At 69.7% G+C, this 55,663-nt stretch carries 49 protein-coding genes and 2 pseudogenes (1 of these 51 cut by a window edge); 31 read left to right on the top strand and 20 right to left on the bottom strand.

Features of this window, described 5'->3' with window-relative positions; translation table 11 throughout:
- From ACX12L_RS12990 to ACX12L_RS12975, 4 genes are all read right to left on the bottom strand, one after another.
- A protein-coding gene (locus tag ACX12L_RS12990) for a c-type cytochrome (protein WP_459262973.1) crosses the window boundary here: on the bottom strand, positions 1-275 show its start. It extends 793 nt beyond the left edge of the window; only the first 275 of its 1,068 coding nucleotides appear in the window; its start codon is at positions 273-275; the stop codon falls past the left edge of the window.
- Positions 259-1,608 carry a sulfite dehydrogenase gene (gene soxC, locus ACX12L_RS12985; RefSeq protein WP_459263031.1) on the bottom strand — a complete coding sequence of 450 codons (1,350 nt, stop codon included), beginning with the start codon at positions 1,606-1,608 and terminating at the stop codon, positions 259-261. Before soxC ends, ACX12L_RS12990 begins: the two co-directional genes overlap by 17 nt.
- A gap of 132 nt (positions 1,609-1,740) precedes the next feature.
- Positions 1,741-2,211 (bottom strand): thioredoxin domain-containing protein, encoded by a 471-nt coding sequence (locus ACX12L_RS12980; RefSeq protein ID WP_459262972.1) that lies wholly within the window; start codon positions 2,209-2,211, stop codon positions 1,741-1,743.
- Positions 2,208-3,200, bottom strand: a complete 993-nt coding sequence (locus ACX12L_RS12975) for an MBL fold metallo-hydrolase (RefSeq protein ID WP_459262971.1) — start codon at positions 3,198-3,200, stop codon at positions 2,208-2,210. Before ACX12L_RS12975 ends, ACX12L_RS12980 begins: the two co-directional genes overlap by 4 nt.
- 47 nt (positions 3,201-3,247) lie before the next feature.
- On the opposite strand from ACX12L_RS12975, the gene ACX12L_RS12970 reads away from it, so the two are divergent.
- Complete coding sequence (locus tag ACX12L_RS12970) at positions 3,248-4,357, top strand: YeeE/YedE family protein (RefSeq protein WP_459262970.1); 1,110 nt, start codon at positions 3,248-3,250, stop codon at positions 4,355-4,357.
- A 68-nt stretch (positions 4,358-4,425) separates the two neighbouring features.
- Here ACX12L_RS12970 and ACX12L_RS12965 read toward each other — a convergent pair whose 3' ends face one another.
- Genes ACX12L_RS12965 through ACX12L_RS12955 form a run of 3 tightly spaced genes read right to left on the bottom strand, consistent with a single transcriptional unit; the run spans position 4,426 to position 6,619 of the window.
- Positions 4,426-5,022, bottom strand: a complete 597-nt coding sequence (locus ACX12L_RS12965) for a c-type cytochrome (RefSeq protein WP_459262969.1) — start codon at positions 5,020-5,022, stop codon at positions 4,426-4,428.
- Positions 5,019-6,293, bottom strand: coding sequence for an FCSD flavin-binding domain-containing protein (locus ACX12L_RS12960; protein WP_459262968.1), 1,275 nt, complete (start codon positions 6,291-6,293; stop codon positions 5,019-5,021). The genes ACX12L_RS12965 and ACX12L_RS12960 overlap by 4 nt, the downstream gene beginning before the upstream one ends.
- 11 nt (positions 6,294-6,304) lie before the next feature.
- Positions 6,305-6,619 (bottom strand): c-type cytochrome, encoded by a 315-nt coding sequence (locus tag ACX12L_RS12955; RefSeq protein WP_459262967.1) that lies wholly within the window; start codon positions 6,617-6,619, stop codon positions 6,305-6,307.
- Between the two features lie 177 nt (positions 6,620-6,796).
- Between ACX12L_RS12955 and ACX12L_RS12950 the strand changes: the two genes are divergently transcribed.
- The gene (locus ACX12L_RS12950) at positions 6,797-7,210 is read left to right on the top strand and encodes a DsrE family protein (RefSeq protein ID WP_459262966.1); all 414 of its coding nucleotides are present in this window, start codon (positions 6,797-6,799) and stop codon (positions 7,208-7,210) included.
- 1 nt (position 7,211) lies between these two features.
- Here the strand turns inward: ACX12L_RS12950 and ACX12L_RS12945 are convergent, their stop codons facing one another.
- From ACX12L_RS12945 to ACX12L_RS12935, 3 genes are all read right to left on the bottom strand, one after another.
- Positions 7,212-7,535 (bottom strand): ArsR/SmtB family transcription factor, encoded by a 324-nt coding sequence (locus ACX12L_RS12945; RefSeq protein WP_459262965.1) that lies wholly within the window; start codon positions 7,533-7,535, stop codon positions 7,212-7,214.
- A gap of 145 nt (positions 7,536-7,680) precedes the next feature.
- Positions 7,681-8,547 carry a universal stress protein gene (locus ACX12L_RS12940; RefSeq protein WP_459262964.1) on the bottom strand — a complete coding sequence of 289 codons (867 nt, stop codon included), beginning with the start codon at positions 8,545-8,547 and terminating at the stop codon, positions 7,681-7,683.
- A 137-nt stretch (positions 8,548-8,684) separates the two neighbouring features.
- Positions 8,685-9,590, bottom strand: a complete 906-nt coding sequence (locus ACX12L_RS12935; protein ID WP_459262963.1) for a LysR family transcriptional regulator — start codon at positions 9,588-9,590, stop codon at positions 8,685-8,687.
- A gap of 93 nt (positions 9,591-9,683) precedes the next feature.
- Here ACX12L_RS12935 and ACX12L_RS12930 point away from each other — a divergent pair, with 93 nt between their 5' ends.
- Genes ACX12L_RS12930 through ACX12L_RS12920 form a run of 3 tightly spaced genes read left to right on the top strand, consistent with a single transcriptional unit; the run spans position 9,684 to position 12,447 of the window.
- Positions 9,684-11,036, top strand: coding sequence for an acyclic terpene utilization AtuA family protein (locus ACX12L_RS12930; RefSeq protein WP_459262962.1), 1,353 nt, complete (start codon positions 9,684-9,686; stop codon positions 11,034-11,036).
- 14 nt (positions 11,037-11,050) lie between these two features.
- Positions 11,051-11,413 (top strand): AtuA-related protein, encoded by a 363-nt coding sequence (locus tag ACX12L_RS12925; RefSeq protein ID WP_094438663.1) that lies wholly within the window; start codon positions 11,051-11,053, stop codon positions 11,411-11,413.
- Positions 11,414-11,463: 50 nt separating this feature from the next.
- The gene (locus tag ACX12L_RS12920; protein WP_459262961.1) at positions 11,464-12,447 is read left to right on the top strand and encodes a Bug family tripartite tricarboxylate transporter substrate binding protein; all 984 of its coding nucleotides are present in this window, start codon (positions 11,464-11,466) and stop codon (positions 12,445-12,447) included.
- Between the two features lie 68 nt (positions 12,448-12,515).
- Here ACX12L_RS12920 and ACX12L_RS12915 read toward each other — a convergent pair whose 3' ends face one another.
- Positions 12,516-13,574: an AI-2E family transporter gene (locus ACX12L_RS12915; RefSeq protein WP_459262960.1), complete on the bottom strand. Its 1,059-nt coding sequence runs from the start codon at positions 13,572-13,574 to the stop codon at positions 12,516-12,518.
- A gap of 205 nt (positions 13,575-13,779) precedes the next feature.
- On the opposite strand from ACX12L_RS12915, the gene ACX12L_RS12910 reads away from it, so the two are divergent.
- The 5 genes from ACX12L_RS12910 to ACX12L_RS12890 all read left to right on the top strand — a co-directional run bounded on the left by ACX12L_RS12910 (position 13,780) and on the right by ACX12L_RS12890 (position 21,360).
- A complete protein-coding gene (locus ACX12L_RS12910) occupies positions 13,780-16,656 on the top strand; it encodes a 2-oxoglutarate dehydrogenase E1 component (protein ID WP_459262959.1) in 2,877 nt (958 codons plus the stop codon).
- A 52-nt stretch (positions 16,657-16,708) separates the two neighbouring features.
- A complete protein-coding gene (gene odhB / locus ACX12L_RS12905; protein ID WP_459262958.1) occupies positions 16,709-17,974 on the top strand; it encodes a 2-oxoglutarate dehydrogenase complex dihydrolipoyllysine-residue succinyltransferase in 1,266 nt (421 codons plus the stop codon).
- Positions 17,975-18,059: 85 nt separating this feature from the next.
- A complete protein-coding gene (gene lpdA, locus ACX12L_RS12900) occupies positions 18,060-19,487 on the top strand; it encodes a dihydrolipoyl dehydrogenase (protein ID WP_459262957.1) in 1,428 nt (475 codons plus the stop codon).
- 77 nt (positions 19,488-19,564) lie between these two features.
- The gene (gene zapE, locus ACX12L_RS12895) at positions 19,565-20,662 is read left to right on the top strand and encodes a cell division protein ZapE (protein ID WP_459262956.1); all 1,098 of its coding nucleotides are present in this window, start codon (positions 19,565-19,567) and stop codon (positions 20,660-20,662) included.
- Complete coding sequence (locus tag ACX12L_RS12890) at positions 20,659-21,360, top strand: hypothetical protein (RefSeq protein ID WP_459262955.1); 702 nt, start codon at positions 20,659-20,661, stop codon at positions 21,358-21,360. The genes zapE and ACX12L_RS12890 overlap by 4 nt, the downstream gene beginning before the upstream one ends.
- Before the next feature lie 12 nt (positions 21,361-21,372).
- Here the strand turns inward: ACX12L_RS12890 and ACX12L_RS12885 are convergent, their stop codons facing one another.
- Positions 21,373-22,179, bottom strand: coding sequence for a PP2C family protein-serine/threonine phosphatase (locus ACX12L_RS12885; protein WP_459262954.1), 807 nt, complete (start codon positions 22,177-22,179; stop codon positions 21,373-21,375).
- A 128-nt stretch (positions 22,180-22,307) separates the two neighbouring features.
- Between ACX12L_RS12885 and ACX12L_RS12880 the strand changes: the two genes are divergently transcribed.
- Positions 22,308-24,374 carry an ATP-dependent DNA helicase gene (locus ACX12L_RS12880; protein ID WP_459262953.1) on the top strand — a complete coding sequence of 689 codons (2,067 nt, stop codon included), beginning with the start codon at positions 22,308-22,310 and terminating at the stop codon, positions 24,372-24,374.
- Here ACX12L_RS12880 and ACX12L_RS12875 read toward each other — a convergent pair.
- A complete protein-coding gene (locus ACX12L_RS12875) occupies positions 24,337-25,134 on the bottom strand; it encodes an outer membrane protein assembly factor BamD (RefSeq protein ID WP_459262952.1) in 798 nt (265 codons plus the stop codon). The two genes, ACX12L_RS12880 and ACX12L_RS12875, sit on opposite strands and share 38 nt — an antisense overlap.
- Positions 25,135-25,281: 147 nt before the next feature.
- Here ACX12L_RS12875 and dnaE point away from each other — a divergent pair, with 147 nt between their 5' ends.
- The 4 genes and pseudogenes from dnaE to ACX12L_RS12855 all read left to right on the top strand — a co-directional run bounded on the left by dnaE (position 25,282) and on the right by ACX12L_RS12855 (position 32,153).
- Positions 25,282-28,830, top strand: coding sequence for a DNA polymerase III subunit alpha (dnaE, locus tag ACX12L_RS12870; RefSeq protein WP_459262951.1), 3,549 nt, complete (start codon positions 25,282-25,284; stop codon positions 28,828-28,830).
- A 68-nt stretch (positions 28,831-28,898) separates the two neighbouring features.
- Positions 28,899-29,252 (top strand): ATP-dependent Clp protease adapter ClpS, encoded by a 354-nt coding sequence (clpS, locus tag ACX12L_RS12865; protein WP_459262950.1) that lies wholly within the window; start codon positions 28,899-28,901, stop codon positions 29,250-29,252.
- Between the two features lie 59 nt (positions 29,253-29,311).
- Entirely contained in the window at positions 29,312-31,660 is a 2,349-nt protein-coding gene (gene clpA / locus ACX12L_RS12860; RefSeq protein ID WP_459262949.1) for an ATP-dependent Clp protease ATP-binding subunit ClpA, read from the top strand.
- A 133-nt stretch (positions 31,661-31,793) separates the two neighbouring features.
- Positions 31,794-32,153, top strand: a pseudogene (locus ACX12L_RS12855) (beta/alpha barrel domain-containing protein).
- A 73-nt stretch (positions 32,154-32,226) separates the two neighbouring features.
- Here the strand turns inward: ACX12L_RS12855 and ACX12L_RS12850 are convergent.
- A complete protein-coding gene (locus ACX12L_RS12850; protein ID WP_459262948.1) occupies positions 32,227-33,147 on the bottom strand; it encodes a LysR family transcriptional regulator in 921 nt (306 codons plus the stop codon).
- Between the two features lie 144 nt (positions 33,148-33,291).
- Here ACX12L_RS12850 and ACX12L_RS12845 point away from each other — a divergent pair, with 144 nt between their 5' ends.
- Genes ACX12L_RS12845 through ACX12L_RS12805 form a run of 9 tightly spaced genes read left to right on the top strand, consistent with a single transcriptional unit; the run spans position 33,292 to position 42,554 of the window.
- Entirely contained in the window at positions 33,292-34,467 is a 1,176-nt protein-coding gene (locus ACX12L_RS12845; RefSeq protein ID WP_459262947.1) for a muconate/chloromuconate family cycloisomerase, read from the top strand.
- A 49-nt stretch (positions 34,468-34,516) separates the two neighbouring features.
- Positions 34,517-35,452, top strand: coding sequence for a catechol 1,2-dioxygenase (catA, locus tag ACX12L_RS12840; RefSeq protein WP_459262946.1), 936 nt, complete (start codon positions 34,517-34,519; stop codon positions 35,450-35,452).
- A 25-nt stretch (positions 35,453-35,477) separates the two neighbouring features.
- A complete protein-coding gene (benD, locus tag ACX12L_RS12835) occupies positions 35,478-36,251 on the top strand; it encodes a benzoate diol dehydrogenase BenD (protein ID WP_094438647.1) in 774 nt (257 codons plus the stop codon).
- An 11-nt stretch (positions 36,252-36,262) separates the two neighbouring features.
- Positions 36,263-37,066, top strand: a complete 804-nt coding sequence (gene pcaD, locus ACX12L_RS12830) for a 3-oxoadipate enol-lactonase (protein ID WP_459262945.1) — start codon at positions 36,263-36,265, stop codon at positions 37,064-37,066.
- 18 nt (positions 37,067-37,084) lie between these two features.
- Positions 37,085-37,363, top strand: coding sequence for a muconolactone Delta-isomerase (gene catC, locus ACX12L_RS12825; RefSeq protein WP_094438645.1), 279 nt, complete (start codon positions 37,085-37,087; stop codon positions 37,361-37,363).
- A gap of 47 nt (positions 37,364-37,410) precedes the next feature.
- Positions 37,411-38,391 (top strand): Bug family tripartite tricarboxylate transporter substrate binding protein, encoded by a 981-nt coding sequence (locus ACX12L_RS12820; protein ID WP_459262944.1) that lies wholly within the window; start codon positions 37,411-37,413, stop codon positions 38,389-38,391.
- 31 nt (positions 38,392-38,422) lie between these two features.
- On the top strand, positions 38,423-39,769 hold the full coding sequence (locus ACX12L_RS12815; RefSeq protein WP_459262943.1) for an MFS transporter: 1,347 nt from the start codon (positions 38,423-38,425) through the stop codon (positions 39,767-39,769).
- Positions 39,770-39,771: 2 nt separating this feature from the next.
- Positions 39,772-41,034, top strand: coding sequence for a GTPase (locus ACX12L_RS12810; RefSeq protein WP_459262942.1), 1,263 nt, complete (start codon positions 39,772-39,774; stop codon positions 41,032-41,034).
- A complete protein-coding gene (locus ACX12L_RS12805; protein WP_459262941.1) occupies positions 41,031-42,554 on the top strand; it encodes a dynamin family protein in 1,524 nt (507 codons plus the stop codon). Before ACX12L_RS12810 ends, ACX12L_RS12805 begins: the two co-directional genes overlap by 4 nt.
- A gap of 63 nt (positions 42,555-42,617) precedes the next feature.
- Here ACX12L_RS12805 and gloA read toward each other — a convergent pair whose 3' ends face one another.
- Genes gloA through ACX12L_RS12790 form a run of 3 tightly spaced genes read right to left on the bottom strand, consistent with a single transcriptional unit; the run spans position 42,618 to position 44,139 of the window.
- Complete coding sequence (gene gloA, locus ACX12L_RS12800; protein ID WP_459262940.1) at positions 42,618-43,034, bottom strand: lactoylglutathione lyase; 417 nt, start codon at positions 43,032-43,034, stop codon at positions 42,618-42,620.
- A 54-nt stretch (positions 43,035-43,088) separates the two neighbouring features.
- Positions 43,089-43,523, bottom strand: coding sequence for a YMGG-like glycine zipper-containing protein (locus tag ACX12L_RS12795; protein WP_459262939.1), 435 nt, complete (start codon positions 43,521-43,523; stop codon positions 43,089-43,091).
- 46 nt (positions 43,524-43,569) lie between these two features.
- Positions 43,570-44,139: a hypothetical protein gene (locus ACX12L_RS12790; protein WP_459262938.1), complete on the bottom strand. Its 570-nt coding sequence runs from the start codon at positions 44,137-44,139 to the stop codon at positions 43,570-43,572.
- A 428-nt stretch (positions 44,140-44,567) separates the two neighbouring features.
- Here ACX12L_RS12790 and ACX12L_RS12785 point away from each other — a divergent pair, with 428 nt between their 5' ends.
- From ACX12L_RS12785 to hrpA, 6 genes are read left to right on the top strand one after another with little or no spacing between them, the layout of a single operon-like run.
- A complete protein-coding gene (locus tag ACX12L_RS12785; protein WP_459262937.1) occupies positions 44,568-45,341 on the top strand; it encodes an energy-coupling factor ABC transporter ATP-binding protein in 774 nt (257 codons plus the stop codon).
- A gap of 18 nt (positions 45,342-45,359) precedes the next feature.
- Entirely contained in the window at positions 45,360-45,953 is a 594-nt protein-coding gene (locus ACX12L_RS12780; protein ID WP_459262936.1) for a CbiQ family ECF transporter T component, read from the top strand.
- A gap of 35 nt (positions 45,954-45,988) precedes the next feature.
- Complete coding sequence (locus tag ACX12L_RS12775; protein ID WP_459262935.1) at positions 45,989-46,573, top strand: biotin transporter BioY; 585 nt, start codon at positions 45,989-45,991, stop codon at positions 46,571-46,573.
- 32 nt (positions 46,574-46,605) lie between these two features.
- A complete protein-coding gene (locus ACX12L_RS12770) occupies positions 46,606-48,051 on the top strand; it encodes an AMP-binding protein (protein ID WP_459263030.1) in 1,446 nt (481 codons plus the stop codon).
- Positions 48,048-49,217, top strand: coding sequence for a thiolase family protein (locus ACX12L_RS12765; RefSeq protein ID WP_459262934.1), 1,170 nt, complete (start codon positions 48,048-48,050; stop codon positions 49,215-49,217). The genes ACX12L_RS12770 and ACX12L_RS12765 overlap by 4 nt, the downstream gene beginning before the upstream one ends.
- Positions 49,218-49,260: 43 nt before the next feature.
- On the top strand, positions 49,261-53,295 hold the full coding sequence (gene hrpA, locus ACX12L_RS12760) for an ATP-dependent RNA helicase HrpA (RefSeq protein ID WP_459262933.1): 4,035 nt from the start codon (positions 49,261-49,263) through the stop codon (positions 53,293-53,295).
- 7 nt (positions 53,296-53,302) lie between these two features.
- On the opposite strand, the gene ACX12L_RS12755 is transcribed toward hrpA, so the two are convergent.
- Positions 53,303-53,647, bottom strand: coding sequence for a hypothetical protein (locus tag ACX12L_RS12755; protein ID WP_459262932.1), 345 nt, complete (start codon positions 53,645-53,647; stop codon positions 53,303-53,305).
- 154 nt (positions 53,648-53,801) lie between these two features.
- Positions 53,802-54,476, bottom strand: coding sequence for a transcriptional repressor LexA (lexA, locus tag ACX12L_RS12750; RefSeq protein ID WP_094438619.1), 675 nt, complete (start codon positions 54,474-54,476; stop codon positions 53,802-53,804).
- Positions 54,477-54,556: 80 nt separating this feature from the next.
- Here lexA and ACX12L_RS12745 point away from each other — a divergent pair, with 80 nt between their 5' ends.
- Entirely contained in the window at positions 54,557-55,519 is a 963-nt protein-coding gene (locus tag ACX12L_RS12745; RefSeq protein ID WP_459262931.1) for an asparaginase, read from the top strand.
- 29 nt (positions 55,520-55,548) lie between these two features.
- Here ACX12L_RS12745 and ACX12L_RS12740 read toward each other — a convergent pair.
- Positions 55,549-55,663 (bottom strand): annotated as a pseudogene (locus tag ACX12L_RS12740) (IS5/IS1182 family transposase); the annotation flags it as partial.

Below are 55,663 nucleotides of genomic sequence, written 5' to 3'. Positions count from 1 at the left end.
TCGTTCGACTCGCCGAACACACCGTGGCACGAGGCGCACTTGGCCTCCCACACGTCCTGGCCGCGCTGCACGCTGCCGGAGCCGGGGGGCAGGCCCTTGAAGTCGGGGCGCACGTCGATGTCCCAGGCCGCCACCTCCTTGGGCGTGGCGTCGCGGCCAATACCGGGATATGCAGCGGGGTAGCCGCCGGGCTTGCCCTGCGCCTGGGCGCCCAGGCCCGCGCAGAGGGCCGCCGCCAGCACGCAGGCGCGCAGCAGGTCAGGAGAGCTGGACATTGATCACCTCCCCGCTGGCCTGCACCGCCCAGGACTGGATGGCGTTGTTGTGGTAGATCGAGCGCGTGCCGCGCACGGCGCGCAATTGCTGGTAGCTGGGCTGCACGTAGCCGGTCTCGTCCATGGCGCGGCTCTGGATGATGGCGGGCTGGCCGTCCCACACCCAGTCCAGATGGAAGCGCGTGAGGCACTTGGAGAGCACGGGCGATTCGAGCCGCGCCGTGCGCCAGTTGCGCCCGCCGTCCACGCTCACGTCCACGCGCTGGACCTTGCCGCGCCCGGACCAGGCCAGGCCCGTGATGTTGTAGAAACCCTTGTCCAGCAGCATCTGCCCGCCCGAGGGCGTGGTCACCACGCTCTTGCATTCCTGGATGCTGGTGTACTGGCGGTGCTGGCCGTCGGGCATCAGGTCGATGTAGTGCACGGCCTCGTCCTTGGCGGCCCAGGGCTGGTCGCCCACCTCGATGCGGCGCAGGTACTTCACCCAGCTCACGCCCTGCACGCCGGGCACCACCAGGCGCAGCGGGTAGCCCTGCTCGGGCCGCAGCATCTCGCCGTTCTGGCCGTAGGCCACGAGCACCTCGCCCGACTCGATGAGCTCCATCGGGATGGTGCGCGTCATCGACGAGCCGTCCGCGCCCTCGGCCAGCACGAAGCGGCCCTTCCTGAAGTCGGCGCCGGCCATCTGCAGCAGCGTGATGAGCGGCACGCCCGTGAACTCGCTGCACGAGAGCATGCCGTGCGTGTACTGCACCGTGGGCACGGCCACGTTGCCCCATTCCATGCCCGTGTTGGCGCCGCATTCGATGAAGTGAAAGCGCGACACCGGGGGCAGGCGCATGATCTCGTCCATGGTGAAGACCTTGGCGGCCTTGACCATGCCGTTGACCATGAGCCGGTGTTTGGACGGATCGATGTCCCACCAGCCCTGGTGGTGCCGCTCGAAGTGCAGGCCGCTGGGCGTGACGATGCCGAACAGCGACTGCAGCGGCGCGAACGACACCGAGGCCTGCCGCGTCTGCGTCAGGCCGGGGCTGGTGCGGCGCTGCACGTTGGTCTCGTACTTCGAGGGCTTGCCGTAGCCTTCGGCGGCCACGGGCTGCCCCAGGCCCGTGCTGTGCGCGGGCAGCTGCAGGATGGCCGGGTCGCCATCGCCCGTCGCGCCCTGGGCCACGGCCGCGCCGGCGGCCATGCCCGACGCCGCGGCGGCGAATGCATTGCGTATGAAATCGCGCCGGCCGGCGCGCCCTTCGGCGAAGACGGTGCGCACACCATCGCCTTGGATGAAGTTTTCGGGCGCCTTGCGCACCCGGCCCGATGCCCAGCTTGGCAGGTTCACGGCGGGGGACTCCTTGGATCCGCTCTGCGGCGATTCTTTAAATAAGTATATGTTTATGTAATGATTCTAGAGGCGAAGGAGCCGTGTGGCATGCCTGATCGCCTCGGTGAAAACCCTTGACCTCGGTCAGGCACGCACCGCCGCCCGGGCCTGCTCCATGCGCTGGTCGAGGTAGGCGCCGTAGAAGTCCGGGATGTAGCTGCCGCTCAGCCGCTGGGCCACCTCGCGGCCGCCGCGCCCGAAGAACATCACCGTGGGCGCCATGCTCACGCCCAAGGCCTTGAGCAGCGCGCCCTGCGTGGTGGCGCGGCCCTCCCAGTCGCGCACGGGTCGCGGGTCGCGCAAGTCGATCTGCACCACGGCCATGCCCCCGCGCCAGGCCGGCAGCAGGTAGTGCTCGCGCACGACGCGGCAGAACGGGCAGCCCGCGAGGCTGGCCATCACCACCAGCGGCTCGCGCTGCGCGAGCGCTCCCGCCAGTTCATCGGCCAGAGAGGAAGGCGCGGGCAAGTCCCTGTCCGCGGCGAAGGCGCCGGGCAGCGCGCAGGCCAGCCCCGCGCCCAGCATCCATTCGCGGCGCCGCCAGGCCGGACTCATGGCGCCTCCCGTTCCATCAGCAGGTAGGTGTTGTAGGCGTTCATGCGGTTGGCGGGACCGAACAGCGGCAGGCGCTCGAAGGCCGACCAGTCCGTGGCCTTGTAGGCCTCTTCGAACGGCGTCATGTCGCGCGCGGCCTGGCCCATGGATGCGCGCAGGTAGGTCAGGTAGTCGCGCGTGAGCTTCATGTCCTGGACGGCCTCGGTCGATGCCGGCCCGTGGCCGGGCACGATCACCGTGGCGCCGAAGGCCAGCAGCTTGTCGAGCGAGGCGATCCAGTTGCGGCTGTCGGCCTGGCCCACGAAGGGAATGCGCTTGCGGAATACCAGGTCGCCCGCGTACAGCACCTTGGCGCCGGGCACGAACACCGCCAGGTCCTCGGGCGTGTGCGCGGGCCCCACGGGCTGCACCACGAAGCGCGTGCCGCCGACCTCGAATTCGCGCCGCCCGTCGATCCACTCCGTGGCGGCCACCAGCCGCGTCTGCGCGTCGATCCAGGGCGCCAGTTGCTCGCGCGAGGCCTGCAGGCGCAGTTGCGCGGTGTCGGAAACCAGGTACTCGCGCCCCGCCTGGTGCGCAATGATCTTCGCGCCCGCATCGGCAAACGCCTGCAGGCCGTACACGTGGTCGGCGTGGTAGTGCGTCAGCACCACGTGCGTGACCTTCTGCGGGGTGATGCGGGCGATCTCGGCCAGCAGGCTCCGCGCCAGCGCGGGCGAGCCCAGCGCGTCGATCACCACCACGCCCGCGGGCGTGACCACGAAGCCCGCGTTGGAGATGAAGTTCTGGTTGGCCGGCGAACCCAGGGCCGACAGCCCCTCCACATACCAGCAGTGGGGCGCCACCTCGCGCGGCACCATGGGCGGCGGTGCGGCGGGTGCGCCGTCGGCGGCCTGCGCATAGCGTGCCCAGGCAGCGCCCATGCCTGCCGCCAGCACCGAGCAGCCGCAGCGCCGAAGAAGTTGACGCCGATCAATCCTGGATTCCATGATGTTCCCTTACCATTCATCAGTAATTGCTTATTTGATTATTTGATATGGCGATCGAACTGGCAAGCATGGTGGAGCGCCACGGCACGGGTACCGTGCTGGCCGCGGGCGGCGCGGTGGTCGGGGTGCTGTTCGGCTTTTTCGCGCAGCGCTCGCGCTTTTGCCTGCGCGCGGCGGTGGTCGAGTTCTGGCACGGCACGTTCGGCGAAAAGCTGTCGGTCTGGCTGCTGGCCTTTTCCACGGCGCTGGTCGCGGCGCAGGGGTTGATCCTGGCCGGTGGCCTGGACGTGGGCGGCGCGCGCCAGCTCGCCAACCGCGGCAGCCTGTCGGGCGCGCTGGCCGGCGGCCTGCTGTTCGGCGCCGGCATGATCATGACGCGCGGCTGCGCCAGCCGCCTGCTGGTGCTGTCGGCCAACGGCAACCTGCGCGCGCTGCTGTCGGGGCTGGTGTTCGCGGTCACGGCGCAGGCGGCGCTCTCGGGCAGCCTGGCGCCCCTGCGGGGCGCGATCTCCGGCTGGTGGACGGTGGAGGGCGGTGCCTCGCGCGATCTGCTGGCCCTGCTGCACGTGGGCCATGGCGGGGGCCTGGCCTTCGGCCTGGCGTGGATGGCGGTGGCGGTGTTCTTCTCGCTGCGCAGCGGCAACCGGCCGTGGATGTGGGTGGGCGGCGTCGGCACTGGGCTGGCGGTGGCGCTGGCGTGGTGGTTCACCTACGCGGTGTCGCAGGCCAGCTTCGACGTGGTGCAGGTCCAGGGCCTGACGTTCAGCGGCCCCTCGGCCGAGTGGCTGATGCGCGTGCTGGCCAGCCCGGCGCCCGCCTTCGGCTTCGACGCGGGCATGCTGCCCGGCGTGTTCGCGGGCTCGTTCATCGGCGCGCTGGTGGGGCGCGAGTTCAAGGTCGAAGGCTTCAAGGACGGCTACGGCATGGCGCGCTACATCGCCGGCGCCATGGCGATGGGCTTCGGCTCCATGCTGGCCGGGGGCTGCGCCGTGGGCGCGGGCATGACGGGCGGCGCCATCTTCGCGCTCACCGCGTGGCTCACGCTGCTGGGCATGTGGGCCGGCGCCGGCCTGATGGAGCGCTGGCTGGCCGAGCCGGTGCACACCGCGCGGCCCATCACGCAGCAGGCGCCGGTGGTGACGCCGGTGGCGCCTTGAGCGAGTTTCAAGGCGAAATCGGCCTCCAGCGCTTTTTCAGCAAGCGTTGATAGCTATTGAATCAATAGCTACCGGCCGCTGAGGTACTCGGCCACGGCCGCCATCTCCAGCGCCGTCATCTTCTCCGCCACCGTGTGCATCACGGCATTGTCGTTGTTGCGTTCGCGCTTGCTGAACTGCTGGAGCTGGTTCTCGGTGTAGGCCGCGTGCTGGCCTGCGAGCCGCGGCAAGGCGGCGCTGCCCGCGGCGTCGGGGCCATGGCAACTGGCGCAGGCAGGCACGCCGCTCCACCGGTTGCCCGTGTGGTAGATGTACTGGCCGACGGCGGCGAGCTGTGCGTTCCTGGACGGCTCCCTGTGCGGCTGGCGGCTGGCGAAGAACTGGCCCAGCGCGGCCATGTCCTCGGGCGAGAGGCCGGTGACCATGCTGGCCATGGCCGTGCTCCTGCGCTTGCCGGATTTGAAGTTCTCCAACTGCTTGGCGATGTACTCGGCGTTCTGGCCCGCCAGGCGCGGGAACACCTCGCTGGCCGATTCGCCCTCGGCGCCATGGCACAGGAAGCACGAGCCGCCGACGATCTTGCGGGCGCGGGCCTCATCGGCCTGCGCACAGGCCATGCCCACGGCCAGGGCCGTGAGCGCGGCCCACTGCCATCGGCCCCTCATGCCAGCGTGTCCGCCCAGATGTTGCGCGCCCAGGCCATGGCATGGCGGCCTTCCAGCTCGCTGGCCGCCACCGACACGCCGCCGGCGCCGGGCACCGGCAGCATGGTCTTCTGCGCCGCGTCGTAGCGGTGCACGCTGGCCACGTGCACCACGTCGGTGTCGCTGACGAAGCTGTAGCAGGTGTTGTTGTAGACCGGCAGCGGGTTGGGCTCGCGCCCGGCCAGCAGCGCCACGATGGCGGCCGCCGCCACCTTGCCGTGCTGGTTGGCCATGTGGCCGGACTTGGGCATGGCGGGGGCGATTTGCAGCGCGTCGCCCAGGATGTGGATGTTCCGGGCCGCCTTGGATTCCATGGTGAGCCAGTCCACCTCGCACCAGCGCTTGTTGGCGGTGGTGAGGCCGGCGTTGTGGGCGATGTCGCCCGCGCGCTGGGGCGGCACCACGTTGAGCACCTGGGCCCTGATGTCGTCGTTGAACTCGAACTTGAGCGTGCCGGTGGCGGCATCCACGTCGGCCAGCGCGTGCTTGGGCCGGTATTCGACGATGCCCTTGTAGCGCTCGGCCCAGGCCTTCTTGAACAGCGGGCCCTTGGAGGTCACGTCGTCGTTGGCATCGAGGATCAGCACCTTCGACTTCGGCTTGGCCTGGCTGAAGTAGTGCGCCACCTGGCAGGCGCGCTCGTAGGGGCCGGGCGGGCAGCGGTAGGGCGCCAGCGGGATGGCCAGCGCGTACACGCCGCCGTCGGGCATGGCCTCCAGCTGCCTGCGCAGTGCCACGGTTTGCGGCCCGGCCTTCCAGGCGTGCAGCACCTTGTCCTGCGCGCCGGGGGCCTTCAGGCCGGGAAGCTCGTCCCGCATGAATTCGATGCCGGGCGAGAGCACCAGCCGGTCGTAGGCCAGCGTGGCGCCGCCGGCCAGCCGCACCTGGCGCTTGTCGGGGTCGATGGCCACGGCGCGGTCCCTGGCGATCTTGACGCCGTGGCGCCGGGCCAGGTTGTCGTAGGGCGTGGTGATGTCGGCCATCTGCTTGCTGCCGCCCAGGACCAGGTTGGAGATGGGGCAGGAGACGAAGGCCTCGCTCGGCTCGACCAGCGTGACCTCGACGCGGCCTTCGGACCACATGCGGATGTACTTGGCCGCGGTGGCGCCGCCGTAGCCCCCGCCCACCACGACCACCTTGCCCCCCGCGCCAGCGGCGGTGGATGCGCAGCCCGAGGCCAGGCCCAGCACGGAAGCCGCGGAGGCGGCACCGATGAATTGACGACGATCCATGGCGTGCTCCCTCACTTCTTCTGTGCCGCGAACCAGGCGGCGAGCGCCGCGAGCTGCTCGTCGCTGTAGCCCTTGCTGAGCTGGTGCATGATGGTGGCGGGCTTGGCGCCGCTCTTGAAGTCCATCAGCTTCTTGAGCATGTCGTCCTTGTTGGCGCCCGCCAGCGGTTCGTTGCCCGGCAGGGCCTGGCCGTTGGTGCCGTGGCAGTTGGCGCAGGCGGCGGCCCAACTGCGCACCTGCAGCGGATCGGTCTGCGCATGGGCCGCGCCCGCCGCCACCGCCAGCAAGGCAGCGGCGGCAAGGCCGGAAAACAGGGATGGGTTCATGTCGTGGGGCCTCCGGGAATGCGCTGCGTTGGTCGTGGCAGAATAAAAAATTCGCCACCGCTTATATATGCGCTGGATGATAGGTGGCAGGCCATGGCTGGCACCTGGGAAGAACCCGGATACCGTGCCGGGGCCGTTTTCTGGAAGACTCCTCAGCCTTACAAGGACAACAACACCATGAGACAAACCTTTTGCGCCGTGCTGCTCGCGCTGTGCGCCGCCACGGCCAGCGCGCAGGACGTCAAGGCCGTGTACCACGTGAATACCGGCCTCGACTCGGCGGCCCGCATACTGGGCAACATCACGAACCACGTCAACGCCGACCCGCAGGCCAGGATCGTGGTGGTGACGCATGGCGCCGGGGTCGATTTCCTGCTCTCGGACGCCAAGGACGCCCAGGGGCGCGAGTTCAGCGGGCAGGTGAGCGCGCTGGCCTCGCGCGGCGTGGAGTTCCGCGCCTGCGGCAACACGCTGCAGGCGCGCAAGATCGACGTGGGCCGCCTGCTGATGGAGGCCAAGGTCGTCCCCTCGGGCGTGGCCGAGGTGGCGCGCCTGCAGGGCAGGGAAGGCTACGCCTACCTCAAGCCGTGATTCATTCCTGATCGATGGCGATCTGCACGCAGATGCTGCGGCACATCTGCACGGCCTTGTCGTTCGCGATGAAGTAATAGATGCTCACGCCCTCGCGGCGGCGGCCCAGTATGCCGGCCTGGTACAGCGTGTTGAGGTGCTGGGACATGTTGGGCTGGGTGGTGTCGATCTCGGCGAGCAGCTCGCTCACGTTCTTCTCGCCGTTGCACAGGGCGCTGATGATCTTGAGCCGCATGGGCGCGGCCATGGCGCGGAACAGCTCCGCAGCGGTCTCAAAGACGCTGTCATCCTCGATCGCCGGTGATGTCGTGTTCGTGGTGCCCATGCAAGCCTGCCTCGTGCCCTGCAGGCCGAGCTTGCCTGCGGTGCCAATGGAGCCCCGTAGTCTACGCGGGAATACGCGAGGATCCTATATCGCTATATAAATTCGGATATTGCGCAAATTTTGGCCTTGAGAGCTGGTGGCACGTTCAGCGCAGCACCAGCATGGGCACGCTGCACAGGCGCAGCAGCGCCGTGGTGGTGCTGCCCACGATGAGCTGGCGGATGCGCGAGTGCCCGTAGGCGCCCAGCACGAGCAGTGCGTCGCCGTGTTTTTCCATCAGCGCCGGAATCGCCTCCTCGGGGGGGCCGGCCACGAACTGCGTGCCCACCTCGAAGCCGGCCTGGCCCAGCAGCGCCTGCGCCTCGTCCAGGTGTTTCTGCGCCTGGGGCGTGGCCTCGCCCGCCATGGCCAGCAGGCCCGGCATGCCGCGCAGCAGCGGGCTGCGCGCCACGGCCTGCACTGCGCGGTGGGCGGTGGCGCTGCCGTCGTAGGCCACGACGAAGCTGCCGGGGGGGCTGAAGTCCGGCCGGGTCATGACCAGCACCGGCTGGCGCACCTGGCGCACCACGCTCTCCACCCGGTGGTCCAGCCGCAGCTTGCGCGGGCTGGTGGCCGGGCGGTTGCTGCCAAGCACGAACAGGCGCGCGCCGGGCTCGCATTCCAGCAGCGCGTCGGTCAGGTCGCCCTGGCGCAGCAGCACCTGCAGCGTGCCGGCGACGTCCTCGGGCACGCGCACGCACGCCTGATCCAGCATGCGCCGCGCGGCCTCGCGCGCCAGCCGGGTGCGCTCCTCGTCCAGGGTGTTGAGGCGCTCGAGCAGCAGGTCCTGCGCGCCCATGCCTATCACGCCGCTGTAGTCGCCCACGGGCGGCAGCGGCTCGGGCTGCTGCAGCACGTGCAGCAGCGCCAGGGGCGCGCCCAGCCGCTGCGCGGCCCAGGCAGCGCCATCCACCACGGCATACGTGGTGGCCAGTCCATCGACGCAGGCGTACACGGTGTTCTGGGTGGTCATGCGGTGTCCTCCTTGGGAGGCAGTGTGGCACTGCGGTCGCGCCTGTGCCAGCGGAAAGCCGTACCGTGCAAGCGCATTGTGGTTAATCGGTGCAGAACCTTTGCCTGCAGGGTGTGGGCAGCTATCGTTTTTGATGGTCAATCACTGCGTGGGCGTTCGCGCAGCACATGCGCGTGCAGCGCCTGGGCCGCCGCGGACAGGCCGCGGTCGCGCCGGCGCACCAGGTAGATCTGCCGCGTGAGCCCGGGCAGCGCCAGCGGCCGTGTCGCCAGCTCGGGGTGCTGGAAGTGGAACAGCGTGAAGGTCGGCACCACGCTGATGCCCAGCCCCGCGCGCACCATGCCGGTCACGGTGGCGAGCTGCTCGACCTCCAGCATGGTGCGCATGGCCTGGGGGTGGAAGGCCGCCTCCAGGTACTGGCGCACGCTGCTGTGCCGCGCCAGGTGGATGAAGGGCCATTGGGCCAGCGCGCGCAGCGACGCGGGCGCGCCGCCGGGCAGGGGCCGCGCGGCCAGCGGGTGGTCCGTGCGGCACACCAGGTGGAAGCCGTCGCGGCAGAACGGCTCGGCCTGCAGTTCGGGCGTGTCGGCGCGTATGGCGGCCAGCGCGAAGTCGGCCCGGCCCGTCGCCACGCGCTCGATGCAAGGCTCGGACAGCACGTCGGCAATGTCCAGCTCCACGCCCGGGTGCCGGGCATGAAAGCCCGCCAGCACGCCCGGCAGCCACCCCGCGGCCAGCGACGGCAGCAGCGCGATGGCCACGCGCCCGCGCCGCAGCGTGGCCGCGTCGCGCATGGCGGCCAGCGCCGCATCCACCTCGGCGCGGATGCGCAGCGCGGATGCGTGGAAGTTCTCGCCCTCGGCCGTCAGATCCACGTGGCGCGTGCTGCGGTCGAACAGGCGCAGGCCCAGGCCGTCCTCCAGCGCGCGGATGAGCGCGCTGAACGCCGGCTGCGACAGGTGGCACTGCGCGGCCGCGCGCGTGAAGCTGCGCTGCGCGGCCAGGGCGAGGAAGGCGTCGATCTGGCGCGAGGAGATATTCATTTGTTTTGTCGATGAATTGATTTTGACAATCTATTTCACAGAATAACCCAGCGCGCCTACAGTGCGCCGCAGGAGACAACCCGAGGACACGCGATGGCGAACCCTTCATCCCTGCTCATAGGCTGCGCGGCCGGCTTCTCGGGCGACCGCACCGACGCCGCCGCGCCCGTGGTGCAGGCGCTCGTGGACAGCGGCCGCCCCGCCGTGCTGATCTTCGAGACCCTGGCCGAGCGCACGCTGGCGCTGGCCCAGCTGGCGCGCCGCGCCGACCCCGGGGCGGGCTACGAGCCGCTGCTCGACGAACTGCTGCGCCCCGTGCTCGCGCAGTGCCTGCGCCATGGCGTGCGCATCGTGAGCAACTTCGGCGCGGCCAACCCGCGGGGCGCTGCGCTGCGCATCCGGCAGCTGGCGGCCGAGCTGGGCGCGCGCCGCCCGCGCGTGGCCGTGGTGCACGGCGACGACCTGAGCGGGCCGCAGCACCGCGCCCTGCTGGCCGAGGCACTGGGACAGGACATGCCCGCGCAGCCCATCGTGAGCGCCAATGCCTACATTGGCGCCGGGCCGATCGCCGACGCGCTGCGCGCGGGCGCCGACATCGTCGTCTGCGGCCGCGTGGCCGACCCGTCGCTGGTGCTGGGCCCGGCGCTGGCGCACTACGGCTGGGCCATGGATGACTGGGACCGTCTCGCGCGCGCCACCATGGCCGGCCATCTGCTCGAATGCGGCGCGCAGGTCACGGGCGGCTACTTCGCCGACCCGGGCTACAAGGACGTGCCGGGCATGGCGCGCCTGGGCTATCCCATCGCCGAGATCGACGCCGACGGCCACTGCACCATCACCAAGCCCGGGGGCACGGGCGGGCGCGTGGACGAGCGCACGGTCAAGGAGCAGCTGCTGTACGAACTGCACGACCCCGCCGCCTACCTCACGCCCGACGTGGTGGCCGACATCACGCAGACCCGCGTCGCCTGGGCCGGCGCCGACCGCGTGCGCCTGGAGGGCGTGCGCGGCCATGCGCGGCCGCCCTCGCTCAAGGTGAACGTGTGCTTCGAGTCCGGCTGGTTCGCCGAGGGCGAGATCTCCTACGCCGGCGCGCGTGCCGAGGCGCGCGCGCGCCTGGCCGGCGAGGTGCTGCGCGAGCGCCTGGCGGGCGTGGCGCCGCTGCGCGTGGACCTGATCGGCGTGGCCAGTGTCTTTGCCGACGACGCCGGGCGCTGGCTGCAGGCCCATGTGGGCCAGGACGCGCAGGACGTGCGCCTGCGCGTGGCGCTGCAGCACCAGGACCATGCCGGCGCCCAGCGCCTGGTGCGCGAGGTGACGGCGCTGTACTGCTGCGGCCCGGCCGGCGGCGGCGGCGTGCGCACCGCCATGCGCCCGCGCCTGGGCACGGTGTCGTGCCTGGTGCCGCGCGCTGCGGTGGAAACGGGCTTCACGCTGCTGGACTGAAAGGCGCATCGACCATGACCGATACCGACCTGACCGTTCCCCTGTACCGCCTGGCGCACGGTCGCACGGGCGACAAGGGCAACCGCTCCAACATCAGCGTGATCGCCTGGCATCCCGCGCTCTGGGACCTGCTCGTGGAGCAGGTCACCGAGCAGGCCGTCGCGCGCCAGTTCGCGCTGCGCCGGCCCAGCCGCGTCACGCGCCATCTGCTGCCGCAGCTGCATGCGATGAACTTCGTGCTCGACGGCGTGCTCGACGGCGGCGTGAACGACGCGCTCAACCTCGACAGCCACGGCAAGGCGCTGTCCTTCCTGCTGCTGGACCTGCCCGTGCGGGTGCCGGCGGCGCTGGCGCGGCACCTGGCCGGCCCCCGGTGACGCGGGGCCGGCCCTTTTCCCTTTTTCAACATGGCAACACAGGAGACGACATGAACCCATCCACGCATCGCCGCCGCGCACTGGCCACCGCCGCTGCAGCCCTCGCACTGGCCCTGGCCGGCACGGCCGGCGCGCAGGCCCCGTATCCGGCCAAGGCCATCACCTTCGTCGTGCCGTTCGCGGCGGGCAGCGCCACCGACCAGCTCGCGCGCGCCCTGGGCCAGTCCGTCAGCACCGACACCAGGCAGCCCGTGGTGGTGGACAACAAGGCCGGCGCCAGCGGCATGATCGCCGCGCAGGCCGTGGTCAAGGCCGCGCCCGACGGCTACACCGTGCTCATCACCACCAATACCACGCACGCGGCCAACGAGCACCTGTACAAGAAGCTGCCCTACGACCCGGTGAAGGACTTCGCCCCGGTCACCGGCCTGGGCAAGGGCGGGCAGGTGCTGGTGGTGAACGCCAGCGCGCCCTACAAGAGCGTGGCCGAGCTGCTGGCCGCCGCGAAGAAGAACCCCGGCAAGCTCAGCTTCGGCAGCGGCAGCTCGTCGAGCCGCATGGCCGGCGAGATGCTCAAGCAGCTCGCGGGCGTGGACATCCTGCACGTGCCCTACAAGAGCAACCCGCTGGCCATCACCGACCTGCTGGGCGGGCAGATCGACATGATGATCACCGACACCTCCACCGGCGTGCCGCAGATCAAGGCGGGCAAGCTGCGCGCGCTGGGCTACTCCACGCAAAAGCGCGGCGCGCAGCTGCCCGACGTGCCCACCATCGCCGAGGCGGGCGTGAAGGGCTACGACATGGGCTACTGGTTCGCCGCCTACGTGCCCGCCGGCACGCCCGCGCCCGTGGTGGCGCGCCTCAACGAGCTGCTGGCCCACGCCACCAGGAGCGAGGCCGCCAGGTCGTTCTTCGACACCGCCGGCTCAGAGGCGTGGACCACCACGCCCGAGGAACTCGCCAGGTTCCAGGCGGAGGAAACCCGGAAATGGGGCAAGGTCATCAAGGCCGCAGGCATCGAGCCTGAATGATCGTGAGGGCGGTTTTTGAATGAAATTGGGCTGTGGCGCCCTATGGGTAAGCGCAAGCAGCTATCTTTTCAGGAGTCCTGTGTGTCGCCTGAAGGTGCGAACAGGTCCCAGGTGGCCATGAACAGCGCCGCGATGACGGGGCCGATGACGAAGCCGGTCAGCCCGAACAGCGCCATGCCGCCCAGGGTGGAGATCAGCACCACGTAGTCCGGCATCTTGGTGTCCTTGCCCACCAGCAGCGGGCGCAGCAGGTTGTCCACCAGGCCGATGACGCCGACGCCGTAGGCGGTCAGGATCACGGCCTGGCCGGTGGCTCCCGTGGCCAGGAAGTAAATGGCCACGGGTCCCCAGATCAGGCTGGCGCCCACCGCCGGCAGCAGCGACAGGAAGGCCATGAGCACGCCCCACATCACCGGCCCCTGGATGTCCAGGATCCAGAAGATGAGTCCGCCCAGCGCCCCCTGCGATGCCGCCACCACGATGTTGCCCTTGACGGTGGCGCGGATCACGGTGGTGAACTTGCGGGCCAGCTGGTCCTTGTGCTCCGTGTCCAGCGGAATGGCCTGGCGGATGCGCGCCGCCAGCCGCGGGCCGTCGCGCAGCAGGAAGAACAGCAGGTACAGCATGACGCCGAAGCTCACGATGAACTGCAGCGTGTTCTGCCCCACGTCCAGCGCCTTGGTGGCCAGGAACTGGCTGGCCTGGGCGCCCACGGCCGTCAGGCGCGCCTGCAGCTCGGCCAGGGAGGTGAGGTGGAAGCGGTCCAGCAGCGCCAGGACCCAGGCGGGCAGGGCGGCCAGCACCTGCTGCAGGTAGGCGCCGTAGTTCAGCTGCCCCGAGCGCGCCCGCTCGTAGGCCACGCTGGCCTCCTGCGCGAGGGAGAGGCCGATGAACACCATGGGCAGGATCACGATCACCAGGCAGATGCACAGCGTGATGAACGCGGCCAGGTTGCGCCGGCGCGGCATGCGCCGCAGCAGCCGGCGGTGCAGCGGCGTGAACAGGATGGCCAGCACCACGCCCCAGAAGATGGCGCCATTGAGCGGCCAGAGGATGGCGCCGAAGGCCAGGGTCACGGCGGCGAGCAGCAGCAGCAGGGTGCGGTTCTGGAGCAGGAGCGGGTGCATGGGCAGGCGGGTGTGGAAAACGGCCAACTGTAAGCCAAGCCGCATGGCGTTGCCTGGCGCGCCCGGCCGTGTTCGATGGCACAATAGCGCCCGCAAACGAGGTCCTTCCCCTGCCACAGTCGCATCCGCCAACCGGTTCAGCCGTGACGCGGAAGGTTTGTCAACCAGCTAATGCTTCCTTCAGGGAAGCGGAGGTCAGCGGAATATGAGCGAGCCCACATCCGTCTACCAAGCCTACCAAGGCAACACCTATCTCTTCGGCGGCAACGCCCCCTACGTCGAGGAGATGTACGAGAACTATCTTGCCAACCCCGGCAGCGTGCCGGATTCCTGGCGCGAATACTTTGACGCACTGCAACATGTGCCCGCGGTAGACGGCAGCAATGCCAAGGACGTTCCCCATCTTCCGGTCATCAACGCCTTTGCCGAACGTGCCAAGGCCGGCGGCACCCGGGTGGTCGTCGCCAGCACCGACGCCGAAATGGGCCGCAAGCGCACGGCCGTGCAGCAGCTCATCGCCGCCTACCGCAACGTGGGCGCACGCTGGGCCGACCTCGACCCCCTGAAGCGCGCCGAGCGTCCCGCCATTCCCGAGCTCGAGCCCTCGTTCTACGGCTTTGCCGATGCCGACCAGGAAACGGTGTTCGACACCAGCAACACCTTCTTCGGCAAGGACAACATGCCCCTGCGCGAGCTGCTCAATGCGCTGCGCGAAACGTACTGCGGCACCGTGGGCGCGGAATACATGTACGCCACCGACCAGACGCAAAAGCGCTGGTGGCAGCAGAGGCTCGAGAGCACCCGCAGCAAGCCCGCCTTCGACGCGGCCAAGAAGAAGCGCATCCTCGATCGCCTGACGGCCGCCGAGGGCCTGGAGCGCTACCTGCACACCAAGTACGTGGGCCAGAAGCGCTTCTCGCTCGAAGGCGGTGAGAGCTTCATCGCCGCCATGGACGAGCTGATCCAGTCCGCCGGCGCCAAGGGCGTGCAGGAAGTGGTGATCGGCATGGCCCACCGCGGCCGCCTGAACGTGCTGGTCAACACCCTGGGCAAGATGCCCAAGGACCTGTTCGCCGAGTTCGACCACACCGCGCCCGAAGACCTGCCCGCGGGCGACGTGAAGTACCACCAGGGCTTCTCCTCCGACGTGTCCACCCCCGGCGGCCCGGTGCACCTGAGCCTGGCGTTCAACCCCTCGCACCTGGAGATCGTGAACCCCGTGGTCGAGGGCTCGGTGCGCTCGCGCATGGACCGCCGCGCCGACCCCAAGGGCAAGCAGGTGCTGCCCGTGCTGGTGCACGGCGACGCGGCCTTCGCCGGCCAGGGCGTGAACCAGGAGACGCTGGCGCTGTCCGAGACCCGTGGCTACACCACGGGCGGCACGGTGCACATCATCATCAACAACCAGATCGGCTTCACCACGTCCGATCCGCGCGACCTGCGCTCCACGCTGTACTGCACCGACATCGTGAAGATGATCGAGTCGCCCGTGCTGCACGTGAACGGCGACGACCCCGAGTCCGTGTGCCTGGCCATGCAACTGGCGCTGGAGTACCGCATGGAGTTCTCCAAGGACGTGGTGGTGGACATCATCTGCTACCGCAAGCTGGGCCACAACGAGCAGGACACCCCCATGCTCACCCAGCCGTTGATGTACAAGAAGATCGCCCAGCACCCCGGCACGCGCAAGCTCTACGCCGACAAGCTGGCCGCGCAGGGCCTGGGCGAGACGCTGGGCGACGACATGGCCAAGGCCTACCGCGCCGCCATGGACGAAGGCAAGCACACCATGGACCCGGTGCTGACCAACTTCAAGAGCAAGTACGCCGTGGACTGGAGCCCGTTCCTGGGCAAGGTATGGACGGACGCCGCCGACACCGCCATCCCGCTGACCGAGTGGAAGCGCCTGGCCGAGCGCATCACCACCATCCCCGAGGGCGTCACGCCGCACATGCTGGTGAAGAAGGTCTATGACGACCGCGCCGCCATGGGCCGGGGCGAGCACAACGTGGACTGGGGCATGGGCGAGCACATGGCCTTCGCCTCGCTGGTGGCCAGCGGCTACCCCGTGCGCCTGTCGGGCGAGGACAGCGGCCGCGGCACCTTCACGCACCGCCACGCCGTCATCCACGACCAGAAGCGCGAGAAATGGGACGAGGGCACCTACGTGCCGCTGCAGAACGTGGCCGAGAACCAGGCGCCCTTCGTCGTCATCGACTCCATCCTGTCCGAAGAGGCGGTGCTGGCATTCGAATACGGCTACGCCTCGAACGACCCCAACACTCTGGTGGTCTGGGAAGCGCAGTTCGGCGACTTCGCCAACGGCGCCCAGGTGGTGATCGACCAGTTCATCGCCTCGGGCGAGGTGAAGTGGGGCCGCGTCAACGGCATCACGCTGATGCTGCCGCACGGCTACGAGGGCCAGGGCCCCGAGCACAGCTCGGCGCGCCTGGAGCGCTTCATGCAGATGGCGGCCGAGGCCAACATGCAGATCGTGCAGCCCACCACGGCCAGCCAGATCTTCCACGTGCTGCGTCGCCAGATGGTGCGCAACCTCAGGAAGCCCCTGATCATCATGACGCCGAAGTCGCTGCTGCGTAACAAGGACGCGACCTCGCCGCTGTCCGAGTTCACCAAGGGCGGCTTCCAGACCGTGCTGGGCGAGCAGGACGCTGCCATCGCCAAGAACGCCGCCAAGGTCAAGCGCATCATTGCCTGCTCGGGCAAGGTGTACTACGACCTGATGAAGAAGCGCACCGAGGCCGAACGCAGCGACGTGGCCATCGTCCGCGTCGAGCAGCTCTATCCCTTCCCGCACAAGGCCTTCGCCGCGGAGCTCAAGAAGTACGCGAATGTGACCGACATCGTGTGGTGCCAGGACGAGCCGCAGAACCAGGGTGCCTGGTTCTTCATCCAGCACAACATCCACGAGAACATGCACGAAGGCCAGAAGCTCGGCTACGCCGGCCGCGCCGCCTCGGCATCGCCCGCCGTGGGCTACGCACACCTGCACCAGGACCAGCAGAAGGCCCTGGTCGAGGCCGCCTTCGCCAAGCTCAAGGGTTTTGTCCTGACCAAGTAAGGCCACCAACCCACTCATTCAGAACAGAACACTTTTTGGAAAGAACACCAATATGGCAATCGTAGAAGTCAAGGTTCCCCAGCTGTCCGAGTCCGTGGCCGAGGCCACGCTGCTGCAGTGGAAGAAGAAGGCCGGCGAGGCCGTCGCCCAGGATGAGATCCTGATCGAGATCGAGACCGACAAGGTGGTGCTGGAAGTGCCGGCCCCGTCCGCCGGCGTGCTGGCCGAGCTGCTGGTGGGCGATGGCGGCACGGTCGTGTCCGACCAGCCCATCGCCAGGATCGACACCGAGGGCAAGGCCGGCGCCGCCGCCGCGCCCGCCGCTGCCGCTGCGGCGCCCGCCGCCGCGGCTCCCGTGGCTGCCGCCGCCGCGCCGGCCGCCGCCGGTGGCGGCAAGGGCGACGTGGCCATGCCCGCCGCCGCCAAGATCCTGGCCGAGAACAACCTGTCGGCCGCCCAGGTGGCCGGCAGCGGCAAGGATGGCCGCGTGACCAAGGGCGACGCCCTGGCGGCCGTGGCCGGTGGCGTCAAGTCCACCGCCGCCGTGATTCCCACCGGCGTGCCCACCAAGGCGCTGCCCCAGGTGGCGGCTCCGTCGTCGGCCCAGGACCTGGGCGAGCGCCCCGAGCAGCGCGTGCCCATGAGCCGCCTGCGCGCCCGCGTGGCCGAGCGCCTGCTGCAGTCGCAGTCCACCAACGCCATCCTGACGACCTTCAACGAGGTCAACATGGCCCCGGTGATGGAGATGCGCAAGAAGTTCCAGGACGCCTTCACCAAGGAACACGGCGTGAAGATCGGCTTCATGTCCTTCTTCGTCAAGGCGGCGGTGCATGCGCTCAAGAAGTTCCCGGTGCTCAACGCCTCGGTCGATGGCAACGACATCGTCTACCACGGCTACTTCGACATCGGCATCGCCGTCGGCTCGCCGCGCGGCCTGGTGGTGCCCATCCTGCGCAACGCCGACCAGATGAGCTTCGCCGACATCGAGAAGAAGATCGCCGAGTTCGGCAAGAAGGCGGCCGAGGGCAAGCTGGGCATCGAGGAGATGACCGGCGGCACGTTCTCGATCAGCAACGGCGGCACTTTCGGCTCGATGATGTCCACCCCCATCATCAACCCGCCGCAGTCGGCCATCCTGGGCGTGCACGCCACCAAGGACCGCGCCGTGGTCGAGAACGGCCAGGTCGTGGTGCGCCCGATGAACTACCTGGCCATGTCCTACGACCACCGCATCATCGACGGCCGCGAGGCCGTCCTGGGCCTGGTGGCCATGAAGGACGCCCTGGAAGACCCCTCGCGCCTGCTGTTCGACCTGTGATCCACAGCAGGGTGTAACTCTCGAAACCCACCCTCGGCCTGGCCCGGCGGTGGGTTTTTTCTCTCCCCCCATTCCTGAAGAAACCATGAGCAAACAATTCGACGTCATCGTCATCGGCGCCGGTCCCGGCGGCTACATCGCAGCCATCCGCGCAGCGCAGCTGGGCATGAACGTGGCCTGCATCGACGAGTGGAAGAACGCCGCAGGCGGCGCCGCGCCCGGCGGCACCTGCACCAACGTGGGCTGCATTCCGTCCAAGGCGCTGCTGCAGTCGAGCGAGCACTTCGAGCACGCCACCAAGCACTTCGCCGAGCACGGCATCAGCACCGGCAAGGTGACCATGGACGTGGCCACGATGATCGGCCGCAAGGACACCGTGGTGAAGCAGAACAACGACGGCATCCTGTACCTGTTCAAGAAGAACAAGGTCAGCTTCTTCCACGGCCGCGGCTCGTTCGCCAAGGCCGTCGAGGGCGGCTACGAGGTCAAGGTGGCGGGCAAGGCCGAAGAGACGCTGACGGCCAGGCAGGTCATCCTCGCCACCGGCTCCAACGCGCGTGCGCTGCCGGGCGTGGAGTTCGACGAGGTCAACGTGCTGTCCAACGACGGCGCGCTGGCCATCGGCGCGGTTCCCAAGAAGCTGGGCGTGATCGGCTCGGGCGTGATCGGCCTGGAGATGGGCAGCGTGTGGCGCCGCCTGGGCGCGGACGTGACCATCCTCGAAGGCCTGCCGACCTTCCTGGGCGCCGTGGACGAGCAGGTCGCCAAGGAAGCCAAGAAGGCGTTCGACAAGCAGGGCCTGAAGATCGAGCTGGGAGTGAAGATCGGCGAGATCAAGAACGGCAAGAAGGGCGTCTCGATCGCCTACGCCAACGCCAAGGGCGAAGAGCAGAAGCTGGACGTGGACAAGCTCATCGTCTCCATCGGCCGCGTGCCCAATACCATCGGCCTGAACCCCGAGGCCGTGGGCCTGCAGCTCGACGAGCGCGGCGCCATCGTGGTCGATGCCGACTGCAGGACCAACCTGCCCGGCGTCTGGGCCGTGGGCGACGTGGTGCGCGGCCCCATGCTCGCGCACAAGGCCGAGGAGGAAGGCGTGGCCGTGGCCGAGCGCATCGCCGGCCAGCACGGGCACGTCAACTTCAACACCATCCCCTGGGTCATCTACACCAGCCCCGAGATCGCCTGGGTCGGCCGCACCGAGCAGCAGCTCAAGCAGGACGGCGTGAAGTACAAGGCCGGCAGCTTCCCCTTCCTCGCCAACGGCCGCGCACGCGCGCTGGGCGACACCACGGGCTTCGTCAAGTTCCTGGCCGACGCCGCGACGGACGAGATCCTGGGCGTGCACATCGTCGGCCCGCTGGCCAGCGAGCTGATCGCCGAGGCCGTGGTGGCAATGGAGTTCAAGGCGAGCAGCGAAGACATCGCCCGCATCTGCCACGCGCATCCCTCGCTGTCCGAGGCGACCAAGGAAGCGGCGCTGGCCGTGGACAAGCGCACCCTCAACTTCTAAGGGTTTGAGGTGAAAATGGCTGCTTGCGCTTTCCCGATAAGCGCTGGCAGCTATTGTTTTGAAAGCAAGGAATACCGGTGAACGTCAGGCAGGCCTATGAGGCGGAACTCGCCGCCAAGGGTTTCAAGAGCGACCCCGCGCAGTTGCGCGCCGTGGATGCGCTCGAGCGCTGCGCGCAGGAGTGGAGCCAGTACAAAACCCGCCGCTCCAACGCGCTGAAGAAGCTCATCAACCACCCCGAAATACCCAAGGGCGTCTACATGTACGGCGGGGTGGGGCGCGGCAAGAGCTTTCTCATGGACTGCTTCTTCAACGCCGTGCCCCTGAAGCGCAAGGTGCGCCTGCACTTCCACGAATTCATGCGCGAGGTGCACCGCGAACTGGCCGGCCTGCAGGGCCAGCAGAACCCGCTGGACGCCCTGGGCGCGCGCATCGCCAAGCGCTACAAGCTCATCTGCTTCGATGAGTTCCACGTGGCGGACGTGACCGATGCCATGATCCTGCACCGCCTGCTGGTCGCGCTGTTCGACAACGGCGTGGGCTTCGTCACCACGTCCAACTTCAAGCCCGACGAGCTGTATCCGGACGGGCTGCACCGCGACCGCATCCTGCCCGCGATCGCGCTGCTCAACGAGCGCATGGAAGTGGTCAACGTGGACAACGGCACCGACTACCGCCGCCGCACGCTGGAGAACGCCAGGCTCTACCACTGCCCGCTGGGCCCCGAAGCCGACGCCGCGATGCAGGAGACCTTCGGCCTGCTGGCCGAGGTGCACGACGAAGACCCGGTGCTGCACATCGAGGCGCGCGAGATCCGCGCCCTGCGCCGTGCGGGCGGCGTGGTGTGGTTCGATTTCCGCGAACTGTGCATGGGCCCGCGCTCGCAGAACGACTACCTGGAGATCGCCACCCAGTTCCACACCGTGCTGCTGTCGGGCGTGCCCTATATGCCGGTCAACCTGGCCTCGCCGGCGCGGCGCTTCACCTGGCTCGTGGACGTGCTCTACGACCGGCGCGTCAAGCTCATCGTCTCGGCCGCCGTGCCGCCCGAGGAACTCTATACCGAAGGGCCGCTGGCGCACGAGTTTCCACGCACCGTCTCGCGCCTCAACGAAATGCAGTCCAAGGAATACCTGCAGCTCGAGCGGCGCGTGGTGGACACGGGGCTGACATGAGAACTTCGGATTTTTTGCCTGCCTTCATCCGGGTATTGCTCGTGCTGGGCGCCGCCGTGCTGGCGCCGGCCCAGGCTGCGCAGCCGGCCGCCGCCACCGCGGCGCAGGAGGAGGCCGCGCGCCAGGCACAGCTGCAAAGGCAGGCCCGGCGCGAGCAGATCCAGGCCGAGCGGCAGGCCGTCCAGGCGCAGCTGGGCAAGGACGAGGCCGCGTGCTACCAGGCGTTCGCGGTCAATGACTGCCTGCGCAAGGTGCGCGCCAAGGCGCGCGCGGCCGACAACGCGCTGCGCCAGCAAGAGCTGCAGATCGACGACGAGGAGCGCCGCGAGAAGGCCGATCAGCGCGTGCGCTCCATCGAGGAGCGGCGGCAGGAGCAGCATGAGAAGCTGCAGGCCGGCGAGAAGCCGGCTCCCCTGCGCGCCACCGAGCGCAACAATGCGCAGGCGCGCGAGCAGGAAGCACGCCAACGCGCCGAGCAGCAGCAGCGCCGCGCGGCCGAGCATGCGGCAGACCTGGAGCGGCGCAGGCAGGCCGGGCAGCAGCGCATCCCCGAATCGCGCGCCCGCTACGAGGCCAAGCAGCAACAGGCCCGCGAACGCCGCGAACGGCACGAGCGCGAAAAGGCGCAGGCGGCGGCCTCGGGCCGCAAGCCGCCGGCTCCGCTGCCTCCGCCGCCCGGCGATCAGGCCGCGCCTTGAAGCCCGTGGGTTTCACGCCTGGGGCGTGAGCTGCGCTGCTGGGCGCGGCAGCCGTTTTTCGTCGGCCAGCGCCTCGATCTTCACCACCAGCAGCGACAGGTTGTCGCCGCCCCCGCACGATCGCGTGCGCGCCTTGTCGATCAGGAATTCGCTGGCCTCGCGCGGGGTCAGCGAGTCCAGCACCGACGCCAGCTCGGCCGACGAGAAGTAGTGCCAGACGCCGTCGCTGCAGGCCAGCAGCGCATCGCCGGGCTGCAGCTGGGGGATCAGGTGCGCCGTGATGGGGGGATCGCTTTCCGCGCCCAGGCAGCCGATCAGGACATTGGAGTGGGGGTGGCTGCCGGCCTCGGCCTCGGTGAGTTCGCCGCGGTCCACCAGCGCCTGCACGTAGGAGTGGTCGCTGGTGCGAAAGAGCAGCCGCCCATGCTGGAAGTGGTAGATGCGCGAGTCGCCGGCATGCACCCAGTGGCAATCGCCGCGCGGGTTGATCACGAAGGCGGCGATCGTGCTGTGCGGCTCCTGCTCGGCCGAGATGGCCGTGAGACGGATCACGATATGCGCCTCCTGGACGATATGCTTGAGCAGTGCGGCCGCGTCATCCGTTTCGGGTGAATAGCGCTCGAAGAGCTGGCGAGCCGTGAGCATGACCTGGTCGGAGGCCTTGCGCCCGCCGCTGCGCCCGCCCATGCCATCGGCCACCACGCCGAGCACGCAGCCGTTGAAGCGGGGGTGCGGCAGCAGGGCGACCTGGTCTTGCTGGTAGGTACGGTCACCCTTGTGGATGCCGGTGGAGGCGCTGATGCGGAACGCTTTGGTCATGGGCAGAAGAAGGCGGGCAGACGCCTTGCGGCGTCTGGGCGGCAATGCGGTACCTATTATGATCAAGCAGCGCAGTATGAACCAACGCCCTCAAGACGCCACGCCCGCGCCGCTTCCTGTCTCTTCCCATGCAGCTCGATGACCAGGTGGCCCGGGCCTTCGCGCCGGAAGGCCCGCTGGCGCGCGTGCTGCCCCATTTCCACCCCCGCGCGGGCCAGACGGACATGGCCCTGGCGGTGGCGGACGCCATCGGTGCCTCCGCGCGGCTGGTGGTGGAGGCGGGGACCGGCGTGGGCAAGACCTTCGCGTACCTGGTGCCGGCCCTCTTGAGCGGCCGGCAGGTGCTGGTCTCCACCGCCACCAAGGCGCTGCAGGACCAGCTCTTCGGCCGTGACCTGCCGCTGCTGCAGCGCGCCCTGGCGCTGCCCCTGCGCCCGGCCCTGCTCAAGGGGCGGTCCAGCTATCTGTGCCGCCATCGCCTGGAGCTGGCCCGCCAGGACGAGAGGGTGGGCGATGCCGGTCTGGCGCGGGACCTCGGCCGCATCGAGCGGTGGGCGCAGGACACGCCCACCGGCGACTTGGCGCAGCTGCCGGACCTTGACGAGCGCTCGGCCGCCGTGGCCCTGGTCACCTCCACGCGGGACAATTGCCTGGGCGCGGACTGCCCGCGCTTCCAGCAGTGCCACGTCTACCAGGCGCGCCGCGACGCGCTGGCGGCCGACGTGGTGGTCATCAACCACCATCTTTTCTTTGCCGACCTGGCCGTGCGCGAATCGGGCGTGGCCCGGCTGCTGCCCAGCACAGGCGTGGTGATCTTCGACGAGGCCCACCAGCTGGCCGAGACGGCGGCGCAATTCCTGGGCGCGCAGCTCGGCACCGGCCAGCTGCTGGACCTGGGCCAGGACCTGCGGGCAGCAGGCCTGCGCTGGGCGCGCGGCCTGGCGGACTGGCAGGGCCTGCATGACGGGCTGCGCCAGGCGGTGCGCGCGCTGCGTCTGCTGGCCGCTGGCGGCGACCCGGACGACCATGGGGCCGCCCGCGTGCCCTGGACGGGGCCGGCGCCCGACGGCGTGGACCCCGTGCAATGGGCGGATGCGCTGCATGCCGTGGTGGCCGCGCTGCGCACCGCCCTGGCGGCCCTGGACGGCCTGGCGGGGCTGGCCCCCGACCTGCGGCACCTGCACCAGCGCACCGTTGCGCTCTTGGAGCGCCTGGCGCATTTTTCCGCCGTGGGCGATGGGGGCTGGGTGCGCTGGCTGGAGGTGGCGGGCGCGCCGCGCATGTCGGAGTCGCCGCTGGACGTGGCGCCGGCCCTGCATGCGCTGTGGCACGGCGCGCCCGCGCCGCAGGGCGCCTGGGACGAGGAGGGGGGCGCGGCGCAGGCGGCGGATGCCCGCTCCTGGGTGTTCACCTCCGCCACGCTGGGCGACGATGCCGGCCTGCGCTGGTTCACCGAGTCCTGCGGTCTGCAGGACGCCCGCATCCTGCGCGTCCCCAGCCCGTTCGACTACGCGCGCCAGGCCGCGCTCTACGTGCCGGAGCAATTGCCGCTGCCCACCGATCCCGCCCACAGCGCGCAGCTGGCGCATTGGGTCGGCGATGCCGTGGCGCGCCTGGGCGGGCGCACGCTGGTGCTGACCACCAGCCTGCGGGCGCTGCAGGTGGTGGCCGCCGTGCTGCAGCAGCGTTTCGCACCCGGCGGCGGCATAGAGGTGCTGGTGCAGGGCCAGGCGCCCAAGCGGCAGATCATGGAGCGCTTTCGCATGCAGGCCCATGCAGGCGGCCGTCCCGCAGGCCGGGTGCTGGTGGGCTCGGCCACCTTCTGGGAGGGCTTCGACGTGCCCGGCGATGCGCTGCAGCTGCTGGTGATCGACAAGCTGCCCTTCCCATCGCCGGGCGACCCGCTGGTGCGGGCGCGCAGCGAGCGGCTTGCGCGGGAAGGGCGCAGCGCGTTTCGCGAACTCGCCCTGCCGGCGGCCGCGGTGGCGCTCAAGCAGGGCGCGGGGCGTCTGATACGGCGCGAGAGCGACCGCGGAGTGCTGGTCGTGGCCGACGCGCGCCTCGTGCGCAAGGGCTACGGCAAGCGCCTGATGCGGGCCTTGCCCGCGATGCGCCGCCTTGCGTCGCAGGAGGAGTTCGACGCGGCGCTGGACGCGCTCACCAGAACTTCCACCACGGATTGTCCTTGGCCTTGAAGCCGGTGCTCAGCAGGCTGCTGTTCGGGTAGGAGGCCTGCAGCACGCGCTGCGCGTCGTCGCGCAGCTGCGTCATGCCCAGCGCGTCGTAGGAACGCACCAGGATGTACAGCGCCTCCTCGGTGGCGGGCACGTCCTTGTAGTCGGTGATCGCGCTTTGCGCGCGGCTGATGGCCGCCACGTAGGCGCCGCGCTGGTAGTAGTAGCGGGCCACGTGCACCTCGTACTGCGCCAGCGAGTTGACGATGTAGGTCATGCGCAGGCGCGCGTCGGGCGTGTAGCGCGACTCGGGAAAGCGCGCCACCAGCTCGCGGAAGGACTCGAAGGAGTCCTTGGCGGCCTTCTGGTCGCGCTCGGACAGGTCCTGGCGGGAGACCCAGGAAAACAGGCCCAGGTTCTCGTTGAAGTTCACCAGGCCCTTGAGGTACAGCGCGTAGTCGAGCGCGGGGCTCGCCGGGTGCAGCTTCATGAAGCGGTCCAGCGTGGCGATGGCCTGGGCTTTCTCGCCGCCCTTGTACTGGGCGTAGGCCTTTTCCAGCTGGGCCTGCTGGGCCAGCGGCGTGCCGGCGGCGCGGCCTTCGAGCTTTTCCAGCAGCGGCACGGCCTTGTCGTAGGCGCCGCCGTTGAGCTCGTCGCGCGCCTCGGCATAGATCTTGTCGGTGCTCCAGCCGGCGGTCTTGTCCTCGGAGCTGCTGGCGCAGGCGGCCAGCAGGCCGGCAGCCAGCAATGCGGAGATCAGAGACAGGGAAAAACGCGGCATGGCGAAAGCTCTCGGGCAAGAAGTGAAAGACTGCTGGCGGCCGGCCGGCCTGCGGGGCCGGCCCAAGCCGCGACGCGACATTGTATGTAAGCAGGCGGGCCCACCGACTGCCGGATGGGGCCAAGCCCGCATTCCTACAATGCCGGGATGTTTGTTCACCTGCGCCTGCACACCGAATTTTCCGTCGTGGACGGAACCACCCGCATCGACGAGGCCGTCAAATCCGCCGCCAGGGATGGCCAGCCCGCGCTGGCCATCACCGATCTGAACAACCTCTTCGGGGCGGTCAAGTTCTACAAGGAAGGGCGGGGCAAGGGGGTCAAGCCCATCGTGGGCGCGGAGGTCTGCCTGGAGGGCGACGCGGGCGCGCCGCCCTCGCGCATGCTGCTGCTGGCGCAGAGCCGCCAGGGCTACCTCAACCTGTCCGAATTGCTGACGCGCGCCTGGACGCGCAACGTCGTCAAGAACCTGCCGCTGTGCACCTGGGACTGGCTCGCAGAGCTCAACCAGGGCCTGATCGCGCTGGCAGGCGCGCAGGCGGGGCCGGTGGGGCAGGCCCTCATGAAGGGCGACGACGAAGGCGCCGCGGCCGTGGCCTTGCGGCTCGCGGGCATCTTTCCGCACCGCTTTTACGTCGAGATACAGCGCGCCGGCCGCGCCGACGACGAGGCCCACGTCACCACGGCCGTCCAGCTTGCTGCCCGGCTGCAGCTGCCGGTGGTGGCCACGCATCCCGTGCAGTTCGTCACGGCCGATGGCTACGAGGCGCACGAGGCGCGCGTGTGCATCGCCGAGGGCGAGATCCTGGCCAACCAGCGGCGCGTGCGCCGCTTCACCCGGGAGCAGTATTTCAAGAGCGGCGCCGAGATGCAGGCGCTGTTCGCCGACGTGCCCTCGGCCATCGCCAACACGCTGGAGATCGCCAAGCGCTGCAACCTCACGCTGGTGCTGGGCAAGCCGCAGCTGCCGGACTTTCCCACGCCGGGCGGCATGCCGATCGAGGAATACTTCCGGGTCGCCTCCTACGACGGGCTCAAGGAGCGGCTGCTGCACCTGTTCCCCAATGAGGCCGAGCGCGAAAAACAGCGCCCGCGCTACGAGGAGCGCCTGGAGTTCGAGCTCGGCACCATTCTCAAGATGGGTTTCCCGGGCTACTTCCTCATCGTGGGCGACTTCATCCAGTGGGCCAAGAACAACGGCTGCCCCGTGGGGCCGGGCCGGGGCTCGGGCGCGGGCTCGCTCGTGGCCTACGCGCTCAAGATCACCGACCTGGACCCGCTGCAGTACAACCTGCTGTTCGAGCGCTTCCTGAACCCCGAGCGGGTGTCCATGCCCGACTTCGACATTGACTTCTGCCAGGCCAACCGCGACCGCGTGATCGACTACGTGAAGGAGAAGTACGGCAAGGACGCGGTGAGCCAGATCGCCACCTTCGGCACCATGGCCGCCAAGGCCGCCATCCGCGACGTGGGGCGCGTGATGGACATGAGCTACACCTTCTGCGACGGCATCTCGAAACTGGTGCCCGGCAAGCCCGGCCAGACCTACACCCTGGCCTACCCGCCCGAGCCGAAGAAGGAGGGCGACAAGAACAACTACGCGCTGGAGCTCGAGCCCATGCTCTACGAGCGCGTGCGCAAGGAGGAGGACGTGCGCACCATCATCGAGATGGCGCAGCAGCTCGAGGGCATGACGCGCAACATCGGCATGCACGCGGGCGGCGTGCTGATCGCGCCGGGCAAGCTGACGGACTTCTGCCCGCTGTACCAGCAGCCCGGCAGCGAATCGGCCGTGAGCCAGTACGACAAGGACGACGTGGAGGCCATCGGCCTGGTGAAGTTCGACTTCCTGGGCCTGGCCACGCTCACCATCCTGGAGATCGCGCGCGACTTCATCCGCGCGCGCAACAAGGGCCAGGAGGGCTTCGCGTTCGAGAACGTGCCGCTGGACGACGCCGCCACCTACAGGCTGTTTTCCGACGGCAAGACCGAGGCCGTGTTCCAGTTTGAAAGCCGGGGCATGCAGGGCATGCTCAAGGAAGCCCGCCCCAGCCGCCTGGAGGACCTGATCGCCCTGAACGCGCTGTACCGCCCGGGGCCGATGGACCTGATCCCGAGCTTCGTGAACCGCAAGCACGGCAAGGAGGTGGTGGAGTACCCGCACCCGCTGGTGGAGCCCGTGCTGGCCGAGACCTACGGCATCATGGTCTACCAGGAGCAGGTGATGCAGACCGCGCAGGTGCTGGGCGGCTACAGCCTGGGCGGCGCCGACATGCTGCGCCGCGCCATGGGCAAGAAGAAGGCTGAGGAGATGGCCGAGCACCGCGCCATCTTCCGCAAGGGCGCGGCCGAGAAGGGCATCGGCCAGGACAAGGCCGACGAAGTCTTCGACCTGATGGAGAAGTTCGCGGGCTACGGCTTCAACAAGTCGCACGCCGCCGCCTACTCGCTGCTGGCCTACCACACGGGCTGGCTCAAGGTGCACTACACGGCGGAGTTCTACTGCGCGAACATGACCGTGGAAATGGACGACACCGACAAGCTCAAGGTGCTCTACGAGGATGCGGTCAAGCAGTTCGGCATCACCTTCGAGCCGCCGGACATCAACCGCGGCAACTACCGTTTTGAACCCGTGACCGACAAGGTCATCCGCTACGGCCTGGGCGCCATCAAGGGCACGGGCCAGCAGGCCATCGAGGCCATCATCGCCGCCCGCGAGGGCCGGGGCGAGGGGCCGCGCGGGGGCGATCGCGGTCCCTTCAAGAGCCTGTTCGATTTCTGCGTGCGCGTGGACCGCACGCGCCTCAACAAGCGGACGGTGGAGGCGCTCATCAAGGCAGGCGCCTTCGATGCCCTGCATCTGGACCGTGCGGCGCTCGTGGCATCGATCGACCGGGCGTTCGACTTCGCAAGCGCGCAGCTGGCCAACGTCAACCAGGGCGGGCTGTTCGACATGATGGGCGACGACGCCATAGGCTCCAGCACCCAGGAGCCGGAGCTGGCCGAGGCCACGCCCTGGGGCATCAAGGAGCGCCTGATGCAGGAGAAGACGGCGGTGGGCTTCTACCTGTCGGGCCATTTGTTCGACGAGGTGCAGCAGGAGGTGCGCCGCTTCGTGCGCACGCCCATCGCCGAACTGGCCGACAGCCGCGAGACCCAGGTGCTGGCCGGCATCGTGGGCGACTGCCGCGTGATCAGCGGGCAGCGCGGCAAGCTGGCGCTGTTCAAGCTCGACGACAAGTCGGGCGTGATCGAGGCCTCGGCCGACGAAGGGGTGATCGCCGCCAGCGCCGGTGCGCTCAAGGACGACGAGTTCGTGGTCGTGAGCGGCCGGCTGCAGTTCGACCACTTCAGCGGCGGGCTGCGCGTGAAGGTGCAGCAGGTCTGGGATCTGGCCGGGGCGCGGGCGCGTTTTGGCCGCTACCTGCTGGTCGGCCCCCGGGACGGTGCCAGGCCCGACGTGGTTTCGATCGTGCGGGAATTTCCCCCGCGCCGTGAGGAAACGGAGCATGGCGAGATCCTGGCCCATGGCCTGCGCGTGCGCATGGGCGTGCGCTGCCAGGCCGATGCGGGAGCGGCCGTCGCCGAGCTGCAGCTCGGCGAGGCCAGCCGATTCTTCCCGAGCGATGCCGCCCTGGCCGCCTGGGGCGCGCAGGCGGGCAGCGACAACGTGAGCGTGGTGTACGAAAACGCTTGAAAAAGACGGCTGCGGCACCAGTTACAAGCACCTGCTGCAGCCAGGCCCAGCGGACTAGAATGAAACACATGGCAACCAGACCCCCTACGCCCGCGCCGGCGCCACGCCTTCCCTCCGGGGACGAGGGCGGCTCGGTCGTGCTCGAGCGGCGGACCCAGAAAACCAAGCCGCCCCAGATGTACCAGGTGGTGATGCTCAACGACGACTACACGCCCATGGAGTTCGTGGTCGTCGTGCTGCAGGAGTTCTTCAACAAGGACCGCGAGGCGGCCACGCAGATCATGCTGAAGATCCACCTGGACGGAAAAGGCGTCTGCGGCGTCTACACGCGCGACGTGGCGGCCACCAAGGTCGAGCAGGTCCTCGACGCGGCGCACCAGGCCGGACATCCGCTGCAATGCGTGAGTGAGCCTGTTGAATAAATGGCCTTTGCCCCCGATCTAAAGTCATCTTTCACACGCAAGCACATAGGAGTTCTCACATGATTGCCCAGGAACTGGAAGTCAGCTTGCACATGGCCTTCGTCGAGGCCCGTCAGCAGCGCCACGAGTTCATCACCGTGGAACACCTGCTGCTTGCATTGCTCGATAACCCCAGCGCAGCCGAGGTGCTGCGCGCATGCGCGGCCAACATCGACGACCTGCGCTCTTCGCTGACCAATTTCATCAAGGACAACACGCCCCAGGTGGCGGGCACCGACGAGGTGGATACCCAGCCCACGCTGGGCTTCCAGCGCGTGATCCAGCGCGCCATCATGCACGTGCAGTCCACCGGCAACGGCAAGAAGGAAGTCACGGGCGCCAACGTGCTCGTGGCCATCTTCGGCGAGAAGGACTCGCACGCCGTCTACTACCTGCACCAGCAGGGCGTGACGCGCCTGGACGTGGTGAACTACATCGCCCACGGCATCAAGAAGGGCGAGCCGCCCGAGCCCGCCAAGCCCGAGGGCCAGGCCGAGGCCGAGGACGGCGCCCAGGGCGAGCGCAGCGAGAAGGCCTCGCCGCTGGAGCAGTACACCCTGAACCTCAACCAGGCGGCCAGGGACGGCAAGATCGACCCGCTGATCGGCCGCGACTACGAGGTCGAGCGCACCATCCAGATCCTGTGCCGCCGGCGCAAGAACAACCCGCTGCTCGTGGGCGAGGCCGGCGTGGGCAAGACCGCCATCGCCGAGGGCCTGGCCTGGCGCATCACGCAGAACGACGTGCCCGAGATCCTGGCCGAGGCCACGGTGTACTCGCTCGACATGGGCGCGCTGCTGGCGGGCACCAAGTACCGCGGCGATTTCGAGCAGCGCCTCAAGGGCGTGCTCAAGAGCCTCAAGGACAAGCCCAACGCCATCCTGTTCATCGACGAGATCCACACGCTGATCGGCGCGGGTGCGGCCTCGGGCGGCACGCTGGACGCCTCCAACCTGCTCAAGCCCGCGCTCAGCTCGGGTGCGCTCAAGTGCATCGGCGCGACCACCTTCACCGAATACCGCGGCATCTTCGAGAAGGACGCGGCGCTGTCGCGGCGCTTCCAGAAGGTGGACGTGGTCGAGCCCACGGTGGCCGAGACGGTGGACATCCTCAAGGGCCTCAAGAGCCGCTTCGAGGAGCACCACAGCGTCAAGTACGCCGCCGCAGCCCTGCAGGCCGCGGCCGAGCTGAGCGCCAAGTACATCAACGACCGCCACCTGCCCGACAAGGCCATCGACGTGATCGACGAGGCCGGCGCGGCGCAGCGCATCCTCACGCCGTCCAAGCGCAAGAAGACCATCGGCAAGAGCGAGATCGAGGAGATCGTCGCGAAGATCGCGCGCATTCCTCCCGCCAACGTCAGCAACGACGACCGCGGCAAGCTGCAGACGCTGGAGCGCGACCTCAAGAGCGTGGTGTTCGGCCAGGACAAGGCGCTGGAGGTGCTGGCCTCGGCCGTCAAGATGGCGCGCTCGGGCCTGGGCAAGGGCGACAAGCCGATCGGCTCGTTCCTGTTCAGCGGCCCCACGGGCGTGGGCAAGACCGAGGCGGCCAAGCAGCTCGCCTACATCATGGGCGTGGACCTGATCCGCTTCGACATGTCGGAGTACATGGAGCGCCACGCCGTGAGCCGCCTGATCGGCGCGCCCCCGGGCTACGTGGGCTTCGACCAGGGGGGGCTGCTGACCGAGGCCGTCACCAAGAAACCGCACGCCGTGCTGCTGCTCGACGAGATCGAGAAGGCGCACCCGGACATCTTCAACGTGCTGCTGCAGGTCATGGACCACGGCACGCTGACGGACAACAACGGGCGCAAGGCCGACTTCCGCAACGTCATCATCATCATGACGACGAACGCAGGCGCCGAGACCATGAACAAGGCCACCATCGGCTTCACGACGCAGCGCCAGGCGGGCGACGAGATGGGCGACATCAAGCGCCTGTTCACACCCGAGTTCCGCAACCGCCTGGACGCCATCGTGAGCTTCAAGCCGCTCGACGAGCAGATCATCCTGCGCGTGGTGGACAAGTTCCTGCTGCAGCTGGAGCAGCAGTTGGCCGAGAAGAAGGTGGAGGTCACCTTCACCGACCAGCTGCGCAAGTACCTGGCCAAGAAGGGATTCGATCCGCTCATGGGCGCGCGCCCCATGCAGCGCCTGATCCAGGACACGATCCGCAAGGCGCTGGCCGACGAGCTGCTGTTCGGCCGCCTGACCGAAGGCGGGCGCCTGACCGTGGATATCGAGCACAAGACGGACGAGCAGGGCGTGGAGAGTTCCGAGGTGCTGCTGGACATCCAGCCGCTGCCCAAGAAGGACCGTGGTCCCAGGTCGGAGCCGGCCGAGCCCGAGGAAGCCACGGCGGACTGAACGCCCGGCATTCGTCCCTTCCATGGAAATCCGCAGCCAGGGCTGCGGATTTTTTTAGGTGCTTTCGCGCACGATGAGCTCGTAGGTGCGCAGCAGCAATTCCTCCTCGGAGCTGTCGTAGTGGGTCACGCCGATGATCCCGGTCATCGTGCTGCACGATGTGCGCCACGCCGTGCCGCTGGCGCGCGCTGGTGGCCGGCGGCATACGAATGCTGGAGGTCACGCTGCGTACCCCCGAGGCGCTCGACTGCATGCGCGCCATCGCTGCCGAGGTGCCCGATGCCGAGGCCGCCGCGCGCGGGTGCACGCTTTGCCGTAAGGATGTTCTGCCCCACGGGCGGCGTGGCGCCGGGCAACGCGGCGCAATTCCTGGCGCTGCCCAACGTGGCCTGCGTGGGGGGGCTCATGGCTCGTGCCGGGCGACGCGCTGGCGCAGGGCGACTGGGCGCGCATCACGCAACTGGCGCGCGAGGCGGCGGCGTTGCGGGTTTAGATGAAATAGGGCTGCAGCGCTTATTTGGAGAGCGCTGGTAGCTATGAAATGAGAAGCAAGCGCCAAGCCTTCGTCAGATCTCCAGCGATCCCAGATGTGAGATGAAGGGCGGGTTCTGGGCATACATCTCGGCGATCAGCTGCTTGACGGCCGCGATGTACCAGGAATCGTCGTTGAGCCGGTGGCTGAGGATGATGGGCGACGTGGCCCGCGCGTCGTCGATGAGCCGGTAGACCAGATCCGTGCGCAGCCGTGCGGCGGTGGGCACGATGCACACGCCCATCTCGGCGGCGACCAGGCCGAGCGCGGCCTGCAGTTCGCGCACCTCGTGGACTTCGGCGGGCTGGATGCCCTGGTCGTGCAGCAGGCCGAGGACATGGTCCGCGTAGCTCGGGCGCGGCTCCTTGGGATAGACGATCAGGCGCTGGTCCGCCACCGCCTGCAGGTCGATGCGGCGGTTGTCGGCCGCCAGCGGCGAGGTGGGTGCCATGGCCAGCACCAGCCGCTCCTCGCTCAGCACCGTGCGCGACACGGAGCTGTCGTTGGTTCGCAGGCGCCCGAAGCCCAGGTCGATGCGGCCGGATTTCAGTTCATGGATCTGCTGGATCGAGCCGAGCTCGACGAGGTGGATGTCAGTATGCGGATAGCGCTGGCGCAGCATGCGCACCATCACCGGCAACCCGCCGTACAAGGTGGAGGCGACATACCCGACCGAGATCGACTGCCGCTGATTGCTCCCCACCTGCCGGGCGGCGTTCTTCATCTGCTCCACCCGGTGCAGCACCTGCAGGGCCTGCTCGTACACCACCCGCCCAGCCTCCGTCAGGCGCACCGGGCGGCTGTTGCGCTGGATGAGCTGCACGCCCAACTCATCTTCCAACTGCTGGATCTGGCGGCTCAGCGGCGGCTGCGCGATGTGCATCTGCTCGGCGGCGCGGGTGAAGTTCCGGGTCGTGGCCACGGCCACGAAGTAACGCATCTGGCGCAGATCCATCAGGGAAAACCATATGACGTGGGAATTTATGGATTCTAAGTCTTTGTTTTTCAATATTTAATCTGTACTCAATACCTATTGGGTATTGATTCAGACCAATTTGGTGTTGGATCGTACCGGGGGCGGCGTCGTCCAATGCGGGCCATGCAAAAACCCCTTCGCCCACAGCACCCCACCGGCGCCGTCGCCATAGACCAGGTGGAGACCCTGCTGCTCGACCTGCCGACGATCCGCCCGCACAAACTGTCCATGGCGACCATGAACGGCCAGACGCTGATGCTGGTGCGCGTGCGCTGCTCGGACGGCACGGTGGGCATCGGCGAGGGCACGACCATCGGCGGCCTGGCCTACGGCGCCGAGTCGCCCGAGGGCATGAAGCTGGCCATCGACACCTATTTCGCGCCGCAGATGGTGGGCGCGGACGCCAACCGCGTGCCCGCGCTGATGGCGCGCCTGAACCAGGCCATCCGCGACAACCGCTTCGCCAAGTGCGCCGTCGAGACCGCGCTGTACGACGCGCTCGGCCACCGCACGGGCCTGCCCGTCTCCGAGCTGCTGGGCGGCCGGCTGCGCGAGCGCCTGCCCGTGGCGTGGACGCTGGCCTCCGGCGACACGGGGCGCGACATCGAGGAGGCGCAGCGCATGCTGGAGACGCGCCGCCACCAGATCTTCAAGCTCAAGATCGGCCGCAAGCCGGTGCGCGACGACGTGGCGCACGTGGCCGCCATCAAGAAGGCGCTGGGCGACCTGGCCTCGGTGCGGGTGGACGTGAACATGGCGTGGAGCGAACTGCAGGCGCACCACGGCCTGGCCGGCCTGGTGGATGCAGGCTGCGAACTGGCCGAGCAGCCGGTGGCAAGCGCCGACGTGCTGGCGCGCCTCAAGGGCCGCTATCCGATCGCGGTCATGGCCGACGAATCGCTGACGGGCCCGGCCAGCGCCTTCGGGCTGGCGCAGATGGCGGGCGCGGATGTGTTCGCGATCAAGACCGAGCAGTCCGGCGGCCTGCGCGCGGCGCAGCAGGTGGCGGCCATCGCCGATGCGGCGCACATCGAGCTGTATGGCGGCACCATGCTGGAGGGTGCGGTCGGCACGATTGCCTCGGCGCACGTGTTCTCCACCTTCCGCGAGCTGCAGTGGGGCACCGAGCTGTTCGGCCCGCTGCTGCTGACCGAGGAGATCCTGGCCACGCCGCTCGAATACAAGGATTTCCACCTGACGGTGCCGGCGGCGCCGGGGCTGGGCATCGCGCTGGACGAGGACCGCGTGCGGCACTTCCGCCGCGACGGCCGGCGCGTCACCGTCGGGCCCGCGGCCTGATGCCGATTCCAAGAACTTTCCACGAACCCAGTACGAAAAGGAGACCGCGATGAGCGTCCACATCTTCAACACCCAGGAAGTCCAGGACTTCCTGCGCCTGGCCAGCGGCCTGAACCAGGAAGGCGGCAACCCGCGCGCCAAGCAGATCATCCACCGCATCCTGTCGGATCTGTACAAGGCCATCGAGGACCTGGACATCACGTCCGACGAATACTGGGCCGGCATCGCCTACCTGAACCAGCTCGGCGCGCGCGGCGAGGCGGGGCTGCTGTCGCCCGGGCTGGGCCTGGACCGGTATTTCGACATGCGAATGGACGCCGAGGACGCCGCGCTGGGCGTGGCCAATGGCACGCCGCGCACCATCGAAGGGCCGCTGTACGTGGCGGGCGCGCCCGTGGCACAGGGCTTCGCGCGGCTGGACGACGGCAGCGACACGGCCGGCCACGCGCTCGTCATGCACGGCACCATCTACGGTGCTGATGGCCAGCCCTTGCCCGGCGCCCAGGTGGAGGTCTGGCATGCCAACACCAAGGGCTTCTATTCCCACTTCGATCCCACGGGCGAGCAGAAGCCCTTCAACATGCGCCGCACCATCATCACGGATGCGCAGGGCCGCTACCGCTTCCAGAGCATCGTGCCCATGGGCTACGGCTGCCCGCCGGACGGCCCCACGCAGCTCCTGCTGAACCAGCTCGGCCGCCACGGCAACCGCCCGGCGCACATCCACTTCTTCGTCACGGCCCCCGGCCACCGCAAGCTGACCACGCAGATCAACATCGACGGCGATCCGCTGGTGTACGACGACTTCGCCTACGCCACGCGCGAGGGCCTGGTGCCGCCGCTGGTCGAGCGCACCGACGCGGCCAGCATCCAGGCCAACGGCCTCGAAGGCCCGTTCGCGGAGATCGTGTTCGACATGAAGCTCAGCGCGCTGGTGAACGGCGTCGACAACCAGATCGTCGACCGCCCGCGCCTGGCGGCCTGATCCCTTGCATGCAAAGGAAACCCGCATGAACCAGCGATTCGAAGGCAAGACGATGGTTGTCACCGGTGCCGCCCAGGGCATCGGCCGGGGCGTCGCGCTGCGCGCCGTGGCCGAAGGGGGCAGGGTGCTGTTCGTCGACCGCGCCGACTTCGTCGCCGAAGTGGCCGCCGAGGCCGGGAGCGAGCGCGCGGCCGGCTTCATCGCCGACCTCGAAACCTATGAGGGCGCCCGATCGGCGATGGCGTTCGCCGCGGAGGCTTTCGGCGGCATCGACATCCTGGTCAATGGCGTCGGCGGTGCGATCCGCATGCGTCCGTTCGCCGAATTCGAGCCGCAGCAGATCGATGCGGAAATCCGCCGGTCGCTGATGCCCACCCTGTACGCCTGCCACGCGGTGCTGCCGCACCTGCTGCGGCGCGGCGGGGGCACCATCGTCAATGTCTCGTCGAACGCCACGCGCGGCATCCGCCGCGGGCCGTATTCGGCGGCCAAGGGCGGCGTCAACGCGTTCACGCAGTCGCTGGCGATGGAGTACGCCGAGCACAACATCCGCGTCGTCGCGACCGCGCCGGGCGGCACCACTGCGCCGCCGCGCCGGATTCCGCGCAACGCCGCAGGCGATAGCGCGCAGGAACAGGCATGGATGCGCGAAGCGGTGCAGCAGGTCACCGAATCGACCTTCTTCAAGCGCTACGGCAGCATCGACGAGCAGGTCGGGCCGATCCTGTTCCTGGCCTCGGATGAGGCGGCCTACATCACCGGCTCCGTGCTGCCGGTCGCAGGCGGAGACCTGGGGTGACCGGGGGACACATGGAACAGAGCACCATCCAATTGAAAACCCGGCGCGGCGAATTCAGGGTCGCCGTGGACGGCGACGCCGCCGCGCCGGCGCTGGTCCTGGGCAACTCGCTGGGTACCACGCTGGAGATGTGGGAGCCGCAGGTGGCCGCGTTCGCCGGGCGTTTCCGGCTGATCCGCTACGACACGCGCGGCCATGGCGGCAGCCCGGCCACGCCGGGGCCCTACAGCTTCGATGACCTGGGCCAGGACGTGCTGGCGGTGCTGGATGCGCTGGACGTCGAGCGGGCCGCGTTCTGCGGCATCTCGATGGGCGGCCATACCGGCCTGTGGCTGGGCATCCATGCGGGCCGGCGCTTCAACGCCATCGCGGTCTGCAACAGCGCCGCCAGGATCGGCACGGAGCAGGCTTGGCGCGAGCGCGCCGCCATGGTGCGCGCGGGCGGCGCGGCGGGCATGCGGGCACTGGCCGATTCGGCCCCCGGCCGCTGGTTCTCCGACAGCTTCGCGCAGACGCATCCCGCCGTGGTGCAGCGCGCGCAGGGCTGGATCGCCGGCATAGCCCCCGAAGGCTACGCCGCGTGCTGCGAGGCATTGGCGGCCTCGGACCTGCGCGGCGGCCTCGGCCGGATCGCAACGCCCACGCTGCTGCTGGCCGGCGCGTTGGACCCTGTCACCACCGTGGCCGATGCCCAGGCCATGCAGGCGGGCATCCCCGGCGCGCGACTGGCCGTGGTGCCCGCATCCCATCTCTCGAACCTAGAAGCGCCGGCGGCCTTCGACCAAGCCGTGCTGGATTTCCTGGCCAGCGCCTGATCACCTGAAAGAAAAACCATGCTGTATCTGGTCCACATGATCGTCGACATCCCATCCACCGTGCCGCCCGACGAGGCCGCGCGCATCAAGGCCGAGGAAAAGGCCTATTCGCAGGCGCTGCAGCACGCGGGCAAGTGGCCCCACCTGTGGCGCGTGGTGGGCGAGTACGCCAACTACAGCGTGTTCGACGTGGAAAGCAACGACGAGCTGCACGACACCTTGAGCAAGCTGCCGCTGTTCCCGTTCATGAAGATCACGGTGACGCCGCTGGCCAGGCACCCGTCTTCCATCGTGTGAGCCGCGCACACGGTCCCATCCCAACACAGACCCATCGGAGACAAGACATGCCCCTTCACCGGAGAGCCTGCGCCATCCTGGCTGCCGCTCTGGTATTGCCCTTCGCGTCCGTGGCACAGGCGGACACCGCCTGGCCCGGCAAGCCCATCAAATGGGTGGTGCCCTTCCCGCCGGGCGGCGCCATGGACGTGATCGCGCGCACCCTGGGCGACCAGGCCGCGCGCGAGCTGGGCCAGCCTTTCGTGATCGAGAACCGCCCGGGCGCGGGCGGCAACATCGGCGCGGACTACGTGGCCAAGCAGCCCGCCGACGGCTACACGATCATGATCACGTCCATCGGCATGGCCACCAACAAGGCGCTCTATGCCAGGCTCGGTTACGACCCGGTGAAGGATTTCGCCCCCATCAGCCTGCTGGCCGTGGTGCCCAACGTGCTGGTGGTGAACACCGCCAAGAGCCCGGACCGCTCGGTCAAGGACGTCGTGGCCCGCGCCAAACGCGAGCCGGGCAAGCTCACTTATGCGTCGGCGGGCAATGGCACGTCGATACATCTCGCGGGCGAGGTGTTCGCGTCCATGGCTGGCGTGAATCTCATGCACGTGCCCTACAAGGGCAGCAGCCCGGCGGTGACGGACATGCTCGGCGGCCAGGTCGACCTGATGTTCGACAGCATCACCTCGGCGCGGCCGCACATCCAGTCGGGCAAGCTGCGCGCGCTGGGCGTGACCACCGCGAAACGTTCGTCCGCGCTGCCCGGCGTGCCCACCATCGCCGAAGCCGGCGTGCCCGGCTACGAGGTCTCGCCCTGGTTCGCCGTGTTCGCGCCCGCCGGCACGCCCCCCGGCGTGGTGGACAGGCTCAACCGGGTGCTCAACGCGGCCATGCAGCAGCCCGACATCCGCCGCAAGCTCGAAAGCGTGGGCGCGGAACCGATCGGCACCACGCCGCAGGAGCTGGCGGCGCATCTGAACAAGGAACTGGATCGCTGGGGCGCGCTCATCAAGGCGCGCGGCATCCGCATGGATTGACGGCAACGAAAAAATACCTGGAGACGATTCGATGAATTCCGCTTCCCAACTGGCCATTCCGGCGCTGATCGACAACGAGCGGCTGGGTGCCTTCCAATGGCGCGTGCTGGCGCTGTGCTTCGTCATCGCGCTGTTCGACGGCTTCGACACGCAGGCCATCGCATTCACGGGGCCGGCCATCCTGGCCGCGTTCAATCTGCCCGCGGGTTCGCTGGCGCCCATCCTGACCGCCGGCATCGTCGGCATGACCATCGGCGCCATGACGCTGGGCATGGTCGGGGACCGGATAGGGCGCCGCCCGACGATCATGCTCAGCCTGGCGATCTTCGGCGCGGCCACGCTGGCCACGGCATGGTCCACCGACACGAACCATATCCTGGTGCTGCGCTTCATCGCAGGGATCGGGATGGGCGGCTGCACGCCGGTGCTGCTGGCCCTGGCCGCCGAGTACGGCCCGGCCCGCTACCGCGGAGCCATCATGACCGGGGTGCTGCTGGGCCTGCCCGCAGGGGCCATGCTGGGCGGCCTGCTGGCGGCGCGCATGCTGCCGGTGATCGGATGGGAGGGCATCTTCGTGGTCGGCGGCGTGGCGCCGCTGGTGATGCTGGTGGTGCTGGCGCTGCTGCTGCCTGAGTCGCTGTACTACCGCGCTTCCCGTGGCGATGCCGAGGGGCAGCGCTACATCGCCGGCGTGCTCTCCAGGATCATCAGCCGCCCGCTGCCGGGCGACGTGCGCTTCACGGTGCCGGAATCCGCGGCGGCACGCGCCAGCGTCCGCGCGCTTTTCGCAGACGGCAACGCGGGCAAGACGGTGGCCATCTGGGCCATCTATCTGCTGAACTGGGTGGCGTGGTTCATGCTGCTGTCCTGGCTGCCGACGGTGCTCAAGGCCGGAGGGCTGCCCGCGGCCCAGGCGCCGATGGGCACGGTGATCGTCAACGCGGTGTTCATCGTCTGCGCCATACCGCTGTCGTTCGTGCTGCCGCGCGTCAACACGCGCCGCCTGCTGCTCGTGATGTTCGCGGTGGGCATCGCGGTCGCGTTGGGGCTGAGCCTTGCGGGGCAGAACTGGACGCTGGTGTTCGCGCTGGCGGGCCTGGCGGGCTTCGGCGTCGGAGGCCAGCAGATCGCGCTGAACTACCTGATCGCCGGCGCCTATCCGACCGCGCTGCGCGCGACGGCGACCGGCTGGTCGATCGGCATGGGTCGCACGGGCGCCATCCTGGGCTCCGCGATCGGCGGCAGCTTCCTCGCATGGGGCGGGCCGCAGGGCTTCTTCCTGGCGCTGGCCGTTCCGCTGGCCGGCGCGGCGATCGCCGTCCTGAGCCTGCGGCTCAGCCCCCCGACGGCGAATGCGGCATTGGTGGCAGCGCATTGAGCATGGACATCCACGACACCCGCGGCCGAAGCGAGGGTGCGATCGTGTCCGTGCTGCCCGAGCGGGCGCATGACCTGGCGCGCCTGCGCGCGCTGGCGGGGCAGGGGGGCAGGCCGGTCGTCACTGTCGTCGGCAAATACAACCACGGCAAAAGCCGCCTGCTCAACGAACTGATCGGCGCGAACGCCTTCGCCGTGGCCGACCGGCGCGAGACCGTGGCGCTTTCCGCCCGCGTGCACGAGCAGGTGCGCTGGCTGGATGCGCCCGGCCTGGATGCCGACGTGGCCAGCGGAGACGACGAGCATGCGCACCGGGCCGTGTGGTTGGAGTCCGACATCCGCCTGTTCGTGCATGCCGCCAAGGAGGGAGAGCTGGACGCGCGCGAACGCGCGCTCTTGCAGGCGCTGCACGACGACGGCGAGCGCACGCAGCGCCAGACGCTGTTCGTGCTGTCGCAGGTGGATCAGCTGGCCGACGAGGCCGCGCAGCGCAAGGTGGCGGCGGCCATCGAGGCCCAGGCGCCGGGCCTCGCATGGCTGGCCGTTTCGTCCACGCGCCACCGCCAGGGCGTGGATGGCGCGAAAAAGCTGCTGCTGGAGAAAAGCGGCATCCCCGCGCTCAAGGCCGCGCTGGGACAGGCACTGGCCCGGGTGCCTGCGGCCCGTGCCCATGAGGCCGCCTTGCTGCTGGGGGAAATGCGCGGGCAACTGCAGCGGCTGTGCGTTGAACGCCAGGACGCGCTGGCGGGCCTGCGCCAGCAGCAGACGCAGCAGCGCACGCGCTTCGACCAGGATCTGGCCGCCGTGCTCGGCCAGGTCGGCGGCGACATCCAGGCGGTGCTGGACGTGCCGGGGCCGGACCATTCGCTGACACCCGACTCCTTCGCGGACCAGTTCAGGATGACGCCCGGCAAGCTGGAGCGCAACCGCCTGCAGGTGGCCTATTCCAAGGCCTGCATCAAGATCGGCGCCATCCTGACCAGGCACGGCGCGATGGATCTGCCGCCCGCGCAGCAGACCCAGGTGAGGAGCCTGGACAGCGTGATGGTGGCCGTGCTGGGCGTGTCGGTGAAGTACCGCAAGGACTTGCAGCGCCTGTTCTGCGAGGCCGCCGGCCGCGACGCTCTGGCGCGGGACTTCACCCGCTACTTCGAACTGTCCGCCGACCGCCAGGCGCTGGCCGCGCGCATCGCGCAGGCGCAGGCCGATGCGCAGGCGGCCGACAAGGCGCGGGCGGCGCTGGCCGTGCTGGAGGCGGACGCGTGAACCACACCGCCGAGCGTGTCGATGGCGCCGATGAACGGTGCCTGCTGGCATGCGCCGATGCGGCCGAATGGGACGCGGCGGATCTGTCGGGCGTTCTGCGCCAGCTCGAAGGATGGCTGGCCCGGCTCGACAACGACATGGCGGCAGGGCTGCCGTCGCCCCAGGGTTTGCAGGCTGAAAGCGCGCTGGCCCGGCAGGCCGATGCCATCGGCCGCCTGCTGCGGGACTGCCGCGCGCGCTGGGCGCGGCAGCGGGCCGGGCTGCAGCCCGTGCAGGCGCTGGCGGAGGGCTTCGACGACCGGCTGATGCTGCTGGTGTTCGGCAAGTTCAATGCAGGCAAGAGTTCGCTCTGCAACTTTTTGGCCGACCGCTTCGCCGCGCACGGCCGGCCGGTGCGCTATTTCCACCTCGAAGCGGGCAGCATCGTGGAGTCGGGCGATCGCCTGCGCGAAGGCGCGACCGAGACCACTGCGCGCCTGCAGGGCGTGTGCCTGGGCGAGCGGCTGGTGCTGCTGGACACGCCCGGCCTGCATTCCGTGACGCCGGAGAACGCGGCGCTCACGCAGCGCTTCACCGACAGCGCCGACGGCGTGCTGTGGCTGACCAGCTCCAGCTCGCCCGGGCAGGTGCAGGAGCTTCATGACCTGGCGCGCGAGCTGCACCGCAGCAAGCCGCTGCTGCCGGTGATCACGCGCAGCGACGTCATCGAGGAGGACGAAATCGACGGCGAGATCCGCAAATGCCTGCGCAACAAGACCCCGGCCAACCGCGCGCTGCAGGAGGCCGACGTGCGCCAGCGCGGGGAGGACAAGCTGCGGCGGATGGGCGCCGATCCGCGGCTGCTCGCAGCGCCCGTCTCGGTTTCGGCCCATGCCGCGCGCGCGCAAGGCCAGACGGCCGCCGCGCTGGAGGCGGCGGGCTTCCCGCGCCTGTACGCGGCGCTCCTGGACATGCTGGCGCCGGCGCTGGCCTACAAGCGACGCAAGCCGGCCGAGGTGCTGCTGCACCACGCGCAGGAAAACGTGCTGGGTGCGATCGGCGCAGAGATATTGCCGGCCATCGCCGGCCTGCAGGCCGCCCTGGCGCAGGAACGGGAGCGCCTGCGGCAGTACAAGACAGACATGCTGCGCGCCGCATGGCGCCAGGTCATTCCCGAGCTGCCCGCACTGCTGGAACAACACGACGCCCACCTGCCCATGCTGTGCGCCGCCGTGTCGCGCCTGGTGCAGCAGGCCATCGACGAGCTGGCGCGGACAACGCTGGCCGACTACGCGGTGCCCGGGGGCAGCGCCGTGGCGATCAGTCTGCCGCCGTTGGCGCCGGACCATGAGCGCCTGCATGCGGCCTTGCATGACGCCATACGCCAGCAACTGGACAGTGCTTTCGGGGAAAGGCTGGAGCACTGCGGCGCAGCCCTTTCACGGCTCGCCGATGGAGCGGAACGGCTGCAAGAGCGGCTGCAGCAATGCGGCCGTCCCTTGCAGGACATCGCGCGGGCGCTGCGCACGCAGGCTGGATGACACATGAAAATGGCCTCCAGCGCTTACCCATCAAGCGCGGGCAGCTATTGAAACAGGAGTTTTTCAGCGCAGCCCGGTGCCCGCCACCAGATCATCCTTGCGCTCGATCAGCTCGATCTTGTAGCCGTCCGGGTCGGTCACGAAGGCGATCACCGTCGTGCCGCCCTTGACCGGGCCCGCCTCGCGCGTCACGGTGCCGCCGGCGGCCTTGATCTTCTCGCAGGCCGCGTAGGCATCGGGCACGCCCAGGGCGATGTGGCCGTAGGCCGTGCCCATGTCGTAGCTCTCGGTGCCCCAGTTGTAGGTCAGCTCGATCTCGGCCTGGCCGGGGTTGCCGCCCTCGAAGCCGAGGAAGGCCAGCGAGTACTTGTACTCGGGGTTCTCGGAGGTGCGCAGCAACTGCATGCCCAGCACCCGGGTGTAGAAGTCGATGGAGCGCTGGAGGTCGCCAACGCGCAGCATGGTGTGCAGGAATCTCATGCGCCGCATTGTGCCGGCAAGCCAGGCCTTGCCGCGGGGGATGGCCGCTTCATGTCAGCGCGTGAATCCCGGCACCTGGTTGCCGCGCGCGTACATGCACTGGGTGTAGGCGTTGTTGTACTGGTACTGGATCATCCCCTGCGAATAAGCCGTGCTGGGGCCAGCGACGCCGGTGCCCACGATCGCGCCGCTGGCGGCGCCGATGCCCGCGCCCTGGTGGTTGCCCACGGCCGCGCCCAGCACGCCGCCGAGCACGGCGCCGACGGCGGCCGACCCCACGGCGCGGTCGTTGGCCGCCTGGGCCTGGCCGCCGACCATGGACTGCGCGTACTGCATGCACATCGCCTGGTCTTGCTGGAACACTTCGAACGGCTTGGTCGGCGCAGGCATGACCAGCACCGTCGGGCCCATGGGCTGCGTCGCGCAGCCCACGAGTGCCAGCGTGCAGGAGAGCGCCAGGGCCAGCAGAGGTGAGGAAGCAGGTTTCATGATCGTCAACCCGGTGGGAGAACAAGAAAAACGAACCGCCCGCCGGTCACGGCCTGTCCGCCGGTGGCGGCGGCTCCGCCGGTGTCACGGACTCGCGCCACGGCGTTCTGCATTGCGGCACCGCGGGGTAATAGCCCGGCGGGTCGTCGCAGTAGTACGAGAACGTCGGCTGCGGCGCCAGGCTGGTTGGTCCCGGCGTGGCCGCCGGAGCGTAGACCGGCGGCGCGTACGTGATGGACGACACCACCGGCGGGTACGGATAGACAGGCGCGGCATAGAAGTACCACAGGCCCCCGGTGAACCACCACCAGCCGCAGCGTCCGCCCCAGCAGGTCTGGCGCCAGTGGCCACCGCTCCAGCGCACGAAGTCCGGCCGGCTGAAGCCGTGCACGGCATGGCCCGGCCGGTACGCCCATCGGCCCGGGCCCAGCCGGTAGCTGCCCCCGCCATGGATGTGCCCGTCGTCCCAATGGCCTCCGTGAGGGGGGCCGCCATGGGGGTGGCCGCCGCCATGGCCGCCGTGCTGCGCCAAGGCCGTGCCCGGACCCAGCAGGATGGCGGCGCCTGCGAGCAGCCAGCGCAGCGCGCGGGCGCGAGGTGAAGAAGGTGCAGACATGTCCGTGCTCCCCGTCCGTCGGACTGCGCCCTCGACGGGCCGTGGGAGAGCGCAAGGTCGATCTCTTGCACGGTACGCCTGCACTGTAAAGAGAGCATTGCCGCTGCGTAAATTTTGATCACTCGGCGCACGGACCGGTTGCCGTGGGCAGGCAGGGGCGGTTCATGGCGATGCACGATGTGCGGCGCGTTTTGCGCGCCGAAGACGGAAGATGGCAGCAAGAAGCGGGGGGCTTAACTCATCTGGCGCCAGCTGTCGCCAAGTAGTGCGAAATCGCGCCGATTTTAGATACCGGTTACACGTATTTGGCGACATGTTTTGATTGAAAGATAAATGAAGTTAACTGAAGAAACGTTTATTTGAATGTGCGTTGGCGGATTTTTAGGTGGTTAGAATTTGCCGCACGACCACTTCGCCGGACTTGCCGAATGCCCCTGACCGCCCTTGATGCCTCCTCGGCCGCCGCTCCCCTGCTGGAGCTGCGCCAGGTGCACCTGCGCCGGGGCGCAACGCAGGTGTTCGCCGGCCTGAGCCTGGCGCTGGCAGAGCCGCGCATCGGCCTGATCGGCCACAACGGCGCGGGCAAGTCCAGCCTGCTGCGCCTGCTGTGCGCGCTGGAGCTGCCGGGCAGCGGCCAGGTGCTGTCGCAGGGGCAGGACCTGCAGGCGCTGCCGCAGGGGCGGCTGCGCGCCCAGCGCGTGGGCATGATGTTCCAGAACCCCGACGACCAGATCGTCTTCCCCACGGTGGAGGAGGAGCTTGCCCTGGGCCTTGCGCCGCAGGGGCTGCCGCGGCGCGAGGCGCTGGCGCGCGCCCGCGACTTCCTGGCCGGGCGCGGCCTTGCCGGCTGGGCCGCGCGCGCCGTGGGCGCCCTGAGCCAGGGCCAGCGCCAGCAGCTGTGCTGGCTGGCCCTGCTGCTGGCCGGGCCGCGCACGCTGCTGCTCGACGAGCCCTTCGCCAGCCTGGACTTGCCGGGGCAGGCCCGGCTGGCGGACGACATCGCCGCCTGCGACCGGCAGGTGGTGGTGTCCACCCACGTGCTGGACCACGTGCGCGGCTATGGGCGCGTGGTCTGGCTGCACGAGGGCCATGTGCGCGCCGACGGGCCGGGGCGCGAGGTGTGCGCCGCCTACGAGGCGGCCGTGGCGCGCGAGCTGGCCGATGCCCGGGGCGCGCGCGCAGGCATGCGCGCGGCCGCGTGACCGGCGGGGCAGGGCTTCATGGGCAGTCTCTACAGCGAACACCTCACCTGGCTGCACCTTTGGCCCGCGGGCCGCAAGCTGGCCTGCATGGCGCTGCTGGGCACGCTGCTGTTCCTGCTGTCTGCACCCTGGGCGCTGGCGCTGGCGGCGCTGGCCTGCACGCTGCTGTGGAGCAGCCTGGGGCCGGCCACGCGCGTCGCGCGGCGGCTCATGGTGTCGGTGCTGGCGGCGGCGCTGCTCGTGGCGGTCTTCCACCTGTGGATGGGCCGGCCCGACGTGGCGGCCGTGAGCGCCCTGCGCCTGGCCTGCGCCTCCACGCTGGGCGTGGCCCTCACCGTGAGCACGCGGCCCACGGACCTGCTTCTGGTGCTCGATGCGCTGCTCGCGCCCCTGGTGCACCTGGGCCTGCAGCCCGGGCGCGTGTCGCTGCAGCTCGCCCTGATGCTGCGCTTCACCGAGCATTTCTTCGTGCAGTGGAAGCGGCTGGACGAAGCCCATCGCCTGCGCACCGGCCGCCCCGGCGGGCTGCGGCTGATCGCGCCGCTCACGGTGCAGATGCTGCAGCGCGCGCAGCGCGTGGCCGATGCCCTCTACGCCCGCCTGGGCGGGTGAGCGCCTCGTTTTTCCCCCTGAACCCAAGGACTTCCATGACCACTGCCGTATCCCGCAAGACATCCCATTCCATGGCGCTGGTGGCGCTGTTCGCCGCCCTCATGGCCGTGATGGGGCTGATCCCCAAGATCGACCTGCCGCTGGGCGTGCCCATCACGCTGCAGTCGCTGGGCGTCATGCTCGCAGGCTGCCTGCTGGGCGTGCGCAGGGGCTTCCAGGCCATGCTGCTGTTCCTGGCGGCGGTGGCGGCGGGCCTGCCCCTGCTGGCTGGCGGGCGCGGCGGCCTGGGGGTGTTCATGGCGCCCTCGGCCGGCTACCTGGTGGGCTATGCGCTGGCCGCGGGGGTGACGGGCGCGCTGATGCGCCTGCTGCCCCAGGGCACGCCGCTGCGCACGGCGGCGAGCGCCTTCGCCGCGTCGGTGCTGGGCGGCCTGGTGTTCCTGCATGCCATGGGCATCGCGGGCCTGGTGCTGCTGGCGCAGATGCCGCTGGACAAGGCCTTCCTGGCCGACCTGGTCTTCGTGCCCGGCGACCTGGTCAAGTGCGTGCTGTGCGCCGTGGTGGTGCACACCGTGGCCAGGGCGCTGCCGGACTGGCCGTTCGGCGGGCGCGAGCGTTGAGCGCGGCCCCCGCACCCGCGCCCGGCGCGCCCGTGCAGCAGCTGCTGGCCGGCGGCCCGCTGCCGCCCCTGTTCGAATGGGTGCACGGGCCGCTGGCGCACTGGGCGCGCACGAGGCCTGAGGCCCTGGCGCTGGCGAACGAGCGGCGGCAGCTCGGCTTTGCCGAACTGCATGCGCGGGTGCAGGCCCGCGCCCGCCAGCTCGATGCCGGGGGCGCGCCAGCGACCGTGCTGCTCGGCGGCGAGGCCGGCACCCTGGACGGCGTGGTGGCCTTCCTGGGCGTGGTCGCCAGCGGGCGCTGCGCCGCCATGGGCGACGCCCAGTGGCCGGCGAGCGTGGCCCAGGCGATTGCCCGGCGGCTGCCCGCCTGCCCGGGCGCGGTGGCGGCGGCCACGCCGCAGTCGCCGTTCTACGTGGGCTTCACCTCGGGCAGCACGGGCCTGCCCAAGGGTTTCGTGCGCCACCACCGCTCGTGGGCCGAGAGCTTTCGCGTCAGCCTGCAGGACTTCGGCCCCGCCGCCGCCGCGCGCGTGCTGGCGCCGGGGCGCATGTCGCATTCGCTGTTCCTGTTCGGCGCGCTGCTGGGGCTGTGGACCGGCGCGGGCGCGGTGCTGCAGGAGCGCTTTTCCGCCCCGCGCGCGCTGGCCGCGCTGCAGTCGGGCGCCGCGCCCCTGCTGGTGGCCGTGCCCAGCCAGCTCGTGCTGATGCTGCAGTGGGCCGGGCGCCGCCGGCTCGCGCCCATCGAGGGGGTGGAGCTGGTGCTCATCAGCGGAGCGCGCTGGCTGCGCGAGCGCACGCCCGCGCTGCGCCGCCTGTTCCCGCGCGCGCGCATCGTGGAGTTCTACGGCGCGTCCGAGGCCAGCTACATCGCCTGGATGGACGCCGACCCCGCGGCGCCCGCCCAGGCCGTGGGCCGGCCCTTCAGCAACGTAGACCTGCACATAGGCCCGCACCCGCATGCACCCGCGCTGGCGCGGGGCACGCCGGGGCTGATCTGGGTGCGCAGCCCCATGCTGTTCACGGGCTATGCGGACCAGGCCGACGCCACCGCCGCGCTGCGCGAGGGCGAGTGGCTGTCGGTGCGCGACATGGGCTACCTGGACGACGGCGGCCTGCTGCACCTGTGCGGGCGCGAGAACCGCATGCTGGTCACGCAGGGCAAGAACCTGTTCCCCGAGGAGGTGGAGGCGCGCCTGCTGGCCCACCCCCGGGTGGCCCAGGCCAGCCTGCAGGGCGTGGCCGACGACCTGCGCGGCACCAGCGTGCACGCCGTGCTGCAGTGGCAGGGCGACGCGCCGCCGCCCGGCGCGCAGCAGCTGGCCGCCTGGTGCCGCGCCGCGCTGGAGCCCTTCAAGACGCCGCGCCACTGGTGGGTGTGCGCGGGCGGCTGGCCGCAGACGGCCAGCGGCAAGACCGACCATGCGGCCCTGGGCCGTGCGCTGGCGGGCGCGTCGCCCCTGCTGGAGCCCTGGCGGTGAACGCCGCGCCCGTGCCCATCCTGGCCTGGGCGCGCACGCCGGTGGCGCCCGTGGGCGGCGCGCTGGCGGCCTGCCAGCCGCACCAGCTCGCTGCCCCGCTGGTGGAGCGCCTGCTGGCCGACGCAGGGCTGCCGGCCCGGGCCGTGGACGCGGTGGTGCTGGGCAACGCCCTGGGCGCGGGCGGCAACCCCGCGCGCGTGCTGGCGCTGGCGGCCGGCCTGGGCGAGCGCATTCCCGCCGTGACGCTGGACAGCCAATGCTGCGCGGGCCTGGACGCCGTCACCCATGCCTGCGGCCTGCTGGCACTGGGACAGGCCCAGGTGGTGGTCGCCGGCGGCGCCGAGGCCTGGAGCCGCGCGCCGCTGCGCATGCACCGGCCCGTGCAGGCCGGCGCCGCGCCGGTGGCCTACGAGAGCCCGGCATTCACGCCCTGGCCCGGGCGCGACCCCGACATGCTGCAGGCCGCACTCGACGCTGCGCGGCGCCTGCGCCTATCGCGCAGCGCGCAGGATGCCTACGCCCTGGCCAGCCATGCGCGCGCCGTGGCCGCGCGCGGCCAGATGGCGGCCGAGATCGTGCCCCTGTGCGGCCTGGCGCACGACGCCTATCCCCGCCCGATGACCGCCGCGCGCGTGGCGCGCATGCCCGCCGTGGCGGCAGGCCATGCGCAGGACGGCACCGACTGCGGCCTGGGCACCGCGGCCGTGTCGCCCAGGGCCGACGGCGCGGCCTTGCTGCTGCTGGCCACGCCGTCGGCCTGCGCGCGCTGGGGGCTGCGGCCACGCGCGCACTGGTGCGGCAGCGCCAGCGTGGGCGGCGCGCCCGAGGCGCCCATGCTGTGCGCCATAGACGCCGCGCGCGCCGCGCAGGGGCGCAGCGGCTGGCGCCTCGATGCGCTGGACGCGCTGGAGCTGCACGATGCCTTTGCCGCCCAGGGGCTGGCCTTCTGCAGCGCCCTGGGCCTGCCCCCCGGGGCCGTCAACCGCGGCGGCGGCGGCCTGGCGCGCGGCCACCCCATAGGTGCATCGGGCGCGATCGCCCTGGTGCGCGTGCTCGCGCAGCTCGGTGCGGAGCGGCGGCGCCGGGCGGCCGGCGCGCTGCGCGGCCTGGCCTGCATCGCCGGCGCGGGCGGCCTGGGCACGGCGACCTGGGTGGCGATGGAGTAAGGCGCGCTCGCAGTGACCAGGGGCTGGGATAATCGCCGCCCCTATGCCCCTCTCGATCACCTTCCCCGAGTCCCTTCCCGTCAGTGCCCGCCGCTTCGACATCATGGCGGCCATGGGCGAGCACCAGGTCATCATCGTCTGCGGCGAGACCGGCTCGGGCAAGACCACGCAGCTGCCCAAGATCGCCCTGGCGCTGGGGCGCGGGCGCTGCAACGCGCCCGAGGGCAGCAGGGGCCGGCTGATCGGCCACACCCAGCCCCGGCGCATCGCGGCCAGCAGCGTGGCCAAGCGCATCGCCGAGGAGCTGAACACGCCGCTGGGCGAGGTGGTGGGCTACAAGGTGCGCTTCCACGACAACCTGCAGAAGGGCGCCTCGGTCAAGCTGATGACCGACGGCATCCTGCTGGCCGAGACGCAGACCGACCCGCTGTTGAAGGCCTACGACACGCTGATCATCGACGAGGCGCACGAGCGCAGCCTGAACATCGACTTCCTGCTCGGCTACCTCAGGCAGATCCTGCCGCAGCGGCCGGACCTCAAGGTGGTGGTCACCTCGGCCACCATCGACGCCGAGCGCTTCGCCCGGCATTTCGAGAGCAAGGGCGGCCCGGCGCCGGTCATCATGGTCTCGGGCCGCACCTACCCGGTGGAGGTGCGCTACAAGCCCTTCGAGGAGAAGAAGGACTTCGATCTCGACGACGCCATCGCCGATGGCGTGGACGAGCTCTGGCGGGGCGGGGCGGGGGGCGACATCCTCGTCTTCCTGCCCGGCGAGCGCGAGATCCGCGAGGCGGCGGACCACCTGCGCAAGCACCTGCAGCATTCGCCCGTGCTCAGGAACGCAGAAGTGCTGCCGCTGTTCTCGCGCCTGTCGCAGGCCGAGCAGGACCGCATCTTCGACAGCCACACGGGGCGGCGCATCGTGCTGGCCACCAACGTGGCCGAGACCTCGCTCACCGTTCCAGGCATCAGATACGTCATCGACGCAGGAACGGCGCGCGTCAAGCGCTATTCATTCCGTAGCAAGGTGGAGCAGCTGCTGGTCGAGCCCATCAGCCAGGCGGCGGCCAACCAGCGCGCGGGGCGCTGCGGGCGCGTGGCCAACGGCATCTGCATACGCCTGTACGGCGAGGACGATTTCAACCAGCGCGACCGCTTCACCGATCCCGAGATCCTGCGCAGCTCGCTCGCCGGCGTCATCCTGCGCATGAAGAGCCTGGGCCTGGGCGACGTGGTGAACTTCCCCTTCCTCGAAGCGCCCTCGGGCCGCGCCATCGCCGACGGCTACCAGCTCCTGCAGGAGCTGGGCGCTGTCGACGAGCGCGGCAACCTGCTGCCCATGGGCAAGGAGCTCTCGCGCCTGCCGCTGGACCCGCGCGTGGGCCGCATGATCGTCGAGGCGCGCACGCGCGGCGCGCTGTCCGAAGTGCTGGTGATCGCATCGGCCCTGTCGGTGCAGGACGTGCGCGACCGGCCCCTGGAGGCGCAGGCCCAGGCGGACCAGGCGCACGCGAAGTTCGACGACGAGAAGAGCGAGTTCTCCGGCTACCTGCGGCTGTGGCACTGGCTTGCGGACGCGCGCGGCGGCAAGGCAGTGGCGACAAGCCGCAAGGAGATGGCGGCGCAGGCGGCGGGCGCGGCGCCCGCGCGCAACCAGGCGTTCCTGCCAGTCGGGAAAAGGGCGGGGGCGCAGCCCTCACCCCCGCCCTCTCCCGGAGGGAGAGGGGGCGAAAACCGGGGCGCGCTCCCTCTCCCTCCGGGAGAGGGTGAGGGTGCCGCGCACAAGCTCAGCAACCGCCAGTGGGAGCAGCTGCTGCGCCAGAACTTCCTGAACATCCGCCGCGTGCGCGAGTGGCGCGACATCCATTCGCAGCTGCTGACCGTGGTCAGGGAGCACCAGTGGCAGCCCAACGCCCAGCCCGCCGGCTACGAGGCCATCCACCTGTCCATGCTCTCGGGCCTGCTGGGCAACATCGGCTTCAAGGGCGAGGAGAGCGAGGCCTACCTGGGCGCGCACGGCATCCGGTTCCACCCGCACCCGGGCGCGCACCTGTCGAAGAAGCCGGGGCGCTGGATCGTCGCGGCCGAGCAGGTGGAGACCTCGCGCCTGTACGGGCGCGGCATCGCCGCCATCGAGCCGCAGTGGCTGGAGGAAGTCGGCGGCCATCTCTTGAGGAAGCAGCTGCTCGACCCGCACTGGTCCAAGAAGCAGGCCGACGTGGTCGCCTACGAGCGCGCCACGCTCTACGGCCTGGTGGTCTACAACAACCGGGGCGTGAGCTATGGCCGCGTCGATCCGGTGGAGGCGCGGCAGATGTTCATCCGCCGCGCCCTGGTCGAGGGCGAGTGGGAGACCCGCTGGCCCTTCCTCGCGGCCAACCTCAGGACCATACGCAAGGTCGAGGACCTGGAGCACAAGAGCCGGCGCCAGGACGTGCTCGTGGACGACGACCTGATCTACGCCTTCTACGACCAGCACATCCCCGAGGGGGTCTACAGCGGCGCGACCTTCGACAAGTGGTTCCGCCCCGCCGGCAAGGAGCAGCCGGGCCTGCTGGTGCTGTCGCGCGACGAGCTCATGCGCCACGAGGCCGCGGGCATCACCACCGACAAGTTCCCCAAGACCGTGAAGCTCGGCGGCGCGGACTGCTCGGCCAGCTACCTGCACAGCCCGGGCGACGCGCGCGACGGCATCACCGTGACGGTGCCGCTGTTCGTGCTCAACCAGGTCAGCGAGGAGCGCGCCGAATGGCTGGTGCCCGGCATGCTCAAGGAAAAGATCCAGGCGCTGCTCAAGAGCCTGCCCCAGCGCCCGCGCAGCCGTTTCGTGCCCCTGCCGGAACACGCCGAGCGGCTGGCGCAGCTCTTCATCCAGGAGGAACGCTGGAACCAGGGTGGGCTGGTGGACGTGCTCTTGAAGCAGGTGCGCGACGAGACATCGCTCGACGTGAAGCGCGCCGACTTCAAGCTCGACATGCTCAGCCCCCACCTGTTCATGAACCTGCGCATCACCGACGAGCACGGCCGCCAGCTCGGCCAGGGGCGCAACCTCGCCGCGCTCAAGGCCGAATGGGGCGGCAAGGCGCGCGGGGCCTTCCAGGCGCTTGCTTCGTTAAAGATAGCTGGTAGCGCTGATTCCAAGCCGCAATCGGATAAAAAACAGCCTGAAACCAAGGGCAGTCAAGCGCCAGGCGCTCCTGAAAAGAAAGCGCCACCCGCCCACCCGCAGGGCCAGCGCCACACCGCCTGGGACTTCGGCGAGCTGCCCGAACTCATGGAGATCAGGCAGGGCGGCCAGACCCTCATCGGCTTCCCGGCCCTGATCGACCAGGGCGATGCCGTGACCATCGAGGTCTTCGACGAGCCCGAGGTGGCCGCCGCGCGCCACCGCCTGGGGCTGCGGCGCCTGTTCGCCCTCACGATCCAGGATGCGCTCAAGTACCTGGAAAAGAACATTCCCGACCTGCAGAAGATGGCCGTGGCCTACATGCCCCTGGGCACGCAGGAAGAGCTGCGCGCGCAGATCATCGACGTCGCCATGGACCGTGCCTTCCTGCAGGAGCCCCTGCCCGTGGACGAGGCGCAGTTCAGGCAGCGCGTGCAGGACGGGCGCGGCCGCCTGACCCTGATCGCCAACGAGGTGGCGCGCCTGGCCGGCGTGATCCTGCAGGAATACGCCGGCGCCCAGCGCAAGATCAAGGACACGAAGAACGCCCCCGAGGCCACGCAGGACGCGGCCCGGCAGCTGAAGATCCTGATGCCCAGGGACTTCATCGCCCAGGCCCCCTGGGCGCAGCTGCAGCACTTTGCGCGCTACCTGAAGGCGATCACCGTGCGCCTGGACAAATACCGCGCCGACCCGGCGCGCGACGCCGCCAGGATGAAGGAGCTGCAGCCGCTGGAGCAGCGCTACTGGCGCCTGGTGGCCGAGCGCAAGGGCCAGCAGGACGCGCGCATGCAGGAATACCGCTGGATGCTGGAGGAACTGCGCGTGAGCTTCTTCGCGCAGGAGCTGCGCACGCCGTACCCTGTCAGCGCCAAGCGGCTGGACAAGGTGTGGTTCCAGCTGGTGTCCTGACCCCCGCTCAATGCAGGACCAGGCGGTCCAGTTCCGCGCACACATCGGCCATGCGCCCCGAGATCACGAGCCGGCAGGCCGTGCCCTCGTGGCGGTTCAGGATCACGCGCAGGGGGCGCGATGCCGGTGCCGGGGGCCGCGCCGCGCTGGCGGCGGTGGCTTGTGGAACCCCATGGCCGTCGATCGCCGCGCACTGCGGGTCGTTGCTGGCGCGTGCGCCGGCCGGGTAGACGGCGTGCGCGTGGCCCGGCAGGCCGTGGTGCGCGGCCTGCGCGGGGCGCGGGCGCATGGAGCCGGCGATGCGGCGCAGGGGTTGGCAGAGCGAGGAGAGAGCGAAGAGGGCGATTCCCATGTGAAGACTCCGGCATGCCAGGGCATAGAGGTGGAACACAGGCGGGATTGCCAGGAGGAAGGCGCGCATCCGCGGGGTTGGCATGCGGCGGCCGGCGCAATGCCCGCGCCGCCGCATGCCAGACGCCCGCCACCTGCGGCGGCGCCGGTGCACGCTACATGAGCATGGTGTTGCGGATCAGGCCCACGGCCAGGCCCTCGATCTCGAAGGGCTCGCCGGGCTCGACGCGGATCACGGGGTAGTCGGGGTTCTCGGGCAGCAGCTCGATGGCGCTGCCGGTGCGGCGCAGGCGCTTGACGGTGACGTCGTCGCCCAGGCGGGCCACGATGATCTGGCCGCTGCGCGCCTCGCGCGTGGCCTGCACGGCCAGCAGGTCGCCGTCCATGATGCCCGCGTCGCGCATGGACATGCCGCGCACCTTGAGCAGGTAGTCGGGCTTGTGCGTGAACAGGCTGCCTTCGACCGTGTAGGTCTGGTCCACGTGCTCCTGCGCGAGAATCGGCGAGCCCGCGGCGACGCGGCCGATCAGTGGCAGCGTGAGCTGCGACAGGCCCGGGATCGGCAGGCTGAACTGCGTGCCGCGCACGGCGTTGATGTTGCGCACGGTCTCGCCGCACAGGCGTATGCCGCGCGAGGTGCCGCTCACGAGCTCGATGACGCCCTTGCGCGCCAGGGCCTGCAGGTGCTCCTCGGCCGCGTTGGCGGACTTGAAGCCCAGCTCGGCCGCGATCTCGGCGCGCGTGGGGGGCGCGCCGGTGCGCGCGATGGCGGTCTGGATCAGGTCCAGGATCTGCTGCTGGCGGGCGGTGAGCTTGGGGCTGTCGAGCATGGTGCGAGTCCGATGCGGTTGGGGGGGTGGGTAACTGTTTTTTAATCCAGTACCTGTATTTTTGAACAGTTTCAAAAAGGATGCAAGTGGCTGCTACAAGAAAAATCGTGGTGCTGGGCACCGGGGGCACGATTGCCGGCACGTCCGACGTGGTGGGCGCCAGCGTGGGCTACACGGCGGCGCAGATCGGCGTGCAGCAGCTGCTGGCCGCCGTGCCCGGCCTGGCGCAGGCCGCCGGGGGCGTGCTGGAGGCCGAGCAGGTGGCGCAGATCGACAGCAAGGATATGGATGCGGATGTCTGGGTGCGGCTTGTACAGCGCTGCGCCGCGCACCTGGCCGATCCGGCCGTGGCCGGCATCGTCGTCACGCACGGCACGGACACGCTGGAGGAGACGGCCTGGCTGCTGCACGAGCTGCTCGACGCGGCCAGGCCCGTGGTGCTGACCTGCGCCATGCGCCCGGCCACGGCGCTCGTGCCCGATGGGCCGCAGAACCTGCTCGATGCGGTGGCCCTGGCCTCTGACCCGTCGGCGCGCGGCGTGCTGGTGGTGGCAGCGGGCGTGGTGCACGGCGCGCGCGAGGTGGGCAAGGTGCACCCGCTGCGGCTGGACGCGTTCGCGTCGGGCGACGGCGGGCCCCTGGGCTGGGTGGAGGCGGGCCAGGTGCGCTGGGCGCATGGGCGCGCCCCGCTGGCGCAGCCGCCGTCCCATGCCGCGCTGTTGCCCGCCCTGGGCGCCACCGCCTGGCCGCGCGTGGAGATCGTGACGAGCCATGCGGGCGCCGACGGCGCCCTGGTGGACTGGCTGGTGGAGAACGGCGCCCGGGGCATCGTGGCCGCGGCCACGGGCAACGGCACGCTGCACAAGGCACTGGAGGCGGCCCTTGCGCGCGCCGTGGCCGCGGGCGTCGTGGTGCGCGTGGCCTCGCGCTGCCCGCAGGGGCGCATGCTGGACGTGCACGATGCGCCCTGGCAAGGTGCGGACGGCCTGAGCCCGGTGAAGGCGCGGATCAGCCTGATGCTGGAGCTGATGCGCTCGCCATAAGTGGCTTTGGATACGCTCTAAGAGCCTGTTCAAAGTCTTTTGAGCAGTAGAGCCAAGAACGCCAAGTGGATGAACTGCAGGCTGGTGTTGAGCCGTCTCTCGCAGTTCTTCCACAACCGCCTGTTCTTCTCCAGCCACGCGAAA

This window comes from Alicycliphilus sp. T452, assembly GCF_054512775.1.
This window is presented reverse-complemented; position numbering and strand designations above follow the sequence as displayed.

Coding starts and splice junctions, on each gene's coding strand:
- ACX12L_RS12795 (WP_459262939.1), bottom strand. CDS start 43,523: ATGAAACCTGCTTCCTCACCTCTGCTGGCCCTGGCGCTCTCCTGCACG.
- lexA (WP_094438619.1), bottom strand. CDS start 54,476: ATGCTCGACAGCCCCAAGCTCACCGCCCGCCAGCAGCAGATCCTGGAC.
- ACX12L_RS12960 (WP_459262968.1), bottom strand. CDS start 6,293: ATGGATCGTCGTCAATTCATCGGTGCCGCCTCCGCGGCTTCCGTGCTG.
- clpA (WP_459262949.1), top strand. CDS start 29,312: ATGATTGCCCAGGAACTGGAAGTCAGCTTGCACATGGCCTTCGTCGAG.
- ACX12L_RS12790 (WP_459262938.1), bottom strand. CDS start 44,139: ATGTCTGCACCTTCTTCACCTCGCGCCCGCGCGCTGCGCTGGCTGCTC.
- ACX12L_RS12810 (WP_459262942.1), top strand. CDS start 39,772: ATGGACATCCACGACACCCGCGGCCGAAGCGAGGGTGCGATCGTGTCC.
- ACX12L_RS12875 (WP_459262952.1), bottom strand. CDS start 25,134: ATGCCGCGTTTTTCCCTGTCTCTGATCTCCGCATTGCTGGCTGCCGGC.
- catC (WP_094438645.1), top strand. CDS start 37,085: ATGCTGTATCTGGTCCACATGATCGTCGACATCCCATCCACCGTGCCG.
- pcaD (WP_459262945.1), top strand. CDS start 36,263: ATGGAACAGAGCACCATCCAATTGAAAACCCGGCGCGGCGAATTCAGG.
- ACX12L_RS12945 (WP_459262965.1), bottom strand. CDS start 7,535: ATGGGCACCACGAACACGACATCACCGGCGATCGAGGATGACAGCGTC.
- catA (WP_459262946.1), top strand. CDS start 34,517: ATGAGCGTCCACATCTTCAACACCCAGGAAGTCCAGGACTTCCTGCGC.
- ACX12L_RS12755 (WP_459262932.1), bottom strand. CDS start 53,647: ATGGGAATCGCCCTCTTCGCTCTCTCCTCGCTCTGCCAACCCCTGCGC.
- ACX12L_RS12965 (WP_459262969.1), bottom strand. CDS start 5,022: ATGAGGGGCCGATGGCAGTGGGCCGCGCTCACGGCCCTGGCCGTGGGC.
- ACX12L_RS12815 (WP_459262943.1), top strand. CDS start 38,423: ATGAATTCCGCTTCCCAACTGGCCATTCCGGCGCTGATCGACAACGAG.
- ACX12L_RS12970 (WP_459262970.1), top strand. CDS start 3,248: ATGGCGATCGAACTGGCAAGCATGGTGGAGCGCCACGGCACGGGTACC.
- ACX12L_RS12820 (WP_459262944.1), top strand. CDS start 37,411: ATGCCCCTTCACCGGAGAGCCTGCGCCATCCTGGCTGCCGCTCTGGTA.
- dnaE (WP_459262951.1), top strand. CDS start 25,282: ATGTTTGTTCACCTGCGCCTGCACACCGAATTTTCCGTCGTGGACGGA.
- ACX12L_RS12885 (WP_459262954.1), bottom strand. CDS start 22,179: ATGACCAAAGCGTTCCGCATCAGCGCCTCCACCGGCATCCACAAGGGT.
- ACX12L_RS12980 (WP_459262972.1), bottom strand. CDS start 2,211: ATGAGTCCGGCCTGGCGGCGCCGCGAATGGATGCTGGGCGCGGGGCTG.
- ACX12L_RS12930 (WP_459262962.1), top strand. CDS start 9,684: ATGGCGAACCCTTCATCCCTGCTCATAGGCTGCGCGGCCGGCTTCTCG.
- benD (WP_094438647.1), top strand. CDS start 35,478: ATGAACCAGCGATTCGAAGGCAAGACGATGGTTGTCACCGGTGCCGCC.
- ACX12L_RS12890 (WP_459262955.1), top strand. CDS start 20,659: ATGAGAACTTCGGATTTTTTGCCTGCCTTCATCCGGGTATTGCTCGTG.
- ACX12L_RS12850 (WP_459262948.1), bottom strand. CDS start 33,147: ATGGATCTGCGCCAGATGCGTTACTTCGTGGCCGTGGCCACGACCCGG.
- ACX12L_RS12950 (WP_459262966.1), top strand. CDS start 6,797: ATGAGACAAACCTTTTGCGCCGTGCTGCTCGCGCTGTGCGCCGCCACG.
- ACX12L_RS12925 (WP_094438663.1), top strand. CDS start 11,051: ATGACCGATACCGACCTGACCGTTCCCCTGTACCGCCTGGCGCACGGT.
- ACX12L_RS12845 (WP_459262947.1), top strand. CDS start 33,292: ATGCAAAAACCCCTTCGCCCACAGCACCCCACCGGCGCCGTCGCCATA.
- ACX12L_RS12910 (WP_459262959.1), top strand. CDS start 13,780: ATGAGCGAGCCCACATCCGTCTACCAAGCCTACCAAGGCAACACCTAT.
- ACX12L_RS12785 (WP_459262937.1), top strand. CDS start 44,568: ATGCCCCTGACCGCCCTTGATGCCTCCTCGGCCGCCGCTCCCCTGCTG.
- ACX12L_RS12915 (WP_459262960.1), bottom strand. CDS start 13,574: ATGCACCCGCTCCTGCTCCAGAACCGCACCCTGCTGCTGCTGCTCGCC.
- gloA (WP_459262940.1), bottom strand. CDS start 43,034: ATGAGATTCCTGCACACCATGCTGCGCGTTGGCGACCTCCAGCGCTCC.
- ACX12L_RS12940 (WP_459262964.1), bottom strand. CDS start 8,547: ATGACCACCCAGAACACCGTGTACGCCTGCGTCGATGGACTGGCCACC.
- lpdA (WP_459262957.1), top strand. CDS start 18,060: ATGAGCAAACAATTCGACGTCATCGTCATCGGCGCCGGTCCCGGCGGC.
- hrpA (WP_459262933.1), top strand. CDS start 49,261: ATGCCCCTCTCGATCACCTTCCCCGAGTCCCTTCCCGTCAGTGCCCGC.
- ACX12L_RS12920 (WP_459262961.1), top strand. CDS start 11,464: ATGAACCCATCCACGCATCGCCGCCGCGCACTGGCCACCGCCGCTGCA.
- clpS (WP_459262950.1), top strand. CDS start 28,899: ATGGCAACCAGACCCCCTACGCCCGCGCCGGCGCCACGCCTTCCCTCC.
- ACX12L_RS12935 (WP_459262963.1), bottom strand. CDS start 9,590: ATGAATATCTCCTCGCGCCAGATCGACGCCTTCCTCGCCCTGGCCGCG.
- odhB (WP_459262958.1), top strand. CDS start 16,709: ATGGCAATCGTAGAAGTCAAGGTTCCCCAGCTGTCCGAGTCCGTGGCC.
- ACX12L_RS12955 (WP_459262967.1), bottom strand. CDS start 6,619: ATGAACCCATCCCTGTTTTCCGGCCTTGCCGCCGCTGCCTTGCTGGCG.
- ACX12L_RS12775 (WP_459262935.1), top strand. CDS start 45,989: ATGACCACTGCCGTATCCCGCAAGACATCCCATTCCATGGCGCTGGTG.
- ACX12L_RS12745 (WP_459262931.1), top strand. CDS start 54,557: ATGCAAGTGGCTGCTACAAGAAAAATCGTGGTGCTGGGCACCGGGGGC.
- ACX12L_RS12780 (WP_459262936.1), top strand. CDS start 45,360: ATGGGCAGTCTCTACAGCGAACACCTCACCTGGCTGCACCTTTGGCCC.
- ACX12L_RS12975 (WP_459262971.1), bottom strand. CDS start 3,200: ATGGAATCCAGGATTGATCGGCGTCAACTTCTTCGGCGCTGCGGCTGC.
- ACX12L_RS12880 (WP_459262953.1), top strand. CDS start 22,308: ATGCAGCTCGATGACCAGGTGGCCCGGGCCTTCGCGCCGGAAGGCCCG.